The 41,539-nt window shown below is 59.3% G+C and carries 37 protein-coding genes, 1 rRNA gene and 2 pseudogenes; 20 read left to right on the forward strand and 20 right to left on the reverse strand.

Translation table 11 applies throughout. The features are described 5' to 3' along the window. From BLV81_RS21395 to BLV81_RS21405, 3 genes are all read right to left on the reverse strand, one after another. The coding region (locus BLV81_RS21395; RefSeq protein WP_176992928.1) for a transposase at positions 1–326 on the reverse strand (326 nt) is incomplete at its 3' end. 152 nt (positions 327–478) lie between these two features. Further along, positions 479–1,522, reverse strand: a complete 1,044-nt coding sequence (locus BLV81_RS21400; RefSeq protein ID WP_092359939.1) for an alginate lyase family protein — start codon at positions 1,520–1,522, stop codon at positions 479–481. Positions 1,523–1,710: 188 nt separating this feature from the next. Next, positions 1,711–3,111 (reverse strand): aminotransferase-like domain-containing protein, encoded by a 1,401-nt coding sequence (locus tag BLV81_RS21405; RefSeq protein WP_369823914.1) that lies wholly within the window; start codon positions 3,109–3,111, stop codon positions 1,711–1,713. Positions 3,112–3,391: 280 nt separating this feature from the next. Between BLV81_RS21405 and BLV81_RS21410 the strand changes: the two genes are divergently transcribed. After that, positions 3,392–3,628: a hypothetical protein gene (locus tag BLV81_RS21410; RefSeq protein WP_092359940.1), complete on the forward strand. Its 237-nt coding sequence runs from the start codon at positions 3,392–3,394 to the stop codon at positions 3,626–3,628. 238 nt (positions 3,629–3,866) lie between these two features. On the opposite strand, the gene BLV81_RS21415 is transcribed toward BLV81_RS21410, so the two are convergent. The 7 genes and pseudogenes from BLV81_RS21415 to BLV81_RS21445 form a co-directional block, all read right to left on the reverse strand. Continuing rightward, positions 3,867–5,054 (reverse strand): acyltransferase family protein, encoded by a 1,188-nt coding sequence (locus BLV81_RS21415; RefSeq protein WP_092359941.1) that lies wholly within the window; start codon positions 5,052–5,054, stop codon positions 3,867–3,869. 118 nt (positions 5,055–5,172) lie between these two features. Continuing rightward, positions 5,173–5,808 carry a hypothetical protein gene (locus tag BLV81_RS21420; protein WP_092359942.1) on the reverse strand — a complete coding sequence of 212 codons (636 nt, stop codon included), beginning with the start codon at positions 5,806–5,808 and terminating at the stop codon, positions 5,173–5,175. Between the two features lie 424 nt (positions 5,809–6,232). Beyond that, positions 6,233–7,735 carry an arabinofuranosidase catalytic domain-containing protein gene (locus tag BLV81_RS21425; protein WP_255365409.1) on the reverse strand — a complete coding sequence of 501 codons (1,503 nt, stop codon included), beginning with the start codon at positions 7,733–7,735 and terminating at the stop codon, positions 6,233–6,235. A gap of 237 nt (positions 7,736–7,972) precedes the next feature. Further along, on the reverse strand, positions 7,973–8,620 hold the full coding sequence (locus tag BLV81_RS21430; protein ID WP_143036405.1) for a hypothetical protein: 648 nt from the start codon (positions 8,618–8,620) through the stop codon (positions 7,973–7,975). A gap of 396 nt (positions 8,621–9,016) precedes the next feature. After that, positions 9,017–9,511 (reverse strand): annotated as a pseudogene (locus BLV81_RS24490) (ATP-binding protein); the annotation flags it as partial. 274 nt (positions 9,512–9,785) lie between these two features. After that, positions 9,786–10,469, reverse strand: coding sequence for a TetR/AcrR family transcriptional regulator (locus tag BLV81_RS21440; protein ID WP_218134301.1), 684 nt, complete (start codon positions 10,467–10,469; stop codon positions 9,786–9,788). Between the two features lie 70 nt (positions 10,470–10,539). After that, entirely contained in the window at positions 10,540–11,148 is a 609-nt protein-coding gene (locus tag BLV81_RS21445; RefSeq protein ID WP_092359945.1) for a TetR/AcrR family transcriptional regulator, read from the reverse strand. Positions 11,149–11,253: 105 nt separating this feature from the next. Between BLV81_RS21445 and BLV81_RS21450 the strand changes: the two genes are divergently transcribed. The 11 genes and pseudogenes from BLV81_RS21450 to BLV81_RS21495 all read left to right on the forward strand — a co-directional run bounded on the left by BLV81_RS21450 (position 11,254) and on the right by BLV81_RS21495 (position 22,194). Continuing rightward, positions 11,254–12,738 (forward strand): efflux transporter outer membrane subunit, encoded by a 1,485-nt coding sequence (locus tag BLV81_RS21450; RefSeq protein WP_092359946.1) that lies wholly within the window; start codon positions 11,254–11,256, stop codon positions 12,736–12,738. 26 nt (positions 12,739–12,764) lie between these two features. Next, on the forward strand, positions 12,765–13,907 hold the full coding sequence (locus tag BLV81_RS21455; RefSeq protein ID WP_092359947.1) for an HlyD family secretion protein: 1,143 nt from the start codon (positions 12,765–12,767) through the stop codon (positions 13,905–13,907). Positions 13,908–13,920: 13 nt separating this feature from the next. After that, entirely contained in the window at positions 13,921–15,468 is a 1,548-nt protein-coding gene (locus BLV81_RS21460) for a DHA2 family efflux MFS transporter permease subunit (RefSeq protein WP_176992929.1), read from the forward strand. A gap of 175 nt (positions 15,469–15,643) precedes the next feature. Next, on the forward strand, positions 15,644–16,126 hold the full coding sequence (locus BLV81_RS21465; RefSeq protein ID WP_092359948.1) for a cyclic nucleotide-binding domain-containing protein: 483 nt from the start codon (positions 15,644–15,646) through the stop codon (positions 16,124–16,126). Next, a complete protein-coding gene (locus BLV81_RS21470) occupies positions 16,123–17,262 on the forward strand; it encodes an AI-2E family transporter (RefSeq protein WP_092359949.1) in 1,140 nt (379 codons plus the stop codon). The genes BLV81_RS21465 and BLV81_RS21470 overlap by 4 nt, the downstream gene beginning before the upstream one ends. A gap of 101 nt (positions 17,263–17,363) precedes the next feature. After that, positions 17,364–18,296 (forward strand): annotated as a pseudogene (locus BLV81_RS21475) (fumarylacetoacetate hydrolase family protein); the annotation flags it as partial. Continuing rightward, on the forward strand, positions 18,270–18,584 hold the full coding sequence (locus BLV81_RS24325; RefSeq protein ID WP_369823917.1) for an RNA recognition motif domain-containing protein: 315 nt from the start codon (positions 18,270–18,272) through the stop codon (positions 18,582–18,584). The pseudogene BLV81_RS21475 and the gene BLV81_RS24325, both read left to right, overlap by 27 nt. A 181-nt stretch (positions 18,585–18,765) precedes the next feature. Beyond that, complete coding sequence (locus BLV81_RS21480) at positions 18,766–19,407, forward strand: paraquat-inducible protein A (RefSeq protein ID WP_092359951.1); 642 nt, start codon at positions 18,766–18,768, stop codon at positions 19,405–19,407. After that, the gene (locus BLV81_RS21485; RefSeq protein WP_255365410.1) at positions 19,386–20,036 is read left to right on the forward strand and encodes a paraquat-inducible protein A; all 651 of its coding nucleotides are present in this window, start codon (positions 19,386–19,388) and stop codon (positions 20,034–20,036) included. Before BLV81_RS21480 ends, BLV81_RS21485 begins: the two co-directional genes overlap by 22 nt. Further along, positions 20,033–21,607, forward strand: coding sequence for a PqiB family protein (locus tag BLV81_RS21490; RefSeq protein ID WP_092359953.1), 1,575 nt, complete (start codon positions 20,033–20,035; stop codon positions 21,605–21,607). Before BLV81_RS21485 ends, BLV81_RS21490 begins: the two co-directional genes overlap by 4 nt. Then, a complete protein-coding gene (locus tag BLV81_RS21495) occupies positions 21,604–22,194 on the forward strand; it encodes a PqiC family protein (RefSeq protein ID WP_092359954.1) in 591 nt (196 codons plus the stop codon). Before BLV81_RS21490 ends, BLV81_RS21495 begins: the two co-directional genes overlap by 4 nt. 67 nt (positions 22,195–22,261) lie before the next feature. On the opposite strand, the gene BLV81_RS21500 is transcribed toward BLV81_RS21495, so the two are convergent. Next, positions 22,262–22,912: a TetR/AcrR family transcriptional regulator gene (locus tag BLV81_RS21500; RefSeq protein ID WP_092359971.1), complete on the reverse strand. Its 651-nt coding sequence runs from the start codon at positions 22,910–22,912 to the stop codon at positions 22,262–22,264. On the opposite strand from BLV81_RS21500, the gene BLV81_RS24015 reads away from it, so the two are divergent. The 8 genes from BLV81_RS24015 to BLV81_RS21535 all read left to right on the forward strand — a co-directional run bounded on the left by BLV81_RS24015 (position 22,911) and on the right by BLV81_RS21535 (position 30,431). Beyond that, positions 22,911–23,183 (forward strand): hypothetical protein, encoded by a 273-nt coding sequence (locus BLV81_RS24015; RefSeq protein ID WP_176992927.1) that lies wholly within the window; start codon positions 22,911–22,913, stop codon positions 23,181–23,183. The genes BLV81_RS21500 and BLV81_RS24015 overlap by 2 nt on opposite strands. A gap of 218 nt (positions 23,184–23,401) precedes the next feature. Further along, complete coding sequence (locus tag BLV81_RS21510; protein WP_092359956.1) at positions 23,402–24,544, forward strand: VOC family protein; 1,143 nt, start codon at positions 23,402–23,404, stop codon at positions 24,542–24,544. Between the two features lie 50 nt (positions 24,545–24,594). Continuing rightward, complete coding sequence (locus BLV81_RS21515) at positions 24,595–25,551, forward strand: fumarylacetoacetate hydrolase family protein (protein WP_092359957.1); 957 nt, start codon at positions 24,595–24,597, stop codon at positions 25,549–25,551. Then, complete coding sequence (locus BLV81_RS24330) at positions 25,548–25,670, forward strand: hypothetical protein (RefSeq protein ID WP_255365411.1); 123 nt, start codon at positions 25,548–25,550, stop codon at positions 25,668–25,670. The genes BLV81_RS21515 and BLV81_RS24330 overlap by 4 nt, the downstream gene beginning before the upstream one ends. Positions 25,671–25,697: 27 nt before the next feature. Next, a complete protein-coding gene (locus BLV81_RS21520) occupies positions 25,698–27,641 on the forward strand; it encodes an acyl-CoA synthetase (RefSeq protein ID WP_092359958.1) in 1,944 nt (647 codons plus the stop codon). Beyond that, positions 27,638–29,224: a bifunctional 3-(3-hydroxy-phenyl)propionate/3-hydroxycinnamic acid hydroxylase gene (locus BLV81_RS21525; RefSeq protein WP_092359959.1), complete on the forward strand. Its 1,587-nt coding sequence runs from the start codon at positions 27,638–27,640 to the stop codon at positions 29,222–29,224. The genes BLV81_RS21520 and BLV81_RS21525 overlap by 4 nt, the downstream gene beginning before the upstream one ends. A gap of 52 nt (positions 29,225–29,276) precedes the next feature. Then, a complete protein-coding gene (locus BLV81_RS21530; protein ID WP_255365414.1) occupies positions 29,277–30,011 on the forward strand; it encodes an OmpW/AlkL family protein in 735 nt (244 codons plus the stop codon). Between the two features lie 234 nt (positions 30,012–30,245). Then, complete coding sequence (locus BLV81_RS21535) at positions 30,246–30,431, forward strand: hypothetical protein (RefSeq protein WP_092359960.1); 186 nt, start codon at positions 30,246–30,248, stop codon at positions 30,429–30,431. 375 nt (positions 30,432–30,806) lie between these two features. Here the strand turns inward: BLV81_RS21535 and BLV81_RS21540 are convergent, their stop codons facing one another. The 9 genes from BLV81_RS21540 to rrf all read right to left on the reverse strand — a co-directional run bounded on the left by BLV81_RS21540 (position 30,807) and on the right by rrf (position 41,359). Next, entirely contained in the window at positions 30,807–34,343 is a 3,537-nt protein-coding gene (locus BLV81_RS21540; protein WP_143036406.1) for a hypothetical protein, read from the reverse strand. 186 nt (positions 34,344–34,529) lie between these two features. Further along, positions 34,530–35,636: a hypothetical protein gene (locus BLV81_RS21545; protein ID WP_143036407.1), complete on the reverse strand. Its 1,107-nt coding sequence runs from the start codon at positions 35,634–35,636 to the stop codon at positions 34,530–34,532. Positions 35,637–35,646: 10 nt separating this feature from the next. Further along, on the reverse strand, positions 35,647–36,546 hold the full coding sequence (locus BLV81_RS21550) for a fatty acid desaturase family protein (RefSeq protein WP_092359963.1): 900 nt from the start codon (positions 36,544–36,546) through the stop codon (positions 35,647–35,649). After that, complete coding sequence (locus BLV81_RS21555; RefSeq protein WP_255365412.1) at positions 36,543–37,325, reverse strand: hypothetical protein; 783 nt, start codon at positions 37,323–37,325, stop codon at positions 36,543–36,545. The genes BLV81_RS21550 and BLV81_RS21555 overlap by 4 nt, the downstream gene beginning before the upstream one ends. 380 nt (positions 37,326–37,705) lie before the next feature. Further along, on the reverse strand, positions 37,706–38,038 hold the full coding sequence (locus tag BLV81_RS21560) for a DUF3761 domain-containing protein (RefSeq protein ID WP_092359964.1): 333 nt from the start codon (positions 38,036–38,038) through the stop codon (positions 37,706–37,708). A gap of 9 nt (positions 38,039–38,047) precedes the next feature. Beyond that, positions 38,048–38,290, reverse strand: coding sequence for a topoisomerase DNA-binding C4 zinc finger domain-containing protein (locus BLV81_RS24495; protein ID WP_143036408.1), 243 nt, complete (start codon positions 38,288–38,290; stop codon positions 38,048–38,050). A gap of 209 nt (positions 38,291–38,499) precedes the next feature. Beyond that, on the reverse strand, positions 38,500–39,159 hold the full coding sequence (locus BLV81_RS21570) for a DUF2076 domain-containing protein (protein WP_092359966.1): 660 nt from the start codon (positions 39,157–39,159) through the stop codon (positions 38,500–38,502). A gap of 208 nt (positions 39,160–39,367) precedes the next feature. Beyond that, positions 39,368–41,065 carry a cation:proton antiporter domain-containing protein gene (gene ybaL / locus BLV81_RS21575; protein WP_092359967.1) on the reverse strand — a complete coding sequence of 566 codons (1,698 nt, stop codon included), beginning with the start codon at positions 41,063–41,065 and terminating at the stop codon, positions 39,368–39,370. 181 nt (positions 41,066–41,246) lie between these two features. Continuing rightward, positions 41,247–41,359 (reverse strand): 5S ribosomal RNA (gene rrf / locus BLV81_RS21580). Positions 41,360–41,539: the final 180 nt, after the last annotated feature.

The following is a 41,539-nucleotide window of genomic DNA, read 5'->3' on the forward strand; positions in this document are numbered from 1 at the left end:
ACCAGCTTGGGCTCGAAGCTCGCCAGCCGGTCGCGGGGAATGTCCAGGTGCAGTTCGCCGCCTGGCGTCAGCACCTTCTTCGGGCTGCTGCCATTGCGGTGGTTCTGGCTCGCTTCGCCTTCGCTAGCCAGATGATGGCTCAACTCCGCCGTCAACATACGCTCGGCCAACATCTTCTTGAGCTGCCCAGCCAGGCCAGATTCGCCAAGGATCGACTCGGCGTCCTTGTTCTGCACTTGGGCCAGCAACTGGTCGATCAGCTCGACTGGGATGAGGCTAGGTGCTTTCTGCTTCTTCGGTTTCTTTGTGGTCATTACGTCAGTCATGGAATTTCCCTTTCGGTATTATTTCATGACCCCGTTCACACAGAAAATCTGACAGGCTCGGATATTTCATCTCTGTTACGACCGAATAATTCTATCGATCTATTCATTCCATAAGCTTACAACAGCCCCTTTTCCAAACAAATGCACTCAGTTCACTCGAACAACTCCAACCACTCCAACCCATTCATCCCAATGTTGCCACTCGCAATCACCCGCGCACCATCATCGTTAGGAAATACCCGCTGCAGCAGAGCGAAATAGGCGGCGTTGCGCACGCCGTTTAAGTGTCCGCCATTGCTGTCGTAGTAAGGGAAGTTCTCCGGGTGTAGCGTCCATGCGGCGGCTTGCCGATAGGCGGCTGCCAATTTGTTGCCTTGTGGCGTTTGCCATACACTGCGTCCTGCAATCTCAAAGATGCGCGCCGCTGCCGTGGTTGGCAGCAAGGTGTAGTGCGTGTAGCTTAGGCCGTTGACTCCCTTGTGCGTTCCCCCACAATAATTGTTTGTGTCACTGCGGCAGATTTCCAACGGCAGCGATCCGTCTGGCGCCACCTCACTGTCCATCAGCACCAGCCAGCGTACCCTAGCTTGCTCGAGCAAGGCGGTGTCGCCGGTGTATGCGGCGATGGCTACATTGAGGAAAACACCCCAATTGGCGTGATTGTTCTTGCGGTCGCTATGCGATAGAGGTAAGGCGATGTCGGTGAGGAGGTGCCGGAATGACTGATCATTCCAACTCTCCACATCGCGCACCATCGAGGCGGCTAGGATGTACTGTGGCAGGTCGAAATTGATTTCCGATGCGCCCTGCTCCGACTTCACCTCTCGCATGGTATCGGCCCATGCGCCAATAATGGACTGGGCATGCTTCGCATAAAGTGGGTTCTGCGACACTGCATAGCACAGTGCAGCGCGCCAGGCCATCGTGCCATCGATCGAGAAGCGCTTGGACATGTCCGTCTCAACAACGCCGCCCGAGGTGTAGTGCGGCGGCGGGGAAAATACGGAGACGGGCGCAGCGCGCGTATCGATTTCCTTGTCGCAGCGCCGGATGAGCGGCGCGATGCGAGCCGGCTGGGCGCGCAAGGACTGAATCTCAGTCTCAGTGAGCCAAAGATTTGCGGTGGCTGTAGATGCGGTAGCGATTGGCGATGTCAACGCGATGGCTACAGCCACAAAGGCGAGGATACGAGTCATGGGCGTAAGTCCATTCGAATCAAAGTGAGGTTACGATTTGGTCGAAATTGTTCGAACGTAACCGTCAGCGAGTATTTCAGTCTGTTCACTTTCGCGCGTGATCTCACGATAAATAAATACTGAGGCAGCAAACCGATGTGCGACCGCATTGAGAGAACTCCCGGATGAAGCACAGTGTTTCCTGGACTTTAAACCACAGCAGCGCTGAACGACTCGGGCCGCCGCGCAAGCAGATGAGACAGCCGTTGAAGACCCGCCTGTAAGCGTCCACGGTCCTTGATGCTACCCAAAGAGATCCGAATTGCATTCACTGATCCGCTGCCAGTTGCGAATGCCTCCGCCGGCGTGACTGCGATGCCCTCGCTGTCGGCTGCACGCGCAAGCTGTGAGGAGCTCCAATACGCCGGCAACTCGAGCCATACATGCAGGCCGTCTCCGGCGCCGCTGTACCGCCCCGCCAGAATATCCCGAGCCATCCAGTGGCGCAGGCGCGCCTCGCTGCGTACGCCTTCCATCAATCCGTCAGCCGAACCGTCGAGGATCCACTGAGTGGCCAGTGCGGCCGTCAGAGGAGCGGCCATCAGCGCAAATGATCTTAGCGCGACCAGGAAACGTTCGCGTTCGTGCGGGGCGCGTATCAGCACGAAGGCGACACGCAAGCCGGGCGTCAGGCATTTCGACAGGGTTGAGATGTAGTACACCTGTTCCGGGGCAAACGTGGCAATAGGTGGTGGCGGGGCATCGGCAAGTAGCCAGTAGGGATCGTCCTCGACGATGCGCACATTGCAGCGCTTCGCGATGCTGGCGAGCTCCTTGCGCCGGCGTTCCGGAATGGTGATGGCGGTCGGGTTCTGTAATGTCGGATTGAGGTAGACCAGCCCAGGCTTGTGCTGGCGGCACGCTTCCTCAAGCATCTCAGGCACCATCCCGTGCTTGTCCGCTTCCACCGCAATGAGGTGCCGGCCGAATTGGGTCGCTGCGGCACGCAAGCCGGGATAACTCGTTGGTTCTGCCAGGATGACGTCGCCAGGCTCCGTCAGCGCAAGGATCAATGCGGCGATCGCCGCTTGCGCACCCGGACAGACAACAACCTGTCGAGAATCCAGATGTCCAAACATCGGTTCGAGCCATTTGGCTCCAGCCTTACGGTCGGAGTCGCTTCCCCCGGCCAAGTGGTAAGACATCAGCAATTCATTATCTGCCCTCATCAGTACTTGAGACAAACCTTGTTTCAACATGTCGTCGAAGTCCACGCCATCCGGCGGTGGTGGGGTATTCATGCTCAGGTCGAGGATAGCGTTCAATTCGACTTTCGGCGCCGCGACATAAGTGCCTCGAGCGCCGCGGCCCTCCAACAAGTTGCGGCGTCTGGCTTCGTCGTATGCGCGCGTGATCGTCGTCAGGTCGACGTCCAGCTGTGCTGCCAACTGGCGCTGCGGAGGTAGACGGTCACCCGGTTTCAGCGATCCTTCTACCACCGCCGCCTGCAACGCATCCGCAATCTGCAAAAAACGTGGCCCGCCGTGCACGGCCAATCGCGGCAACCAGATTGGCAAATTTTCATCTTGCATGTTTTTCAACTGGGACATTTTGTCTCAATGTATGGAAATTGCTTTTAAGTAGTATGCATCAGGATTTGCAGCAACACTATCCTTGCATGGCAGTCGTTGACGTTTTCTCCTCTCTCATCTGCATTCGGCAAATCACTCCGCTGGATGCCATTCTTATTTCATAGGTAGATGTAATGAAAGATTCAAGCAGGATGCCTGAGGGGATGGTTTGAACAAAAAATGAAGCTGCTGAAGCAGCGTTTTAAGGTAGTGCTCCTCACGATAGATAATCTCAAGTAATACCCTGGAAATACTCAAAATGATGGATTGGATCCCTATAGTCTTCGTTACGTTCAAGGTTCTCGTGCTCGGCACGGGCATGTTCTTCGCCATCAAGTGGCATTACGATCAAGGGAAGAAGGAGGAGGAGGAGAAGCGCGCGGTGCTACGCGCGGGCGGCAAGGTGGCCGCAGTCTACGTGCTATCGCTCTTGGGCCTGGTGCTCGTCACCTTCGTCCTTGCCAGGATGCTCGGTTTGGACTTGACCTTCCCATGATGGCAAAGAATAGTCGGCCGATATCCAGTGATGCGGCAGCAATTCCCCGATGCGGCTATTGGGCAGCGTCGGCAGGCGGGTCAGAGTGAATCGCCACGAATCTGCTAGACACTCGCTTGCCGTTTAAGCTTCATCGAAGGCAGGGACCGGACAAATGTCGCGATGAGGCCTGCGACCAACGCAGACGAAGCGCTAGTTAGACTTCAATTCCATTCTCAACTGTTCCGAGAATCCCTATTTACGCCGCGCCACCTTGTTTAGGAACTACCTCTTCCCGGGTTGCCATTGCCTGTCCATTCGGACCGTTAACCGAATACATCCTTGCACGCAGCTCCATGAATGGTGTTTCTACCAATCGAAAGAGCAACCATCCTCCAAAGAGACTTACAGTCATGATGATGCCTATTCCAAAAACCGAATCGGTATCAATACCGATTTTGGTTAACGGTGAAATTGCCAATTTAAATATTGGCTTGTGTGCCAGGTAAATTGCATACGACCACAACGCAATGCTGGCAGCGCCTGGCACACGTACCCGATGCAATACGGAGTTTGGGCTTAGCGCCGAAAGGGTCAAAATTGCAAAGCTTGTCGCCAGCAACGGATAACCGAATGTGGTCATGAAAAATCCAAATCCATAACCAGCTATTACAAGAAAATGCGAAAACAAATAGAACATTGTTCCGACCGCCGCCAAACCGACGACAAATAGGACGTTCCCCTTTCGCAGGATTTTTGAATAGGTGGAGACATGAAAATTCTTCAGCATGGCTATTACTACGCCGGGCAGCAATTCATCGAAACGCGTAAAGCTCGAATAATAGATATGCTCGTAATAATCGTAAGCGCTAATTGCATTGTGACCATGCTCGAGCCAAGCCATACCTCTGGCGACCATGCCGGCAACGACAGCGAAGCCAATTGCAATCCATCCCAACCGTCTGGAACCTTTAAAACTGGCAACCAGCAACGCGATGGCCGGTAAAATGAGATAGAACTGTTCTTCAATGCAAAGAGACCATGAATGGGTAAAAGTCTGGCCGGGACGAAGGCCGAAATTTTGCGTAAATGTCAAAAACTGCCATGTCGGGGCCGCCCCTTTTTCTCCCAACGCGAACGGAAAAATAAAGTACATTGCCAAGATAAAGTAATAATTTGGCAAAGTGCGAAGCAATCGCTTGATATAGAACGTTTTCAGCGAAAAATCCCGCCTCTGTGCAATCGGCGAGAGTATCTGGTTCCCAATCAAATATCCGCTCAGCACAAAAAACAGGTCGACACCAGTCCATCCGATTTCAGTCATGAAGCCAAATGTATTTTTCCCACTTACCACCACCATGTAGTGGTACGCCAATACCAGGACAATCGCAGCAGCGCGCAGCGTGTCAAGCCCATTTAGGCGAGCCACCGTCTTATATTCATTCATGTTGCGGCATTCTTTCCGAGTTGTTCGTATAATTTTTAGCGAGGGTTGATACTTCGGGAAATGGGTCCGTTACAGTCACTGCTCGGCACAGCCAAACATCTGAGATCTGAGCGGGCACTCAAGGCATTGTCAAATCGAATGATTGGAGAAGCTCTTTCAAGTGACAGTACTCAGGGTCTCTGAGCTCTTTCATTGATGTCTCCAATATAGTAAGCAACGGGCCTACGATTTCAGTGCCGAATATTTTTTCATTTTCAATACGACGCAAAACGCTAAAAAAATCCTGATTAGAGATACTTGCTCGTCGAAAGCAATTTATCGTGTATTTAACAAAGCCAGGTGCATCAACAAATGATCCCCTCTTTTGACCGACAATTTGTATGTCGCAATTATCGGGTTGCTTCGAATCACTTACAAACGCAAAATCAATATCGGAGCCATATTCCGACGTAAACGTTACATACCAGCACTTACGAAAACTCTGATATGGGAACCAAATCGTCGTCATATTCCAGTCGGACCCATCGAATCCAATTTTTGGGAATGCGTCGGCTAGCATAGATAATTGGCTCCCCAAATTTTTGGTTACTGTCGCGGCCATGCTGTAAGAGTCGCTATCCGGCGCGGTTGACTTCCCCGCAATGAAAATTTTTAGCTCATCATCCCAAGGGCAGAACTGACTGAGGCGCTGGTCAATTTCGGTAATCCTTTCCACGCTAGCCACCCAGCATTGATCCAGAATAGCGGGAGCCATAGCGTCTTCAATGGTCGATATGGTTTCCCTCTGAAGTGTGGAATTTAGAATTGTGGGTCGCAGTGTGTTCAACTTGGGAATTCGATCAGAGGTATTTGATTGAAGTTTCGATGGAAATTAATTATCTCAACGTCACCGCGAAAAATTAGTAATATATTATCGAATTATCTGCCGCCACGAACGTCGCACATTGGCCGATTGCTGCCTCGTCTTGCGAAAACTAATCAATAGACCACCAGAGTTCGAGGGAAAAGTATCGATTACCAGCGATGAAAATTTCCATGCGCAGACGAAAATAGACAAACTTCAGGCTCTGGGCGGCACACCGCCAATAAAAAGCGGTGGCGGCCCATGAGGACCAGCCACCGCGTCTTGGTTTAGTTCAACTGGATATTAGTCGAATCCATTCTTCATAAAAGAATAGTTATTGCAGCTGCCATTGTTGGCAAGCATTATTGAGCCAGTCCCATTGCTGGATATTGGTCGTGTCGGCCGTGCCACAGTTGGAAACATCCAACACCTTTCCGCTATTGCGCGAGGTCAAGCGGAACCAGGGAGCGGTGGTCGTTGTTACCTGCCATTGCTGACTGGTGCTACTGCTGCAGGTATTTTGGATCACGTTGCCGCCATTGGCTGTGGAAGATCCGCTGACATCCAGGCACATGCCACTGTGCTCGCTATAAATACTGGAGTATCCGTTGCCCAAGTCCACCATTTGCCAATTCTGCCAAGCAAACCCATTGCACGTGTAGAGGTCGACATTGCTACCCGCACTGGTATTGGGTTGCTGAACGTCCATGCACTTGCTGCTGTTTTGGTTGACAAGTTTTTTATAAGAACTCAGGGCATTTCCGCTGTAACCCGCTGCAACGATATTGACCTGCACGGCGTTTTCGGTTGCATCAGAAGGCTTGCCTGTTGTCATTGCGCCTTCATAGAAATTACCGACTGCCACCTTGCTGTTGTCGCCGCCAATACCCAAAATAATGGCACCTTCTTTGTGGAAAGGCACATATCCTGACGTAGTAGGTAGCGGCCCCGCATAATCGGTTTTTAACGCGCCAGTTTGGGCATCGCCATCCCTAATGGAATATGTCGTGGCGTCTTGTTTAATCATGGCCGTGACAAAAGTGGTATTGCGGCCAGTATTATTCGTATTGCTTCCGTTGCCGCCCAGGAATAGACCATTCTCAAGGTCTGCCATGACCCAGGGGCCAGATCCGGTACATGCGAACCAGCACAGAGTGCCAAAGTAGACCGCATTCATGTGTCCATTGCCAGTATCAAGGTTATTTGTCTCGGCATTACCATAATCAAAGCAGCAACCATTATTCACATGGGTAGCACTGGTAACCATGTATGCGCCTTCTGATGCGCTGCCGGTTGCAATGCCTGTGGTGTTGTTACGCCGATACCCGACGCCCGCGGAGATATAGACGGCATACGCAGACTTTCCGCCAATCGTCACCTTCAATGCGGTGGCACTGCCTGTGATGTCTGCGCTACCGTTCCCCCCGGCCGGCGCGACAGTCAAGTGATTTCCATTTGCGGTCTGGTCATAGATCGTTTCAATGGTACATACAGAACCTGCACAGAAAGTATCTTGTGCAGCAGCATTGGCAATACCACCGGCTGTTAAAGTGCCAATATCCATGGTGGCGCCATTAGATGCGCGCTTGACCTGATACAGCTTTCCGTTATACGCCCCAAACAAGGCTCGCACTGTGCTGTGGGCCGCAGAGCACGGCGTACCTCCCGCGGCGTAAATATCACAAGTACTTGTGGCGGCCGAAGCCTTTTGCGACAAACCCACGCTGAAAAATACGATAAACGCCAAAAGCATTAAAAAGCGATTTATTGTACTTACGGCATGCCTACTCAACGGGCGGTGCCCATTCAACTCCAACTGCACGCAATGATTTTTCATTTTAGTCTCCATAGTTATTTACTTTGATACCATGTCTCTCGACACTCCATTCCACAGGCCATTACTTCTAAAGCCGTAAAATCCATTGCGGCAAAAACGTATTGTGTTAAGTGCCTAATAATGTGAACGTCAATGAGGTGAGGTGAGCCGATGCCGGTAAACCCGCCACACCCCGGCTTGAGCGGACCGCGTCAGCTTGGTCTCAGGTGAGCGAAATACCCTTGTGTCGCCCACGGGTCATACACCATCGGCGGAAGCCGGGGACGGCCGAGAAATCTGTTTCTCCGCTTCTATTCCGCCACTGATCGGCCTGCGCGAGATCCGGGCTTCTGCGTGGCCAAGCGCATCTAAATATTCACCGGTAGCGGTTTTTTTCCGGCTCTGCACCAGATTCGACAGATCGGTGCTTGCTTGGCTGTCGCCCCGCTCTGCTAGCGTTTCGAGCTGCCTGACCAGACTTGCCGCGTCGGCGTTGATCTTGGTGCATTCAGACGATGCCGCATTCGGTTGCTGGATTCCCTGGCATGGCCATACCAGATCTAGCTTGGCGCGCAAGATCTTCGCGTCTCCATCCGCGGTAGGGACCAACGGTTCCGGATCATTCAAACAGTTCGAGGCGCCCCGCCCGTATGGGTTGCTCAGCAGCATGTCGGCGCAACGCAGGTTGCCTTGTGCCGCAACATCTGACGAATCTGCCATTGCCTGGAACTTGGCATCGGGCGGCGGCAATGGCATGGCGCTGTCTGGTTGATCAGCGCCTATCAGTAGGTAAAAGCACAGGCACGCCACGGCAATCATGCAGCATCCCGAGAATACTTTTTGAGCAACAGACATTTCTTCTTTTCCTTCTTTGCTGAGCTTCCAGTGACCACCTACACCGAACAATTAACGCTGGAGAGGGCATTCAGTTCGGGCGCCGGGATCAACCTCCACACAAGCCCGACTATCGCCGTCGCTCAAATCGATTGTTCCTGGGCAATATTAGCAATCATCATTTCAGGAAGCCAATCACATGTTGCATCGGATTGATATCTATTTTCTTATTGGTCGCGTCTTCTGTGATCCTTAAACGGATCGGTGAACCAGAGAGGGATGTACTTATCAAAGAACAAAGTGCTTGTTCGACTTAACGTTTAGCCAACATCGGTATCGCATGAATCTGATCGCCGGTAGCATCACCGCGTTGCACAACGACTTGGGCAGCGGTCTTTAAGCTCGATTGTCTACAACTTTATTTTCTAGGTTCGTCCGGGGTGGGGCTACCAGGCGATGCCCGCAGGGTCAGTCACTGCACCGGGCAAGGGCCGATGGCAACTGGTGGCGCACCGAGCGCATGGCCCGGTCCGTGTTTTCGGCTTGCAGCAGATGCTCGATCAACCATTTCGACGTCTCCGCCGACGTGGTGCCCTGGTTCGTCAAATCCGTCCAGGCGCTGACCATGCCGTGCAGCCGCAGGCCCTTGAGTTCAGATTTCCGGTTCTGCGCATCCAGCCAGATGCGCCGCCGACTGTCTTGCACATTTTTCTCGACCACGCCCTACTCCCAGCCGGAGGCGACGTTGCAGAAGCCGGCATCGAATAAATAACGGGCGCACATCACCGCAAAACGGGCATTGACGATACGCCCCCTGCCCTTGTTGACCTTGTCCACCGCCGTCTTCATGCTGTCGTAGATGCCGCGCCGGGGAACGCCGCCTAGCGCCGCAAAGGAGCGGGTGCGCGCGTCAAACAGCATTTCGTGGCCTTGGCTGGGGTAGGCGACCAGCCAGAAGGCGCGAATGACAATACGGGCAAGCGGGTGGGTGCAGACTGCTGGAGTACACCTCGGCCAATTCCCGTTCCAAATAAGCAGTCAGCGCCCTATCTTCGGTATCGGCAAACTCGCTCCTCGCTCTTTGAACATGCGGCTGGAGTTGCCCCTAAGTCCACCTTTGGCAACCGCTTGCTCTATTTCTGGTGCACGGCATGCAGGGAAATAGTTGAATTCATGCGTGTCAAGTCGATTCCGCACTTGTGCCTGGTCAGGCCCAGCATCGGATAAGCGTTCAATCTCAGCACTCGCTCGTTTCAATCGCTGTCGGTGCGTAGACTTGTAGGAAGACGGTGATGGCTCGGTCTGCAGCAAGCTTGATCTCTTTTTCGTCCGGCGTCTCCCTTGCATGTAACAGCAAAGGCTCAACAAGCTCGGCCTCCAATAAAGCTCGAAGATAATCAGCAGCCAGTCGAGGGTCCTCGGGACGCAGTGAGCCGACGGCCATGAATCGAGCTAGTAGCGCAGCCACTTGAGCTCGCAATACAGTAATCTTTGCATAAAAAAGCTTTCCTATACCAAAGCGGTTCGCTTCAGCGATGAGAAGGCGTCGCACCGCCACTATGTCGGGTGAACAGGTAAAGCTAAGTACGCGGATACCATACTCGCGCAAGACGGTGTTTGGGTCTGAGCCCGAGGTGTCAAACAGCGTAACGATTTCCTCAATGTATGACTCGGTGGCGGCCATCATGCATTCGACGAATAGCTCCTCCTTTGATGGGAAATGGCTGTAGATCGTCGCTTTTGAACCACCTACTTTGGCTGTGATTTCGGAGACCGATGTCTGGTCAAACCCCTGCGTTCTAAAAAACTGGTAAGCCGTGTCAAGAATGGCTTGCCGTTTAGCATCTCTTTTCTTTGTCATATGATCCATCGCAAATATGAACTGTTCGGTACGGTCTTCCAATTGTAAGCTTGAAGCCAAGATTCTGCACCGGAAATGCAGCATGGCTGGGATCTATCTTCTAGGTGTAGATAATGTGCGCCTACCGTATTTATCGCGCCGTGGGCGCGTAAGCGCGCATGAATACCGCTACGGCCCGTCCTACGGCGCGCAAAATCTCCTTTTCATCAGGTGAATTTTCCCTTACGTGCAACAGCAAGGACTCGACGACTTCGGCCTCAAGCAGCGCGCGGAGCTGCGCAGCGGCGAGTTGGGCGTCATCAGTACGAAGAACTCCCGCAGCCATTAGCTTGGATAGGAATGCCGCGACGAATCCCAGCAAATTGGTAATTTTGGTGAAGAACAATCTGCCGATGCCGGAGCGAGCTGCCTCGGCGACAAGAAGGCGTTGCGTCGCCACGGAATCCGGGGAAGACGCGAAGCTCAGGAAACCGGCGCCGAATTCGCGTAGCGCTGTGCCTGGATCGGATCCCGACGAGTCCAATAACGCAACGTTGCTTGTGATGTAGTCTTCGGCGGCGGCCATCATACACTCGACGAACAGCTCCTCCTTCGATCCAAAGTGGCTATAAATCGTCGCCTTTGAACCGCCAACCTGGCGGGTGATTTCGGAAATTGTCGTTTTATCAAATCCATGGGTCGTAAATAGGCGATAAGCCGTATCAAGTATGGCTTGTCGCTTGATGTCTCGATTTTTCATTTGCTTCCTTTAAACAACTGTACGGTACGGTACATTTTGTTCTTGACGACCTCGATAGTCAAGTTTAATATGTACCGTACCGTACAGTTCAATAGGAGTGAAACCATGTCTGTGTCAAATTTTCCTCGTTCTTTAACCGGCCGGCATGTCGTTTCCGCATGTCTGGCCGCCAGCCTTCTCGCCATGGGCGGTTGCGCCCAAATCCCTTCCCTGGGTGTTGCACCCACATTGAAACCTGTGGAGCAACTGGCGAGCACTCAGTCCTTTTCCGCCACGTCGGTCGCCTGGCCAGGAGATCACTGGTGGGAAGCTTACGGCGACCCCCAACTCAATGCGCTAGTCGAGGAGGCATTGCGCGGCTCGCCAAACCTGGAGCTGGCTCAGGCGCGGTTGCGCACGGCTGAGGCTTCGGTTCAAGGAGCAGGCGCCCCTCTCTTGCCGCAAGTGGACGCCAATGCATCCATGGCGGAAAGCAAGCAAAGCTATAACTACTTGATGCCGCGTTCTGCGCTGCCGCAAGGGTGGAAAGACTACGGCCAGGCGACGCTGAATCTGTCCTGGGAACTGGATTTCTGGGGCAAGAACCGCTCGGCGCTGGCAGCAGCGATCTCGGAGCAAGGCGCTGCCGAGGCGGAGGTGGCGCAAACCCGCCTGATACTGTCGACCTCGGTGGCTTCGGCGTATGCCGAACTGCTTCATCTTTTCACCGTTCGAGATACCGCCGACGCATCTTTAACGCTACGTACCAAGACCGTCGCGCTATTCCATCAGCGCAACGAGAATGGCTTGGAGAACTTGGCCAGCGTGCGCCAAGTGGAAGCGCGCCAGGCTTCGGCAAAGGCGGAGTTGCTCGGCGTGGAGGAGCGGATCGCGCTGCTGAGGAACGGCATGGCGGCGTTGTTGGGGGACGGGCCTGATCGCGGCCTCGCCATTACCCGTCCGACCGTGCAATTTACCGGCGGCGCAGGACTTCCGTCCAACCTGTCCTTGGAGCTCCTCGGGCGACGGCCTGACATCGTGGCAGCCAGGCTACGAACGGAAGCGGCCGCCAAGCACATCGACCAGCAGAAGGCGGGATTTTATCCCAGCATCAATTTGATGGCTTTTGTTGGCGTCCAATCCTTGGGCATCGACAAATTGACCAAATCCGGTTCCGGCATGGGCGGTGTCGGCCCGGCAATTTCCCTGCCGATTTTCAATACGCAAGGACTGCAAGCGCAATTGCGCGGCGCCCGCGCCGAGTATGACGCATCAGTTTCCATCTACAACGCCACCCTGTCCAACGCCCTGCGTGAAGTGGCAGACGCGGCGACGAGCCGGAAAGCGCTCGACGGCGAACTGGCCGCATCGCGTGCCGCCGTCGCAGCAGCGGTAGATGCTTACGACATCGTCGACAAGCGCTACAAGGGAGCGCTTGCCACGTATCTCGACGTATTGAGCGCAGAGGACGCGCTCGTCTCGGCACAGCGCTCGCTCGCCGACGTCGAAACACGCGCGGTGGTACTCGATGTGGCCTTGGTACGCGCCCTTGGGGGAGGCTATCAAAGCCCCGAAAAACAGTCGAGCGGCAAGCTCGGCATCACTGGATGAATTAGCTAAAGTTTAAGGAGAATGCAATGAACCAACCGACAAATGTTTTGAACGCGAACGACACCCCTAATGCAACCCGCGGACGTAGAAAACCCCTTTTCGCCCTGCTAGCGCTGAGTGTTGCGCTCATTGGAGGCGGGGGCTGGACCTATTGGGAACTCGTCGCTTCCCGCCACATCTCGACAGATAACGCCTATACAGGAGTGGAGTCGGCCGAATTGACCCCTTCCATCACCGGCACAATCGCCGAGGTGCGGGTAACCGATACACAGTCAGTGAAAAAAGGCGATGTCCTGGTCGTGATCGACCCAGCCGACGCCAAGCTCACCTTGGCCCAGGCCGACGCCGACCTCGGTCGCGCCGTTCGTCATGTGAAGAGCCTTGAAGCCAACGACACCGGACTCGGCGCACAGGTACTCGCCCATGAAGAAGAGGAGAAGCGGCTTGACGCGCAGTTGGCAGCCGCTCAAGCCGATTTCGAGCGGGCCGATATCGACCTCAAACGGCGTCAGGCGCTGGTGGCGTCGGGTTCGGTTTCCGGCGACGAGCTGACCCGCGCGCAGAACGCCTATGCCTCCGCCATGGCGAACCTGAAAGGCATGAAAGCCGCCGTTGCGCAAGCCCACGACAGCCGGGATGCCGCAGTCGGTGCGAAACAGTCCAACGCTGCACTGTTTTCCGGCGCCGACCTGGACAGCAACCCCGAAGTGGCGTTGGCACGCGCAAAACGCGACCAGGCCGCATTGGATCTCGAGCGCACGATCATCCGTTCGCCCGTGGACGGGATCATCGCCAAGCGTCAGGTTCAACTCGGCCAGAAGGTGCAGGCCGGGACGCCGCTGCTGTCGGTTGTTCCTATCCAAAACATGCATGTCGATGCAAACTTCAAGGAAGTGCAGCTCAAGAAAGTGAAGGCGGGGCAGCCTGCCACGGTACGGGCCGACATCTACGGCGAATCCGTGACCTACCACGGCGTCGTTGAAGGATTTTCGGGCGGCACGGGTGCGGCGTTTTCCCTGATTCCAGCGCAAAACGCCACCGGCAACTGGATCAAGGTGGTGCAGCGCCTGCCGGTGCGAATCCGTCTCGAACCGGCCGAACTGTTAGCCCATCCGCTGCGCGTCGGCATGTCGACGACTGCGGAAATCGACTTGAACAGCAAGTCCTGAGAAGGAGAAAACCATGACGCAAGCTCAGGCCGCGCGTAATGCCGCGCCCGCCCTCCAGGGAACAATGCTCTGGGTGGGGGCCATCGTTCTGGCTTTGGCCAACTTCCTGGCCGTGCTGAACATGACCATCGCCAACGTCACCCAGCCGAACATGGCCGGGGCGCTTGGCGCCGGCTCCAGCCAAGGCACCTGGATCATCACCGCCTACGCGGTCGCGGAAGCGATCAGCGTTCCTCTGACCGGGTGGCTTTCTTCTCGCTTTGGCGCGATCAAGGTGTTCTCGCTATCGGTACTCCTGTTCGGCATCTTCTCACTGATGTGCGGCGTCTCCACCTCGATCGGCATGCTGCTCCTGATGCGCGTATTCCAAGGCTTCGCCGGCGGTCCGCTGCTGGCGCTGTCGCAGACGCTGCTGCTGCGCATCTTCCCCAAGGAGAAGTCCATGCAGGCCATGGGATTGTGGGCAATGACCACGCTGCTCGCGCCCGTCGTCGGGCCGGTGCTGGGCGGATGGATTTGCGACAACTATAGCTGGCCGTGGGTCTATTTCATCAACATACCGATGGCGCTGGCGTTCAGCGTGATCTCTTGGAAATTACTCAAGCGTTACGAAGAGCCGGTGGTCAAGAATCCGGTCGACAAGATTGGCTTCATGCTGCTGTTCATCTGGGTGGCTTCGCTCCAGATCATGCTTGACGAAGGCAAGGACAAGGATTGGTTCTCCTCCCCGGAGATCTGTGTCCTCGGGGTGATCGCAGCGATCGGATTCGTCTCCTTTGTCATCTGGGAATTGACCGAGTCGCACCCAATCGTCGATCTGCGCGTATTCCGCCACCGCGGCTTTTCCACCAGCATGTTCGTGCTCGCGTTAGCCTTCGGCGGTTTCTTCGGCCTGAATGTGCTCACGCCGCTTTGGCTGCAGAACAACATGGGTTACAACACTACCTGGGCCGGGTTGGTTGTTATGTGGGGCGGCGTGCTTTCGGTAGTTTTTTCCCCGATTGCGGCCAACCTGTCCAATCGCGTCGACGCACGGTGGCTGATCTTCTTCGGCTGCGCCTGGTTGGGCTGCGACACCGCCTGGCGGGCACTCGCCAACCCGCAAATGGATTTCTGGACGATCTGCATCCCCTTGTTGGTCATGGGCGTCGGCATGCCGATGTATTACGTGCCGATCACCGGATTGGCAATGGGCTCGGTGGACGAAAAGGAAACCGCTTCGGCAGCCGGACTGATGAATTTTGTGCGGACGATTTCCGGTGCATTCGCCACCTCACTGGTCACGACGTCCTGGCAAGACCGCAGCTACATAGCCCATGACCAACTGGCCAGCATCGTCGATCCCGCCGGCAAGCTCGCGGCCCAGATCGCCGGCGCCCCGGCAATGGCAGGCCAGGCGGCGCGCGAAATGTTCAACAACATGGTGACGGGCCAAAGCCTGATGCTGGCAACCAACGGCTTGATGATGGCCACCGCCGTCGTCTTCTTCATCGCGGCTTTCGCGATCACGTTGGCGCCCAAGGCGGCACGGGCAGTGGACGCGGCGTCGATCGGCCACTAGGAGCGACCATGAAGACGATCCCGCTCATCGGTTTGATCCAAACAACGGCACGGGGCGCAGTCCCGCCCCGGTTGCACGCACTCGCGCCGGCAGTCCATGTAGTGAGGCCTCGGGTTAACCCACGCGAAGCGAGGTCCTGCCGTTCCGACCTGCGTTTGACGAAGGAGACGGCACAATGGTCTTAGACTTCCTGATATTCCGTAGGCACAGTGACGACCTTGAAGGATTGAGGAAACTCTCTCTATTCGAGGGCCTCTCCAAGCAGGAACTCACTATTGTCGCCGGTCTGCTGCATACGCGTGAATACCTCACCGGCGAAGTGATCTTCGATGAGGGCGAGGTCGGGCAGGCGATCTATTTTTTGCTCGAAGGCCAGGTGACCATTTGCAGGCAGGGGAGCCTTGAAGACGGACATCTGACAACCCTTGGCGCTGGCGAATTCTTCGGCGAGTTGGGCTTGCTCGATGAATCGGTTCGAACGGCACAGGTTCGTGCCGCCAGCGATTGCAAGATGGCCGTACTTTTCCGGGAGGACTTTCATGGCTTGATGGAAAGCCACCTGCGCATCGCACACAAGATCGGCAGACAGCTCCTGCGCCATTTGGGGCAGCGGCTGCGAGAGCTCGGGTTGACCGTCGGGAATCATCGACACCTATGAACAGAACAATTCATCGTGAGCCGGGGCCGCTGGTGTGGGCAATCATCATCGGCGCAACGCTCGCCATATTGCTCGCCTTAAGGGGAATATTGTGGCTCGTGCTGCCCGCTTTGTTGGCATTGCTCCTCTACTACACGCTCTATCCCTTGATGCAGGCTCTGACTCATCGGGGCCTTACACGGAATAAAGCAGCTGCATTGGTGATGTTTTCCTTCCTCATGCTTGCCGTGGTTTTGATCGCACTGATGGCGCCCCACGCGGTAAGCCAAGCCGCTGATTGGCATACGTCGGCAGATCGCTATCTGCAAGGGGGAATACATTTTTTGCACAAGGTATTGGGCATGCTGGAGGCCGGTTTTTCCCCATTCGCTCGAGCCCACTTGAGCGATACGGTCATGCAACGCATCGATCAGTCGAGTTCATTCAGCGAACATCTCGAACCACTGGGCATAGCACTTTCGACTAATTTACCTCCGCTCCTTCTCGTACCTTTCTTTGCCTATTTTCTCCTTCGGGACGGGCGACGATTCAAAGATCTCATGAGTGGCGCTGTTCCCAACGCTTATTTTGAGAAGAGCTTGAGCCTGCTTCATCAGGTTGACCGGATCGCCAGCGCCTATTTCATGGGCCTGCTGAAGCTCACCGCCCTCGATACCCTGACGCTTGCCGGCGGGCTCTGGATTTTGGGGTTCCCGAGTGCCTTGGCTCTCGGATTGACGTGCGCCGTGCTGGCGTGGATTCCCTTTGTAGGTTCAGTTCTTGGCGGTGTGTTGGTGATGCTGGTAGCGGCAACAGATTTTCCCGATGCTCCTTCGATGGCCTACTCGGTTGTGGGGTTCTTCGTCTTTGTACGTCTGCTCGACGATTTTGTGTATATGCCGATGACCGTTGGTCGAGAGCTGCGCATGCACCCCTTGATGACGGTTGTAATGATATTCGCTGGTGGAGCGGTGGCCGGTATTGCCGGGACGATGCTGGTACTGCCGGTTCTCGGCGTGGTTCGCATCATTGGCGAGACGATCAGCGTAGTCGCGACAGACGAACGCCTGCTCGCGCGTCACCGGCACGCTCAAGGACTACGCCGGCGCTCGGCTGCACGGGATCTCCTATATGACTTCGAATCGGACGGCGGATGACGCATATACAGCCACCTATCACTTAAAAGGCGAACTATTTGTCAGCCGGGCACTTCAATTCTTTGAATTTTTAAAAACAACATTTACTAATAGGAACCATCATGGCCATCCACCTCGCTCATTTTGAGTACCAGAACCACGTCCATTGGGGCGTGCTTAGCGCCGACGGCGTGATCCCACTACCGGAAAGCTACACGACCACGGGCGAACTGGTGCGTGCGGTGAAGCCCGCCGAACTCGCCAAGCTCACCGGCACACCCATCCCGCGCAACCTCATCACCCTGCTCAGCCCGGTTACTCGCAATCAGCAGTTCGTCTGCCAGGGCGCGAACTATCGCGAGCACATGATCGAATCGGGCATGGACCCGGACACCAAGCATTTCAACATGATCTTCACCAAGGCCACCAGCTGCATCGTGGCCGCCGATAGCCCGGTGATCCGCCCGGCGCACGTGCGCTTTCTTGACTACGAGGTCGAGCTTGGTCTGATAATGCGCCGCGAAATAACCGGCCCGGTGCAAGTGACCGAGCAAAACCTGCACGAGTTCATTGCCGGCATCGTGGTTGTCAACGATTACTCGGCACGTGACATCCAGATCCCGCAAATGCAGTTCTACAAGGGCAAGAGCTACCGCACCTTTGGACCCGTCGGGCCGTGGCTGTGCCTGCTCGAAGCCGGCGACATGCAATACCTCAAGCAATTGCAGCTCACGCTCACGGTCGACGGCCAGTTGCGCCAGAGCGACAGCTCGGGCAACATGGTGCATGATCCCGTGGCCACGCTCAACGAGCTGGCCAGCCTGCAGGATATTTTTCCAGGCGACCTTATCGCCACCGGCACGCCGGCGGGATGCGCTTTGCTCATTCCGTCACCTGCCAAACAGAAAATCGCTGCGCTTCTGCCTGAGGCCAAGAAGTGGGCCTTGTTCCTGGAGGCGCAAGAAGAGAGTACGCAGTACCTGCAACCCGGCCAAGTTGTCGAAGCCGGCATCCGCAGCGCCGATGGCGTGATCGATCTGGGCACACAGCGCAACGTCGTCGCCATCAGTCAATCCGACGACGATCGGGCATTGACCGCGACGACCAAAAAGATCCTGGTCACGGGACTCCGTTCCGGCGTCACCGAGTCTGCTGTCCAGTCATGGCTCAGCGGCTTTGGCCCGGTGGCCCGGGTCGAGATCATCCGTGAAGGTAACGCCGCCAATCCATGCGCCCTGGTCCATATGGACATTGGCGACGCTGCGGCGGCCATTCTGGTATCGCGGTTGAGCCATCACTGGCACGACGGCGCAATGGTCAACGCCTCGCTGTTGCATCACTGAAACGGCGTCGCTACGCGAGACAGCAATCCCATGCAACTCATCCTATCGATCCGGTCATCAAATTTCGCGCTCCCCTCATCCACGCGCGGGCTGAGGATTGCGCGAAATTTTCTAGCGAACATGCTTACCGTCGCGTGGTTCCCCTTTTGCGCCGCCCATCCACGCGATCTCGAGGTGATTCATGAAAACTGACGTAATGCTCTCGACGCCGCAAGGCGAGGGCCAGACGGCTTGCCGCGAATGCGACCTGTTGGTGGGCGAAGAGCCGACAACGGCGGAGACATACATCGCTCTGTGCCCACGCTGCGGCGCGCACCTTTACCGGCGCAGCCGCAACAGCCTGGAGCATACGCTGGCCCTGGCCTGTGCTGCCCTGGTGCTACTCGCCATCGCCAGCGTTTTCCCGGTGGTCGGCTTGAACCTGCAAGGGCAACACATTGACACTACAGTCATCGGTGCGGTCACTCAGCTTTGGCAGGCTGACATGCACGCCGTTTCGCTTCTGGTATTGGCGACGACGACCGTGACGCCGCTGTTGGAGATGACGGGGTTGATCTGGCTGGTGCTGCCGCTCATGTTCGGCCGGCGGCCACCTGCCTTTGCGCGGGTGCTCCGCACGCTGCAGGCGGCTCACCCGTGGGCGATGGTGGAGGTGTTGATTCTTGGCATCCTGGTCGCGCTGGTGAAGCTGGCGCACCTGGCCGACGTGCTGCCCGGCCCGGCAATGCCATGTTTCGCCATGCTGATGCTACTGCTCACGACCCTAGGCGCCATCATCGAGCCGCGCGATCTGTGGCAAGCATGGGAGGAGGCAAAGCAATGAATGGCACCACTGCGGCATCCATCGGCAAGACCGTGTGCCCGACCTGCGGGCTGCTTGGCTCGCCCGCCACAGACCGCGCCTGCCGGCGCTGCGGCACACCGCTGCATCTTCGCAAGCCGCATAGCATCCAACGTGCTTGGGCCCTGCTGATCGCCGCCTATGCACTTTACCTGCCGGCCAACCTGCTGCCAATCATGGAAACCCGTTCCCTGTTCGGAGTGCAACAGGACACGATCATGAGCGGCGTCGTTTATCTCTGGAGCAGCGGTTCCTGGGTGTTGGCTGTGGTCGTTGTCATCGCCAGCGTCGCGGTGCCACTGGTCAAGCTGCTATCCCTGACCGCGCTGTTAGTTGGCGTCCAGCGCGGCTCGCGGCGTCAGCCGCTACACCGTACCAAGCTGTATCGGCTGCTGGAATTGATTGGCCGCTGGTCGATGCTCGACGTATACGTCGTGACCATCCTCGCCGCCCTGGTACAAGTCGAGTCGCTGGCGTCGATTCTGCCCGGCGCCGGTGTGGCGGCGTTTGCGGCCGTCGTCGTCCTGAGCATGCTGGCGACGATGGCCTTCGACCCCCGGCTGATCTGGGATGCGGCCGATAACCCCCAAACCAAGGAAATTACATTGTGAACCAGAACCTCCCCTGCACCGAGCCGCGGCCAATTCCCGCTGCCAAGAAGGTGACCCGCCGCCGTTCCCCCATCAGCCTGATCTGGATCGTACCGCTGGTCGCAGTCCTTATCGGCATCGGCCTTGCGGTCAGTGCCATTCTTCAGCGCGGCCCCGAAATCGAGCTGCAATTCGCGTCGGGCGACGGGCTCGATGTGCACAAGACCAAGCTCAAGTACAAGGAGGTAGCTATCGGCACGGTAACCGCCATCGCACTCAGCGAAGATCATCACTCGGTCAAGGTCTCCGTCCAGATGGACAAGCGAGCCGCGCCCCTACTGGCCGGAGACAGTCGATTCTGGGTCGTGCGCCCGCGCGTCGCGGCGGGTGGCGTTTCGGGCTTGAACACTTTGCTCTCGGGCGCCTACATCGCGCTCGATCCCGGCAAGTCGAGGAACGTCAAGCGCGCCTTCGTCGGACTGGAATCGCCGCCGCTGGTGATTGGCGACATGCCCGGGCGGCAATTTGTGCTGGGCGCCGACGACCTCGGTTCGCTCGACGTCGGCGCCCCGGTGTATTACCGCCACATTCCGGTCGGACGGGTGGTCGGCTATGTCATGCGTCCGGACGGCAAAGGCGTGGATGTGCGTATCTTTGTCGACGAGCCTTATGATCATTTCGTCACAACGGCGACGCGATTCTGGCACGCCAGCGGCATCGATCTGTCGGTGGGCGCGGACGGCATGAAGCTGGAAATGCAATCGCTGCTCAGCGTAGTCGCAGGCGGCGTCGCCTTTGGCGGCGGTGACGCGAGCAACGGTGAAGCGCCTGTCGCATCGCGTTTCACGCTGTTCTCCGACCAGACGACGGCGCTCCGCCAGCCGGACAGCATCGTGCAGAAGTACGTGCTGGTCTTCAACGAATCGGTGCGCGGCCTGACCGTCGGCGCGCCCGTGGATTTCCGCGGGATTTCGGCCGGGGAAGTGTCGCGCATCGACATCGATTTCAATCGTCGCGCCAGCGATGTCGCGATGGCCGTCGAGATTAGTCTCTACCCCGAACGCTTCGCCCGCCAGCAGCGGAACCGGCCGACCGCACTGCCGACCCAGCAAGGGCTGCGGCAGATCCTTGATGGCATGGTGGCCAAGGGATTTCGCGGCCAACTGCGCACCGGCAACCTGCTCACCGGCCAACGCTATGTCGCGCTCGACTTCTTCCCGAAGGCAAAGGCCGCCCCGATTGGCTGGAATCGGCCGATCCCCGAATTGCCGACCCAGCCGGGCAGCCTCGATTCGCTACAGGAGAAATTGGTGGCGGTCGTAGACACCTTGCAAGGCACTCTGCAGCGCGTCGACCGCCTTATCGCCCATGTCGACCAGGAGGTCGTGCCGGAAGTGGCGCCCACCCTGCGCGACGCGCGGCAAACGCTAGCCCGCGCCAACGCCGTCCTGTCAAGTGATGCGCCGGTGCAAATGGAATTGCGCGACACCTTGCGCGAAGTCGAGCGCGCCGCCGCCTCCGTACGCGACCTCGCCGACACGCTCGAACAACAACCCCAATCCGTCCTTACCGGAAAGAAGGCAAGCAAATGATATCTCCCGCAAGACTGGCGTGCATCGCCGCCCTCGCTTTCCTTAGCGCCTGCGCCGACGCGCCGCCTACCCGCCTCGTCACGCTCGACGACGGCCGACCGAAAATAGCCGGAGTTTCGAACGCGCCGAGCATCGCCGTGGTCCGCGCAAACGTGCCCGAGCGCATCGACCGTTCGCAGTTAGTAATGCGCACCGGCGGCAACCAGGTGACGTTGAGCGAGCAATACCGCTGGGCGGAACCGTTGCGTCGCGAAATTCCCCGAGTGATGGCGAACGATCTCGGCGAACTCCTTGATTCGAGCCGCATCGCCGCCTTGCCCTCGGACGCCGCAGGTTACGACGTCGATTTCAAGCTCATGCTCGACTTCCAGCAGTTAGACGCCGTTGCTGGTCAAGGCGTGGATGTCGACGTGCTGTGGCGCGTCGAACATCGCAGCGGAAGCGCCATCGTCGGCCGCAGCAGTTTTCGGCAGCCCGTGGCAGGAACGGCGGCCGATTACCCCACCCTGGTCGCCGCACAGCGGCAAGCCATGCGGCGCGTGGCGACCGAGATCGCCCAGGACATCGCCGCGTATCAAAGGCGTTGAGCTGCATGAGGATGCCTTACAGTCGATCGGCGGTTGACTCGCACGAGAGTCGATTGCTCTTGTTTTTTTAGGCTTTCCCATGGTCGGAGGCCATAGTCGCGATGCGCGCCTGGGCTCGCGCCAGCAGGGAATCGTCGGGCACGGCCAGGCGCGGCAGCGGCGTCGCCGTCAGCCGGGTCGCCGCGGCGGCGCTCACGCCCAGCGAGCGCAGGATGGCCTGGACGATCTGTTCCGGATAATCCTTGGCGATCCGACCCTGCGCCATGCGGTGCAACGCGACCAGCACCACGCCCTTGACGACGTCGACCGCCACCGCCAGCGCGGCGGGGTCGAACTGGCCGCGCTTGACACCCTCGTCCAAGTCGGGCGGCAGCACTTCGTACAGCACGCTCTTGGCGCCCGCCACCCGCAGGCCGGCGCCGGACACGAAGTGCGCCACCAGGCGGCAGGAACGGGCCAGGTGCAAATAACAGCGGATCGCCGTCGCCACCCGCAGCGCCGGATCCTCGATGGTGCCGACCACGCCTTCGATCAGCTCCAGCATCTCATTGCTGATCTGCTCGCTGACGGCAACCAGCAAGTCTTCGTTGGTGCGGAAATAGTTATAGAAAGAACCCTGCGACACTTCGGCCGCCGCCACCACGTCGGGAATCACGCTGGCGCCGGCACCTTTTTGCGCGAACACGACCAGAGCGCTCTCGATCAGTCGCGAGCGCATGCGCTCGCGACGCTCGGCGGCAACGCGCGGTCGGTGGTCGGTGGGATTGGCGGCAGCGGGCATGGTGGTGGTCCGGGCAGTTGGTACGCCAGCGATAATACCAGATTCGCCAGCCCGGCAGCTTAAGCCGGATCAGGCTGCGCCCGCAGCAACAGCGCACTGTCCGGCAACGTCTGCGCCGGCAGCGGCTGCGCCACGCCTGGGCGATGACATCCTCGATGACGGCCTGCGGCCCTTTGCTGGAAAACACATACAACGCGCTTTCCAGTAGCTTGGCGCGGGTCTTTTCCCGGCGCTCGGCAGCGACCCGGCGCGGTGATTTGGCGTGTTTTCCGATTTCATATTCTGCCCTGTGCGGTGCTGCCAATGCGGTGCTCATCAGCTCGATTATACGAAATTTGAATTGACACATGCGTCACAATGACTACAATGTCATTTAGAAGCGATAATAAATCGCCGCCCCGGCAACCCTATCCACCAGGAGACACTATGACTGCATCCTCGCGCGCCCTGCTGCGCACGCAGCCGACCTATCCGGAACATACTCTGCCGCCGCAGGTACAAAGGCTGAAACGCCCGGCCGCGCTGGTCAAGGCGAACGCTCTGGCATTCCTGATGTTCGAGAAATGCGATCTCGACGCCACCGAAACCTTCCTCACCGACTTCGGCATGCGCACCGTGGCGCGCGACGCCAGCCAATTGCTGATGCGCGGCAGCGGCACGGCGCCCTGCATCTACCTGGCGCGGCGCGGTAACCGCTCGCGCTACCTGGGCGCCGCCTTCCGCGTGGCCGACGAGGCCGAGCTGATCAAGCTGGAACGCCAAGCCGGCGCGCGCCGCCTGCCGGCCGACGCTATCCCGGGCGGCGGCAGCGGCGTTGAGCTGGTCGACCCAGCCGGCAACCTGCTGTGGCTGGTCTGCGACCAAACGCCGCTGCCGCCGCTGCCGCTGCGCGCGCCGCTGCACCCGCTGACCAACAGCGTTGGCCATCTCCCGCGCGTGAACGCCACAGTGCGCCCCCCACTGGAACCGGCCGCGGTCGCGCGCCTGGGACACGTGGTGCTGCAGACCATCGACTTCTCCAACATGGCGCAGTGGTACATGCGCCACCTGGGCCTGATTCCCACCGACGTACAGTACCTGGAGGACGGCTCGCCCAACTTGTCCTTCTTCCGTCTCGACCTGGGCGCCGCGCCGGCCGACCACCACAGCTTCGTGCTGGCTGGCGGCATCGAGGAAAAGTATGAGCACAGCGCCTACGAAGTGGTCGACCTGGACGCGCTGGGACAGGGCCACAACGTGTTGCGCGCCAACGGCCACCGCCACATGTGGGGTATCGGCCGCCATGTGCTGGGCAGTCAGCTGTTCGACTACTGGTACGACCCGGATGGCATGGAGTTCGAGCACTACACCGACGGCGACGTGTTCACCGCCGACTACCCCACCCACTACGTGCCGCTGGAGCTGTCGGGCATCTGGGCCTGGGGCGACGATGTGCCGGCCTCAATGGGAGTCCAGCGCGACCTCGGCACTTTGTTCAAGGTGTTCCGGTTGCTGTGGCGCGGACGGCTGTCGGTCGCGCGCCTGAAGCTGCTGGGCCGCGCCATGGGGCGCCCGCGTCCGTGGCTGTGACCTGCCCGCAGCACCATCCATTCCAATAACAGAGAACCAGGGAGAACATCATGGCAACCACTGTGGTCCGCTATCAGCACGAAGGCAAACCGGCCTGGGGCGTAGTTCACGAACGACGCATCGCGCCGTTGTCGCGCCACTACGCCAGCACCGCCGACTTCATCAACGAGGGCATCGACGAGGCTCACGCCAGCACGCCGGCGCAGGCGCTCTTGGCGCTCGATCAGGTCGCGCTGCTGTCGCCCATCACCGGCGACCGCCAGTTCCTTTGCCAGGGCACCAATTACGCCAGCCACGTGCGTGAGTCCGGCATGGACCCGGCGCGGATCGGCTTCAACACCTTGTTCACCAAAGCACCCTCGTCGCTGGCATCGGCGCACGACGACGTGGTGCGGCCGGCCCACGTGCGCCTGCTGGATTACGAAATCGAGCTGGGCCTGGTGATGCGACGCTCGCTGCGCGGAGCTACCGCAGTCGGCAGCGGCGAGCTGCACCACTGGCTGGCCGGCGTCACCATCGTCAACGACATCTCCGCGCGCGACGTGCAACTGCCGCAGGGCCAATTCTACAAGGGCAAGAGCTACCGCACCTTCGGCCCGGCCGGGCCCTACCTGCTGCTGCTCAGCGCCGAGGAATGGCTGCGCTGGCCCGAGCTGCACATGCGCTTGGCGGTCAACGGCCAGCCGCGCCAGGACAGCTATTGCGGTGACATGATCTACAAGCCGCACCAGACCCTGACCGAATTGTCGGCCCTGCACGACCTCGACGCGGGCGACCTGATCGCCACCGGCACCCCGGCCGGCTGTGCCGCGCGCGCGCCCGGCAAGCTGGCGCTGTGGGCGATGAAGCACCTGCTGTCGGACGCCACCAAATGGCGCCTGTTCATCCAGAAAGGGCTGGGCAATCCGGCCTACCTGCGGCCGGGCGACGTCATTACGGCGGCGATCCGCAGCGACGACGGCAGGCTCGACCTGGGCGAACAGCGCAACCAGGTGGTGGCGGCATGAGCACGCCCTGCCTGGCCGCCACCGTCGAGCAGTTCGGCGACGCCAGCCTGCTGCAGGTGCGCGAGATGCCAGTGCAGCCGCGCGCCGACCATACCGTGCTGCTGCCGCCCCCCCTCTGACCTGAACCGCACACCTACGGAGTTCCCATGTCTGACTTTACCCTCGTAGCGACGGACGCGCCTACCCGCATCCGTTCGCTGGACGACCTGCGCGCTGTTGAACAAACCCCATGGCAGCAAAAGCTGCCGGCCCGCACCACCTATGAACTGCTGCAGCAAGCCTGCGAACGCCATCCCGACCGCAGCGCGTTGCGCTTTGTGCTGTCCGGCGCGCCGGATGCACCCGCGTTCGCCATCAACTACCGCAACCTGCTGGAACAGGTAACGCGCGCCGCCAACGCCTTCCACCGCGCCGGCGTCAGCTCCCGACAGGCAGTCGCGCTGCTGCTGCCCAATCTGCCGGAAACCCATTACGCGCTGCTGGGCGCGCAGGCGGCCGGCATCGCCAGTCCGATCAATCCCATGCTGGACGTGGAACACATCGCCAGCATCGTCAACGCCACCGGGGCCACCGCGCTGGTGGCGCTGGCGCCGCTGCCCGACAGCGATGGCTGGAGCAAGGCGCTGGCGGTGGTCGAGCGCTGCCAGTCGCTGCGCACCCTGTTCGTGGTGAATCTGGCGGCCTATGTCGACCCGGCCGCCGGCGCCGCGCTGGACGCGTTGTATCAGGCCGCACCCCGGCCGCAGCGCGCCGACTTGCGCATCCTGCCGTTCGATGCCGCGCTGCTGGCGGAGCGCCCGGACCGGCTGGCGTCCGGTCGCGTCATCGACGCCAGTGACCGCTGCGCCTATTTTCATACCGGCGGCACCACCGGCCTGCCGAAGATCGCGGTGCACACCCACCTGAACGAAACCTTTGTGGCCTGCATGCTGAGCTTGATGGAGCCGAGCCATCATGTGGTGCTGTGTGGGCTGCCGCTGTTCCACGTCAACGGCGCCATGGTGACCGGGCTGGCCGCATTCCACTGCGGCTGGGAGGTGGTGATGCTCACCCCGCAGGGCTATCGCGGCAAGGAAGTGCTGGCCAACTTCTGGCGCCTGGTGGAGCGCTTCCGCGCCACCAGCTTCAGCGGCGTGCCCACCATCTTCGCCACCCTGGCCGGCCTGCCGCGCGACGGCGCCGACCTGTCCTCGCTGCGCCACGCCTTTTGTGGCGCGGCGCCGTTGCCGGCCGAAGTGGCGCGCCGCTTCGAGGCGGCGGCCGGCATCCCGCTGTGCGAGGGCTACGGCCTGACCGAGGGCGCCTGCATCTCCTCGCTCAATCCCACCGACGGCGGCCACCGCGCCGGCAGCGTCGGTCTGCGCCTGCCGCACCAGGACTTGCAGGTGTGGCAGGTCGACAGCGCCGGCCTGGCCGTGCGCGCCTGCGCCAGCGGCGAGACCGGCGTGATCGGCGTGTCCGGCCCCAACGTGTTCCCCGGCTACCTGAACGAACGCGACAACCGGGGCATCTGGCTAGCGCCGGATTGGCTCAACACGGGGGATCTCGGCTACCTGGACGCGGACGGCTTCCTGCACCTGACCGGCCGTGCCAAGGACTTGATCATCCGCGGCGGCCATAACATCGATCCGGCCATGATCGAGGACGCGCTGCTGCACCATCCGGCGGTGGCCATGGCGGCCGCCGTCGGCCAGCCGGACGAACACGCGGGCGAACTGCCGGTGGCCTACGTTACGCTGAAAGCCGGCGCCATCATCCTGCCGGAGACGCTGCAGGCCGCCGCCCGCGTGCTGGTGCCGGAACCGGCCGCCGTTCCGGTGCGCATCGAGGTGCTGGAGCAAATGGCGCTGACGGCAGTCGGCAAGGTTGCCAAGGCCGAGCTGCGCATGCGCGCCGCCGCCCACGTGTTCCGCCAGCGGCTGGCCCAGCACAGCGTTGACGCCAGCGTCCAAGTGCAGGCCGACGCCCGCCGCGGCGCGGTCGCCACCATCCAGGCCGCAGCGCCGCAATGCGAGCGTGCCCGTGCTGCGCTGGCCGGCTTCAGCTACGCCATCGATATCCTGCCACAGGACTTAAAGGAATCACCATGACTACTCCCCTGCCCGGCACCATCGACGTGCTGCTGGTCGGCCTCGGTCCGGTCGGCGCCGCCGCCGCCAACTTGTTGGGCCGCTACGGCGTGCGCACGCTGGCAATCGACAAGGCCAGCGACGTGTTCACCATGCCGCGCGCCATCGCGCTCGACAACGAGGCGTTACGCATCCTGCAGCTGGCTGGCCTGGAGGAAGGCGCGTTCGCTACCCACGCCATCGCCAAAGTGCAGATGCATTCGCCGCTGTTCGGCCGCTACGCGCGCGCCAACACCGCCGGCGAGCAGGATGGCCACCCGCGCCTGGTGACCTTTTACCAGCCGGAGCTGGAGCGCACGTTGCGCACCAGGCTGGCTCTCTATCCCTGCGTGCAGACCGCGCTGGACACCGAACTGGTGGACTATACCGAGACCGCCGATGGGGTCAGCGCCACTCTCAGGCAGGCCGACGGCGCGCTGGCCACGGTGCGGGCCCGCTACCTGGTCGGCGTCGACGGCGCCAGCTCGCCGGTGCGCCAGCGCGCCGGCCTTGGCTTCGACGGCCAGACCTTCAGCGAGGACTGGCTGGTGGTCGACGCCATCGGCGTGCCCAATCCGATCGACCACGTGGAATTCATCTGCGACCCGCGCCGGCCGACACCCCACATGGTGGCGCCGGGCGACCGCCAGCGCTGGGAATTCAAGCTGGCCCCGGGCGAGACCCGAGAGCAGATGGAGCGGCCGGAAAAGATCCGCGAACTGCTGGCGCCCTGGTGCGACACCGACCACGTCACCATCGAGCGCACCGCCGTGTACCGCTTCCACGCCCGCATCGTCGAGCGCTTCTCGCGCGGCCGCGTGTTCCTGGCCGGCGACGCGGCCCACATCACGCCGCCGTTCGTGGGCCAAGGCCTGGTGGCCGGCCTGCGCGACGCGGCCAACCTGTGCTGGAAGCTGGCCTGGGTAGTACACGGGCGCGCCGCGTCGTCCATCCTCGACAGCTACGACACCGAGCGCCGCCCGCATGCCAAGTCCATCATCCAGCTGGCGCTGCTGATGGGCCGCCTGGTCATGCCGCGCAACCGGCTGGCGGCGCTGTGCGTGCACGGCTCGATGGCGCTGTTGCAGCGCGTCCCCTTCACCCGGGCCTGGTTCCAGGACTTGAAGATCAAGCCGGCTAACAGCTTCCGGCGCGGCCTGTTCCAGCCGGGGCGCGGGCGCGCGCGGCTGGTCCGCGGCGGCTTGCTGCCGCAGGGCCTGGTGCGTAGCGCCGCGCATGCGGGCTGCCTGCCCAGCGACGAAGTGCTGGGCCTCAAGCTGAACCTGATCGGCTTTGGCTGCGATGCCCAAGCGGCGCTGACCCTGGAGCTGCGAGCGCGCTGGCAGCGGGCCGGCGGCCACGTTGTGCAGTTGCGCCACCGCGGCCAGCACGGCGCGCCGGCCGACTCGTGGGAAGACATGACGGACTGCCTGGTACCGGGTGCGGCGCCAGTTGGCTGGGTCGCCGTGGTACGGCCGGACCGCACCGTGCTGCACGACGGTCCGCTGGACCAGCTCGACAGCATCGTAAGCGAATCGTTAGCCTTGCTGGGCGCTGCCACCTAGCCTGCGGTGCGCGGGCGCAACGATTTCAAATCACGAAGGAGACAAAATGAAAATGCAATTTATGAGCAAACGGTTAGGTGTGGTGACGGCGGGATTTGCGATGTTCAGTGCTGCCGGCATGGCGCAGGCGCAAACCGCCGGCAGTAATGTGATCAGCGTAGGCTGGTTGCATGCCGCGCCACAGAACCAATCCACACCGTTAACGGTCCACAGCATCAACGGCATGCCGGTCAATCTGGTGGAAACCGGCACCGGCTTCGCTGCCCAGAAGACCGATACTTTGGGCTTCACCTTCGCGCATTATTTTACCGATGATATTTCGGTGGAGGCGGTTGCTGGATATCCGAACTATCTGAAATTCGAAGGGACAGGTACGCTGTCGTCATTCGGTGTGCTTGGCAAGGCCAAGCCGATCGCTCCGATTATCTTGTTGCGTTACCACTTTTTCGATGCGCAAACCAAGTTTCGTCCATATGTTGGTCTGGGTGTCAATTACACCAAGTTTATCGATGCTCAAGTGTCCAACAATGATTTCGTGACCAGCAAAATGGGCCCGGGTGGATCAGCTACTGTCCATGCGACCAGTTCGTGGTCACCGGCATTCAGTGCCGGCGCAAACTATGCGATCGATGACCACTGGTCGGTTGGTCTGTCGGTTTCCTACGTTCCGGTAAAAACAACGGCTACGCTGACGGGAACAACAGCCGGCGGCACGGTAATTGACAGCACTGCGACACTCAAGATACGACCGGTGATAACTTTCCTTAACGTCGGCTATCGCTTCTGATCGCTTTGCCGCCAGCTGACGTACCGCGTCGGCTGATCGGCCGGCTGCGCTCTCACCAGATGACTAGCGCGTTGATTGAGGCGCGAGGCCAATCGACGATAGTATCGTTGTCACCATGCCGGTTGGTGTGGTAATGCAATTACCGTCCCGTTCAGCGCGCAACTATGGGTACAAGACCGTACGCAACCGGGTCTGGGTGGGCGCATTGAAGAGCATATCGTCGACCTGAAGGAAATGTTTGTCTGCGCCCCGGACATCACCATCAAGAATCATCCGATCCGCTTCGGCTCAGGATCGTGGACGACGGCAACCGGCATCATGACCGGTACAATTACCAAGCCGATGCCGATCGGCGACGGTAAATTCTTCCAGCCTACCGACCAGCTATTTGCAATAACGATGGCGACGATTGGCCATTGAACGAAGGGCACCATGGACCACGAGTGCTTGTTCTGGGATGCGCAGGATTTCACGAAACAGCTCGGTTTCGCCAAGTAATATCTGTTTGACTCCCGAGCGACGCGCGGTGCGGAGGACGAGTTCGTCGTCGATGGCTTGATCGTTGCGCTCGGTGTCATGGCCGCGCGCATGCCCGCCCCCGAAGATGGCTTGCTCGATTGTGTAGCCGAGTTGCTGCAGTCTGCGAGAGCCTGCAAAACATGGGAGACTTATTGTTCGTATGCGATCAATTGGCGACGCCCTTCTGCGGATATGATTGTTATCAGCAAACAACTCGACGTTGAAGCGGCCGGTTCGCTCGCGCCGTCCATACGATCGGGCGCGACGGCCAAAAAATCAATCTCCATCGCCGGTTGACGGATCTTGGACGGACGACGATTGCCTGGTGAGACCGGTGAGGCGGTCGCGCACGTCATGGCTCATCTCCTGGCCGCGATTGGCCGCACGCCGGGTCATGGATAGCGGTATCTGGGCCACGAGCTGGCTGATCGGGGACGTGATGGAAACATGCATGTTATTGGCAATCATCCCAGTACGCCGCATCTGGAACTTGGCCTTGGTGCTGGCTGACGCCTGCTTGTAGCGCCAGTCGAAATAGTTCGACGTGCCGCTCAACTTGCCGGTTGCGATGCTCTTCCCGCCAATCGAAAGCTTGATATCGTCCGGCAAGTCGGCCAGCCTTTCGAGATCGTCCACCAGCTTGTCGAGCGCGACATCGATCCGCGGATCGCTCATATCCATCGCCGACGGATCTGCCTCAGCGATGTCCAGTCTGAGAGAAACCGGATCGCCATCCCGCGCCAGCGTTCCCAACAACTTCGCCATGCTGGTCTTCTGGAACCGGGCACGTTCGGCCGAGGTGTATGGCGCCGTGACCGGGGCCGTTCCTTGCAAAAACACGCGCGCGTCGTTCTGATCATTGTACGTCTTAGGAACGTGGATGCCGTGACTTATCTTGATTTCATTCCTGATGTTGAAGCCCAGGCTCGCCGCAGCGCCGAAAGTATTGGCTACGCCCGCCAGCGTGGCGGAACCGGCATTGGTTATGGTGTAGCGCTCGGCCTCGCCGGCAGTCAATCTCTTCGCCAATTCGGTCGCCTCTACCTGACCGCGGCCGTCGCCGGTGAACAGCGCCTGTGCATCGCCATCCTTGATCGCTGCGAGAGCCCGGGCGGCCGATTGCAAACCGGCTTGCGCAGCGGGGCCTTCGCCCTCGGAGAGCACGCTCTTGATGTTGGATTGCGCCAGCTCAAATGAGATCCAATCGCGCAGGCTGGCTTTGACGTCGGCGCGCAAGCCGGCATGAATCTGCGCCTGCGCAAATGTGCGTTGTGCGGAGCGGCCGGACGATGCCTGTCCGGTGCGGGCGGCGGATTTCAGCAATGCCGCCAGCGTCTTGCCACTCTTGCCGAGCAAGATACGGCCCATGCTGTCCAGGCGCATGCGATACGGCGTTTTCCAGGAGTCGGCGAGGGTCGAAACCTTGAACTCGGCCTGGTGCGCCTGCGTAAAGGCCGCCTCCAGCTCCTGCACGGCATGCGGGTCGCCGGCTGCGGCTTCCACTTGCTGCCGGTAATCGGCATAAGCTGTCCAGTTCGCCAGCGGCTTGACGTCATGCTCTGTCGTGTCGCGGCGCGCGATATCGTCTAGCGTGGCGAGTAGCTTGACTCTTGCCTGTGCGCGCACTTCCGGGCGGCGCCAGAGGCGCTTTTCCTTGATGTAAATTTGATAGGCTTGCGCTCTTTCCTTTTGCTGTATGGCCGCGTTGCCGCCGAGCAGATCGAGCGACTTCCCAAGCGCCACGATGGCGCGCTTTGCCTTGGCTTCCCCATCTTTGCTCGGCCCGGAACTGAGCTGATAAACCACGTACATCAATGCCACCGCCGTCACCGCTGCGGCGCTGACGCCCCCCGTCACGGCGGCCGCAGCAGCATGGGGCAAGATACCCAGAACGGTCGCCGTAACGGAAAATGCGGCGCTTGCGCCACTGACGCCTAGGTAGCGCTTGTTGCCCTCATATTCGATTTTGGCGCTTTCAGAAGCGGTTTTGTAGTCCGTCTTCAGCTCGTTGCGCAAGCAGAACCGCGCGTACGCGATGCCGAGTTTTTCTCCTGCGGCACGGACATCGTTTTCAGCATGCAGGTAGTCTCCGGGAGAGATGTCCGCCGCGGCAAGCCTCAATGTCGCGGCATCGAGCAGGATCTGCGCCTTTTCCATCCGTTGCACGCATTGCCGGATCTTAGGTAAGCGCCATACGAGCGTTGCCGCCGCACCCAAAACATTGGGTCCGGTTTTCGCGCTCGGAGAGGCATCGGCTTTCCCCAATGGCATGATTTCCTCGGTGCCGGCGTTACGCATGCGCAACTCCGCGGAGTCAAACGAAAGCTTGGTAGTCACGGCAGTGAGAATCAATTGGACCGCCGACAATGCGGTTTTTGCCGCCGGATGGGAGGATGCGGCAATCTGCGCGATGCTGCTTACCGCACCGCCCACCGTAGACGAAGACATGACCGGCTGCCGGTGCAGAGCGCCGGTTCCGGTCGTCTTGAAACTATTGAGCACTTCGTCGGAATTCTCGATTCCTGCAGCCTTGAGGAAGGTCGCGATCATTTCCCGGTAGTAGTCGTCGTCTCCCGCCCCTTTGGGAAGAAGCCTCTCCCCTCGCCTCCCCTCGGGAATCGCGCCGGCATGGGCACGTTCGAAATTCAGCGCCATGAGCCTGGACAATTCCGGTATTGCCGGCGAGCCAGCCTGGCTGTTGCGCCACCCCTGGCAAATCTCCAGCGCGCTGTCCAGATCCCACTGCTCGACCCGGATGGGGGGTGTGAATGGCACATTTTTGATATTGACCAATTGTGCAAATCGGTCCTTGACTGTGCCGCGAGAGAATTGTGGAGCGCTACCCGCCGGCGTGCTCGATTGACGCTCCTGCACCTCCGGCCGCGACTGCACGCTGCCACCACGCCGCGCTCTAGAACTCGTAGAGAGCTCGGTGCGTTGTTGATCTCGCAGGTCGTCCTGCTGCTCGGCAATGCTGGGCAAGGAGGCGACACTGCGTCGGGAAGAGCCCATCGGCGGCGCGCGCAATGTACTCGACGAAGGCTCCGCCTCGCCGCGCCTTCGCGGATTGGTCAATTCAGCCTTTGACAGCCATGAGGCGACGATTTCCTCGCTGGTAAGCGGCGCGGCCGACGAGTGCAAGTCTGGCAAAGCGTAAGGATCGATCACGCCGGACCACTCCTCGAGCTTGGCCTTGCCTTTCGAAGCGATGGATTGCGCCGATGATTCCTCACGCCATATCCCATCGTCGCTACGCGCCGCACCATCGAGCAGCGCAGCCGAAGCGGACGTAGGCAGTTCACGAAAACTACGCGATGAAGGAAGACCAGGCATGGCATGGCGCGATAGTCCGATATCAGACCGAGAGCGGCGCGCGGTTTGATCGACTCGCGCGTATCCTTCAGCCATATGCGAAGGGCCAAACGGCATCATGCCGATATGTGTGTCCGCATTCGCCCCGTTTTGCGAAGGAATATCGTCCGCGCCGACGCTTGCGTCCAGGATGCTCTCCCAATCCGCGTCCTTCGCATCACCGGCTTCGGCCTCTTTACCAGGAGACACGGGTGGCTCTCGCAAACTGCGCGACAAGGAAACGACTACTTCCGTCTTGCGCGGCAGGTTGAGCTCGGATCTGGAACGCCTTGCTCTAGACATATCGGAAAGCGTGGACAATTGCACCGACATTCCACCCGCCCGTCCGCGCTCCACTGGCGGGTTCTCCTGCTCGGCCGACGATGCGGTAGATGGCGGTTCCTGCGCGGAAGTTTGCGCTGTGAGCGGAATTCCCCGACCAACATTGGGGCTAATAGGCATGGCAGACTCCAGGTAATATGCAACATTAGGCTGCCATGCCAGGCATTAAAATCAAATTATTGTCCCGAGTTCCATTCGGCGCTTGGCTGGCGTCAAGATATGCTACAAGCAAGCCAAAGGGTATTTACCAACGTAGCGAAATCCCGTTGCGTAAGACGAAGCAATCGGAGTTCGAATTGACCGGCATCAAGACAAAGCGAACTCGATGCGCGCGCGCTGAAGCGAAGACGCGAGCGCGCGATCCGGTTCGCGCGAGAAGTCGACTTCGAACAACCTGGCCGCCGATGAAATCGCAGGGTAATCCGAAAATACCGGCAGCAGCGGATCGTCGTCGTGCAGGGCCGCAAATGCATACAGCCATCGCCCCTGGCACAAGGCATTGTAGGCGTGCCGCAGCAATGCGGTACACAGCGCATGGTCATCCTGCTCGACCGCGATGAATGAGAGATAGACGTAGGGCAGCGCCCCGCCTGCGGCAGGCAGGCGCGGCCGTCTGAGCAGCGGCGCGACCAGGTTATGCACATGCCGCAGCAAAGCCATCGGCTTTGGGTAACGTTCGATATGCGCCTGGCGCAGCGGAAACTGGTCCCAGGCTGCCATCGTCGCGCAAATGCGCCCGTCCCTAATGGCGATGAAAAAAACTTCCGCATTCAGCGTATCGCAGCGGCCACCCGCGGCAAAATCGGCAGCGTCCAGTACCGGCGCCCATCGGAATTGACGGTTGCGACGGTTGAGAAATTCGACAATTGCCGGCAATTCTTCTTTGCGGGCGCGGCGTAGCTCAATGCACTCTGCAGCCAGCGCCGGCTTGCGGCGCGAGAGATGAAGCGCGCGCGTGAACAAGCGTCCACGCTCCAGGTAATGCGGCAGTCCGGCACGCCCGCCCACCAGGTTACCCAATGCGGTCTCGTTGTCGTCATAGACCAGGGTATAGCACGGCAACGGATCGGCATCGTGCAGCAAACGCAGGAAACGATAAACCCGCGAGAGCAGCATGCCGCTCCGATGCTCGCGATGGATGCGCAAGTCCGAAAGAAATGCCGCGCGCCGCACTTCGCCGTCAAGGTAGGTCTTCGTGATGCAACGGTTGCCGGTCGCCACGATACGGCCGCTCACCATGTCCCGCCCGACGATGATTTGCGCGGGATCTCCCTGCAGCCGGCAAGCGCGAATATAGGACGGCTCGCGGCGCAGGCTGATGGCGGAATCCCCTTCGATCCAATCGGCAGCCATGCGCTCACGCAACTGCGCATCGTCCTCCGGCCCGCCCAGGGAGAAATCATAGCGGCTCATGGCATGGCGCTCAGGCCGCAGGCGATGCGTGAGGGCCACACAGCCATAGGCGAGGGCCGCCGGCAAGCCATCTGCGCAAGAATGCCATGCAGGTCAAGGGCGATGCGTTCGGGTCCTCGCGCAGGCGCTGGGGCGCCTCGAACCAGCGCAACGCGGGATCAAGATGGTGCACACGGTGCAAGGAGCGATGCAGCGTCAGCCATCCCAAGCCAGCCGGCAGCACAATGTCCAGCGTAATCGAGCCGGTGTCGCGCCGGTTAGATGCAGGCACGATAGCAGCGTGATAGTGCTCGGCCTGGGTCAGGATGAAATCGAACCAGGCAAACAGTGCCAGTGGAATCAGATAGGCCCAAACGAGAGCCTGACAGGCTTCCCGTGCGCATGCGCCGATCAAGACCGCGAACAGCAGCATCCATGCGAAACAAAGGCGGCTGGCCATGCGATGCTTGGCCGGCACCATGGTCCAGCCGATCCAATTGATGTAACCCGAGATCACCGGCAGTTCGACCGGCGCAAGCAACCAGATCAGCCGCGTGTTCAGGCTCAGCGAATACAGCCGCCCTTCCGGGTCGATCCCGGTGCAGGTGGAATGATGATGCAGGTAATGGAAATGGCGGTATGCGATGAAATTGACGCCGAACATGGCCGCACATATCGTGCCGACGGCATCGTTGAGCCTGCGGTTTTTCAGGAACGTGCCATGCACGCACATGTGTTTGGTTTCCTGGCAGCCGATAAACAGAAGGGCTTGCGGCAGCACCAGCAAGGCGCGTAACCAAAGCGAATTGGTCAGTGCGAGCACAAGCGTGTTCGCCAGCACGACGCAGATAAACACAATGCTGGGCACGTCGCTCGAACTGCCGGCGCGCGCCCCAGGGGTGGACGCCGCCGCATGGTTGGCGGCTGTCATGTAAAACTCCGCAAGACACGCGTGATGCCCTGCACCGCGCCAAACGGCAGGGTGCGCCATAACGGGCCAAAGTCGCTGAGCGGAACCGTGTGACGCAGCAGCACGCCATAATCGAGCGAACGCTGATGCGGGAAATAGTCCGGTTTCACCGCGATGATTTCGTCGAAGCCGCGCGCGTGGTAGTAGCGCAGCTGCGGATCCAGCGGCAGACCGCCGCGACAAGCGCGGGCGTATTCCTCGACATCGCTTTCCGGACCGGTTTGCAGCCAATCGCGCAAACCCGGAACGGGAGATCCAAGGTAGACATGACGCCAGCCGCGCTTGAGCGCATAGGGCCAGCAAAACGCAAACAACGCCTCGGCGCCGGCTCTGCTGCGGCTGCTCAAGCTGACACCGAACAGGGAGCTGCTTTGCTTCGGCGAGGGAAGCATCGTGCAGTCGTTCCAGGTCCGCACGCCGTGATGGAAATCGTCGGCCACCTGTTTGAGAAAGAGTGTGGCGAGCAGCGCGCCGGTGCTGGAACAGAACGCACCTATGGACAAGTCGGGATGCATGTCGATGCGGTTATGCAATTCGCTTTGCGACGCAGCTTGCACCTCATCCCATTTCTCGCGCTCCAATTCCACGATCGCGGGCAGGTCGAACCTGGTGAGGAAACGGGTATGTACAGGCGCGCCGGTTGGCCGGAACACGACGGCCGGGGTCGATAAATGTTGTGCGCAATCCATGGTGTTTTCGAGAGCAGTCGTCTTGATGGGGTGGTCAATAAAACGCGACATTTCACCACTGCCATATGACACGATCATGACAAGACGGGAGTTCCGCATCCCCAGCCTCAAAAATTTCCGGCAATTTTTTAACTCTTCGTTTGCCCAATGAAAAGGGGCGCCCGCAGAACTCGGGAAAATAGTACGCGAAGGATATTCAGGCAAATTTGACTAGGAGGCCATGCCGCATCTGGGTGTTGCGACGTGAAATACGCTAAATGCCGTCGCGCCTTTCAGTTAGGCTACGTCAAAAGGTATTGCTATTTGCGCTCGGTCTGATGCTTTTCCGTGCCTTCAACAAAGTCGGTAAAGATGCAATCGCTTGCGTAGCGCCGAGCAATGAAATCGATTTGCCTGGAATAGACTACCCCCAATTACGTAAGCTATGTCGCTCATTGCATCCACTCAGCAACACCACCATGCCGAGAACACGTTCCTCTGTGATGTTGGCTGAAGCTATAGCTGCCGTCTCTGCACTTGGCGCTTGCATTGGCCGGCGCGCGACCGGTCCTACTCTTTGACGGCGAATGCACGATCTGGCCGCTTTTGTTGGTGTAGTGATTATGGGTGGTCAGATCAGCCTCGTTCGGCTCGGCCTGGGTATAAGCGCCAGGCGGCGGCTCTTTTGCAGCGGCATGCGTAACGGAAAATGCAGACGCGGCAAGCAGTAGAATTGCGAGGAGGTTTTTCACTATTTTCGTCCCTGTCGGCAAGTGGCCTGCCATTGCGCCTTATTACTCTCTGGTTGTGAATTTGCTTTTACAACGAGGAAAATTGCGACAGCCCCAAAACACCCCACGCTTGCTGTCCCGTTTTATCATCTTGATTCCGCACGATGCGCACGTAGGGGTGGCGTAATCACAGTCGAATGCAAACTTGAGAAGTTCGGTTTGGCTTTCAGCGGGTAACTCTTGAATCTTCTTCACAAAGCCCGGTCCGTCCAACAACTGCACAGGATTGGCGCAGCCGAATGCCACTGCATCTTTGCTGTATGAGCCATGAACACGCCGCGCGAAACCTTCTCAGAGGCAATTACTATGTTGCCAAATTACACTATTGATTTACGTTGAGCAATACAAATCAGATGGCTTATATCTCTTGGCTGGCGTCACCGGCACAAACAAAAACGCCCCACCGGCTAAGGTGGGGCGTTGAATCGCGATATTACGGCGGTGCGCTCTGACACCTAGATTAACGAGGAGTCGTCATCGCCACTCGTGTCGTCGGCAGCGACATCATCCGTGCTTGTACTGTCATCCTTTGCTGTATCGGCGCCGTAATAATTGTTGACGGTGTTGTTCTCCGTCGATGTCGTTGATGGCGCCATGCCGGCTTGATTCATAAATCCGGCGCCGCTGCCAGGATGCATCAGGTGCTCGATTCCCTGGAACAGGAACGCACCACCCGCCACGCCTGCTGCTGTAGCCGCAACGGTGCCCAGCGCGCTGCCGACGCCGCCACCAAAAAAACCCGGCGATGCCGCTGGCGCGGGGCTTTGCATAAGAGGAACTTGCATTGCCGCAGGCATGCTCGCCATCATCGGGGGTGCTGCCGGGCGCGATGCTGTAGCCGAAGTGTTGCCCCATGCATTGGGGTCGAAGAAGCTGCGTGATGGGGCGGTTTGTGTTGCCTGGATCTGGCTCTGCAACGAGGCAATCTGTGTTTTGGCGGTGTTAAGCGCCTGCTCCATCAGTAGCGCGCGCTGGACTAGCAGGTACGCCGCGTCCGGCTGTTGTGCAACGGCACTTGCAATCAAGGCATCGGCCTGTGGATCTTTGGCAATGCCTCTTACCTGAGTTAGTTGATTCAGAAAATCTTGCAGTGATTGGGTTTCTTGTGGACTCATGGCTATTGCTCCTATAGCAAGGAAAAGAATTACTCAAGCGATGGTTATGCATGCGCTCTGCGTAACCATCCCCCCCATTGGTTCAGTACTTCCACTACATGGGGTCTAGGCGCGCATTTTCCGCAATTTATTTGTACCTGTTCGTAAGCGCACATTGGCTTTCTTTATAGCTGCAGGCATCGCCATCATCAGTGATTCGGCAGCGGGATCATCCCTGCGGGGTAAAGCGTTCCAGAACATGGCTTGCCATGCCCCTGGCCAACTCTTCCTCGCCAAAGAAGACAGTGCCGATGCCCTCATTGCGCAGCAATAGCGATTCGCTCTCGCTATGGGTGCGCAGCACGATCTCGATGTCCGGGTTGAGTGTGCGTGCGGTGTCGGCGATTTGTCGAACATTGAGCGTATCGGGCGTGGCGACGACCAGCATGGCGGCGTCCGCAATATGCGCCTGGATCAACACCGCCGGATCGGCGGCATCCCCTGAAACAGCGACCATCCCTTTCTTACGCAAGTCTTCGACCAGCTCGCGGTTCTGTTCCGCGACTACATAGGGGATGCCGCGTGCATCCAGCGCCTTGGCAATGCGGCGTCCAACCCGGCCATAACCCACCAGGACAACTTGTCCTTCGAGGTACTTGTGCTCGGTGTTCATGGGCAGCTCGGCATAGGGGTCTTGCCGCTGTTCCAGACGGCGGGCCAGCTCCGAGTGTTTGAGCACCGAACGCCGGAACGGCTGGATGGCGGCAAACAGGAATGAGTTCATTGCAATCGAGATCAGCACGCCGGCAAGCACCAGGCTCATGCCCTCGGCGGGCAGCAATCCGAGCGACAGACCTAAACCGGCCAGAATGATGGAGAACTCTCCGATCTGCCCCAAACTCGCGGCAACCGTCAATGCAGTGTTGAGCGGATAGCGAAACGCGATTACTAGCAATACCGCCGCGAGGGAGTTGCCGAAAATGATGATGGCGACCGCGCCGAGCACATGGATGGGCTGCTGGACCAGAATCATGGGGTCGAACAACATGCCCACCGACACGAAAAACAGCACCGAAAAGGCATCGCGCAGCGGCAAAGACTCTTCCGCTGCGCGGTGGCTGAATTCGGATTCGCGCATTACCGTGCCGGCGAAGAATGCGCCGAGCGCAAACGACACGCTGAACAGGACTGCCGCACCGTAGGCGATGCCGATCGCTGTCGCGACCACGGACAGGGTGAACAGCTCGCGCGAGCCGGTGCGCTCCACCTGCCACAACATCCAGGGCAACACGCGACGCCCGACAATCAGCATCAGGGCAATGAAGGCCGACACCTGCAACAGCGTTTGCCCGATGGTCGCCCAAAGCGGTTTAGCGTCTGCGGCGTGGACCGTTGCGCCGCCCAGGACATCCGCGAGCGGGGGCAGCAGCACCAAAACCAGCACGGTGGCCAGATCCTGGACAACCAGCCAGCCGACGGCGATGCGTCCATTCATCGTGTCGAGCAGATTCCGGGCTTCAAGCGACTTGAGCAACACCACGGTGCTGGCGCAGGACAGCGACAGCCCTAAAATCAGCGCACTCCCAAAACGCCAGCCCCACCACCAGGCCATGAACGTGCCCAGCAGCGTTGCCGCCCCCATTTGCGCCACCGCACCGGGCACGGCAATGCGCTTGACCGCGAGCAGGTCATTGGGCGAGAAATGCAGCCCGACGCCAAACATCAGCAACATGATGCCTATCCCGGACAACTGGGAGGCGATATGCACGTCGGCCACAAATCCGGGCGACGCCGGCCCGATGATGATGCCCGCAACGAGGTAGCCGACCAGCGCCGGCACCTTGATCCGTTCAGCAATGAAACCAAGGATCAAAGCAACGCCGAAGCCGGCGGCAATGGTGGTGATCAGAGAAATGTTGTGATCCATCCAGTTCCCTTCATTGGGCCGACGGAAATCGTTGCTGGGTTGGGGAGGATTTCGGTAGCTGGGCATTCATTGACGATGAACCGCGCTCCATCCAGTATTGCAGGAAATGATGCTATTGGGTGAATCGCTTCCCCAAAGCAAAAACCCTCTGAACGTTGGTTCAGAGGGTTTTTTAATAAAAGCCTGACGATGACCTACTTTCACACTGGTTGCAGCACTATCATCGGCGCAAAGTCGTTTCACGGTCCTGTTCGGGATGGGAAGGGGTGGTACCAACTCGCTATGGTCATCAGGCATAACTTGTAACCGTTGTTCGTTCTCCAGGTGGAGCAACGCGCAACGCAATCTAGAAGAAGTAGTTTTTTATACCGTCGTCACCGAGGTGGGTGACGACGGTTGGGTATGAATGTCCAAACGGTGATTTGATTCACCTTGGCAAACAAATAAGCTCATCATATAACCTGCTAAGGTTAT

The sequence above is a fragment of the Collimonas sp. OK242 genome, from assembly GCF_900107095.1.
GTDB lineage: Bacteria > Pseudomonadota > Gammaproteobacteria > Burkholderiales > Burkholderiaceae_D > Collimonas.

What these genes read in the sequence shown, in the direction of transcription:
- BLV81_RS21495 (WP_092359954.1), top strand. Translation starts at nt 21,604, where the DNA reads ATGATATCTCCCGCAAGACTGGCGTGCATCGCCGCCCTCGCTTTCCTT.
- BLV81_RS21465 (WP_092359948.1), top strand. Translation starts at nt 15,644, where the DNA reads ATGGTCTTAGACTTCCTGATATTCCGTAGGCACAGTGACGACCTTGAA.
- BLV81_RS21400 (WP_092359939.1), bottom strand. Translation starts at nt 1,522, where the DNA reads ATGACTCGTATCCTCGCCTTTGTGGCTGTAGCCATCGCGTTGACATCG.
- ybaL (WP_092359967.1), bottom strand. Translation starts at nt 41,065, where the DNA reads ATGGATCACAACATTTCTCTGATCACCACCATTGCCGCCGGCTTCGGC.
- BLV81_RS24015 (WP_176992927.1), top strand. Translation starts at nt 22,911, where the DNA reads ATGCGCTCGCGACGCTCGGCGGCAACGCGCGGTCGGTGGTCGGTGGGA.
- BLV81_RS21420 (WP_092359942.1), bottom strand. Translation starts at nt 5,808, where the DNA reads ATGGCTCCCGCTATTCTGGATCAATGCTGGGTGGCTAGCGTGGAAAGG.
- BLV81_RS21425 (WP_255365409.1), bottom strand. Translation starts at nt 7,735, where the DNA reads ATGAAAAATCATTGCGTGCAGTTGGAGTTGAATGGGCACCGCCCGTTG.
- BLV81_RS21455 (WP_092359947.1), top strand. Translation starts at nt 12,765, where the DNA reads ATGAACCAACCGACAAATGTTTTGAACGCGAACGACACCCCTAATGCA.
- BLV81_RS21560 (WP_092359964.1), bottom strand. Translation starts at nt 38,038, where the DNA reads ATGGCAGGCCACTTGCCGACAGGGACGAAAATAGTGAAAAACCTCCTC.
- BLV81_RS21515 (WP_092359957.1), top strand. Translation starts at nt 24,595, where the DNA reads ATGGCAACCACTGTGGTCCGCTATCAGCACGAAGGCAAACCGGCCTGG.
- BLV81_RS21570 (WP_092359966.1), bottom strand. Translation starts at nt 39,159, where the DNA reads ATGAGTCCACAAGAAACCCAATCACTGCAAGATTTTCTGAATCAACTA.
- BLV81_RS21510 (WP_092359956.1), top strand. Translation starts at nt 23,402, where the DNA reads ATGACTGCATCCTCGCGCGCCCTGCTGCGCACGCAGCCGACCTATCCG.
- BLV81_RS21470 (WP_092359949.1), top strand. Translation starts at nt 16,123, where the DNA reads ATGAACAGAACAATTCATCGTGAGCCGGGGCCGCTGGTGTGGGCAATC.
- BLV81_RS21520 (WP_092359958.1), top strand. Translation starts at nt 25,698, where the DNA reads ATGTCTGACTTTACCCTCGTAGCGACGGACGCGCCTACCCGCATCCGT.
- BLV81_RS21445 (WP_092359945.1), bottom strand. Translation starts at nt 11,148, where the DNA reads ATGAAAAATCGAGACATCAAGCGACAAGCCATACTTGATACGGCTTAT.
- BLV81_RS24330 (WP_255365411.1), top strand. Translation starts at nt 25,548, where the DNA reads ATGAGCACGCCCTGCCTGGCCGCCACCGTCGAGCAGTTCGGCGACGCC.
- BLV81_RS21480 (WP_092359951.1), top strand. Translation starts at nt 18,766, where the DNA reads ATGAAAACTGACGTAATGCTCTCGACGCCGCAAGGCGAGGGCCAGACG.
- BLV81_RS21485 (WP_255365410.1), top strand. Translation starts at nt 19,386, where the DNA reads ATGGGAGGAGGCAAAGCAATGAATGGCACCACTGCGGCATCCATCGGC.
- BLV81_RS21410 (WP_092359940.1), top strand. Translation starts at nt 3,392, where the DNA reads ATGATGGATTGGATCCCTATAGTCTTCGTTACGTTCAAGGTTCTCGTG.
- BLV81_RS21535 (WP_092359960.1), top strand. Translation starts at nt 30,246, where the DNA reads ATGTTTGTCTGCGCCCCGGACATCACCATCAAGAATCATCCGATCCGC.
- BLV81_RS21530 (WP_255365414.1), top strand. Translation starts at nt 29,277, where the DNA reads ATGCAATTTATGAGCAAACGGTTAGGTGTGGTGACGGCGGGATTTGCG.
- BLV81_RS21550 (WP_092359963.1), bottom strand. Translation starts at nt 36,546, where the DNA reads ATGACAGCCGCCAACCATGCGGCGGCGTCCACCCCTGGGGCGCGCGCC.
- BLV81_RS21500 (WP_092359971.1), bottom strand. Translation starts at nt 22,912, where the DNA reads ATGCGCTCGCGACTGATCGAGAGCGCTCTGGTCGTGTTCGCGCAAAAA.
- BLV81_RS21460 (WP_176992929.1), top strand. Translation starts at nt 13,921, where the DNA reads ATGACGCAAGCTCAGGCCGCGCGTAATGCCGCGCCCGCCCTCCAGGGA.
- BLV81_RS21405 (WP_369823914.1), bottom strand. Translation starts at nt 3,111, where the DNA reads ATGTCCCAGTTGAAAAACATGCAAGATGAAAATTTGCCAATCTGGTTG.
- BLV81_RS21555 (WP_255365412.1), bottom strand. Translation starts at nt 37,325, where the DNA reads ATGTCGCGTTTTATTGACCACCCCATCAAGACGACTGCTCTCGAAAAC.
- BLV81_RS21525 (WP_092359959.1), top strand. Translation starts at nt 27,638, where the DNA reads ATGACTACTCCCCTGCCCGGCACCATCGACGTGCTGCTGGTCGGCCTC.
- BLV81_RS21545 (WP_143036407.1), bottom strand. Translation starts at nt 35,636, where the DNA reads ATGAGCCGCTATGATTTCTCCCTGGGCGGGCCGGAGGACGATGCGCAG.
- BLV81_RS21450 (WP_092359946.1), top strand. Translation starts at nt 11,254, where the DNA reads ATGTCTGTGTCAAATTTTCCTCGTTCTTTAACCGGCCGGCATGTCGTT.
- BLV81_RS21415 (WP_092359941.1), bottom strand. Translation starts at nt 5,054, where the DNA reads ATGAATGAATATAAGACGGTGGCTCGCCTAAATGGGCTTGACACGCTG.
- BLV81_RS21540 (WP_143036406.1), bottom strand. Translation starts at nt 34,343, where the DNA reads ATGCCTATTAGCCCCAATGTTGGTCGGGGAATTCCGCTCACAGCGCAA.